This is a genomic window from Glaciibacter kafniensis (assembly GCF_039538945.1).
Lineage (GTDB): Bacteria > Actinomycetota > Actinomycetes > Actinomycetales > Microbacteriaceae > Cryobacterium > Cryobacterium kafniensis.
The window spans coordinates 4,914-62,584 of sequence record NZ_BAABCN010000018.1; the positions used below are offsets into that span (position 1 = coordinate 4,914).

The 57,671-nt window shown below is 64.7% G+C and carries 40 protein-coding genes (1 of these 40 only partly in view); 29 read left to right on the forward strand and 11 right to left on the reverse strand.

The window, feature by feature from the left end; all coding sequences use genetic code 11:
- Together ABD791_RS20570 and ABD791_RS20575 are read left to right on the forward strand one after the other, a co-directional pair.
- The coding region (locus tag ABD791_RS20570) for a YbhB/YbcL family Raf kinase inhibitor-like protein (protein ID WP_345069800.1) at positions 1-369 on the forward strand (369 nt) is incomplete at its 5' end.
- 10 nt (positions 370-379) lie between these two features.
- The gene (locus tag ABD791_RS20575) at positions 380-1,099 is read left to right on the forward strand and encodes an amidohydrolase family protein (protein ID WP_345069801.1); all 720 of its coding nucleotides are present in this window, start codon (positions 380-382) and stop codon (positions 1,097-1,099) included.
- 143 nt (positions 1,100-1,242) lie between these two features.
- Here the strand turns inward: ABD791_RS20575 and ABD791_RS20580 are convergent, their stop codons facing one another.
- The 4 genes from ABD791_RS20580 to ABD791_RS20595 all read right to left on the reverse strand — a co-directional run bounded on the left by ABD791_RS20580 (position 1,243) and on the right by ABD791_RS20595 (position 4,839).
- Positions 1,243-2,790 carry a GMC family oxidoreductase gene (locus ABD791_RS20580; protein WP_345069802.1) on the reverse strand — a complete coding sequence of 516 codons (1,548 nt, stop codon included), beginning with the start codon at positions 2,788-2,790 and terminating at the stop codon, positions 1,243-1,245.
- Between the two features lie 3 nt (positions 2,791-2,793).
- A complete protein-coding gene (gene pldH, locus ABD791_RS20585; RefSeq protein WP_345069803.1) occupies positions 2,794-3,528 on the reverse strand; it encodes a pyridoxal 4-dehydrogenase, SDR-type in 735 nt (244 codons plus the stop codon).
- 42 nt (positions 3,529-3,570) lie between these two features.
- Complete coding sequence (pldA, locus tag ABD791_RS20590) at positions 3,571-4,329, reverse strand: 4-pyridoxolactonase (RefSeq protein ID WP_345069805.1); 759 nt, start codon at positions 4,327-4,329, stop codon at positions 3,571-3,573.
- Positions 4,330-4,443: 114 nt separating this feature from the next.
- Entirely contained in the window at positions 4,444-4,839 is a 396-nt protein-coding gene (locus tag ABD791_RS20595) for a hypothetical protein (protein ID WP_345069806.1), read from the reverse strand.
- 181 nt (positions 4,840-5,020) lie between these two features.
- On the opposite strand from ABD791_RS20595, the gene ABD791_RS20600 reads away from it, so the two are divergent.
- The 6 genes from ABD791_RS20600 to ABD791_RS20625 all read left to right on the forward strand — a co-directional run bounded on the left by ABD791_RS20600 (position 5,021) and on the right by ABD791_RS20625 (position 11,935).
- Positions 5,021-6,115: a putative B6 ABC transporter substrate-binding protein gene (locus tag ABD791_RS20600; RefSeq protein WP_345069808.1), complete on the forward strand. Its 1,095-nt coding sequence runs from the start codon at positions 5,021-5,023 to the stop codon at positions 6,113-6,115.
- A 94-nt stretch (positions 6,116-6,209) separates the two neighbouring features.
- Complete coding sequence (locus ABD791_RS20605) at positions 6,210-7,805, forward strand: putative B6 ABC transporter ATP-binding protein (protein WP_345069809.1); 1,596 nt, start codon at positions 6,210-6,212, stop codon at positions 7,803-7,805.
- Complete coding sequence (locus ABD791_RS20610; RefSeq protein ID WP_425562281.1) at positions 7,805-8,920, forward strand: putative B6 ABC transporter permease subunit 2; 1,116 nt, start codon at positions 7,805-7,807, stop codon at positions 8,918-8,920. The genes ABD791_RS20605 and ABD791_RS20610 overlap by 1 nt, the downstream gene beginning before the upstream one ends.
- Positions 8,917-9,852 (forward strand): ABC transporter permease, encoded by a 936-nt coding sequence (locus tag ABD791_RS20615; RefSeq protein ID WP_345069812.1) that lies wholly within the window; start codon positions 8,917-8,919, stop codon positions 9,850-9,852. Before ABD791_RS20610 ends, ABD791_RS20615 begins: the two co-directional genes overlap by 4 nt.
- A 36-nt stretch (positions 9,853-9,888) precedes the next feature.
- Positions 9,889-11,049, forward strand: a complete 1,161-nt coding sequence (locus ABD791_RS20620) for a pyridoxal-phosphate-dependent aminotransferase family protein (RefSeq protein WP_345069813.1) — start codon at positions 9,889-9,891, stop codon at positions 11,047-11,049.
- Between the two features lie 124 nt (positions 11,050-11,173).
- The gene (locus tag ABD791_RS20625; RefSeq protein ID WP_345069814.1) at positions 11,174-11,935 is read left to right on the forward strand and encodes an IclR family transcriptional regulator; all 762 of its coding nucleotides are present in this window, start codon (positions 11,174-11,176) and stop codon (positions 11,933-11,935) included.
- A gap of 108 nt (positions 11,936-12,043) precedes the next feature.
- Here ABD791_RS20625 and ABD791_RS20630 read toward each other — a convergent pair whose 3' ends face one another.
- Together ABD791_RS20630 and ABD791_RS20635 are read right to left on the reverse strand one after the other, a co-directional pair.
- Positions 12,044-12,679, reverse strand: a complete 636-nt coding sequence (locus tag ABD791_RS20630) for a DUF1684 domain-containing protein (RefSeq protein WP_345069815.1) — start codon at positions 12,677-12,679, stop codon at positions 12,044-12,046.
- Between the two features lie 83 nt (positions 12,680-12,762).
- Positions 12,763-13,359: a hypothetical protein gene (locus tag ABD791_RS20635; RefSeq protein ID WP_345069816.1), complete on the reverse strand. Its 597-nt coding sequence runs from the start codon at positions 13,357-13,359 to the stop codon at positions 12,763-12,765.
- Between the two features lie 42 nt (positions 13,360-13,401).
- Here ABD791_RS20635 and ABD791_RS20640 point away from each other — a divergent pair, with 42 nt between their 5' ends.
- The 3 genes from ABD791_RS20640 to ABD791_RS20650 all read left to right on the forward strand — a co-directional run bounded on the left by ABD791_RS20640 (position 13,402) and on the right by ABD791_RS20650 (position 16,433).
- Entirely contained in the window at positions 13,402-13,845 is a 444-nt protein-coding gene (locus ABD791_RS20640; protein WP_345069817.1) for an EVE domain-containing protein, read from the forward strand.
- Positions 13,846-14,174: 329 nt separating this feature from the next.
- Complete coding sequence (locus tag ABD791_RS20645; protein ID WP_345069819.1) at positions 14,175-15,440, forward strand: coiled-coil domain-containing protein; 1,266 nt, start codon at positions 14,175-14,177, stop codon at positions 15,438-15,440.
- Between the two features lie 408 nt (positions 15,441-15,848).
- A complete protein-coding gene (locus ABD791_RS20650) occupies positions 15,849-16,433 on the forward strand; it encodes a 2-phosphosulfolactate phosphatase (protein ID WP_345069820.1) in 585 nt (194 codons plus the stop codon).
- 93 nt (positions 16,434-16,526) lie between these two features.
- Here ABD791_RS20650 and ABD791_RS20655 read toward each other — a convergent pair whose 3' ends face one another.
- The 5 genes from ABD791_RS20655 to ABD791_RS20675 form a co-directional block, all read right to left on the reverse strand.
- The gene (locus tag ABD791_RS20655) at positions 16,527-17,384 is read right to left on the reverse strand and encodes a CGNR zinc finger domain-containing protein (RefSeq protein WP_345069821.1); all 858 of its coding nucleotides are present in this window, start codon (positions 17,382-17,384) and stop codon (positions 16,527-16,529) included.
- A 28-nt stretch (positions 17,385-17,412) separates the two neighbouring features.
- The gene (locus ABD791_RS20660; RefSeq protein ID WP_345069822.1) at positions 17,413-17,907 is read right to left on the reverse strand and encodes a SprT-like domain-containing protein; all 495 of its coding nucleotides are present in this window, start codon (positions 17,905-17,907) and stop codon (positions 17,413-17,415) included.
- The gene (locus ABD791_RS20665; RefSeq protein WP_345069824.1) at positions 17,907-19,220 is read right to left on the reverse strand and encodes a PQQ-dependent sugar dehydrogenase; all 1,314 of its coding nucleotides are present in this window, start codon (positions 19,218-19,220) and stop codon (positions 17,907-17,909) included. The genes ABD791_RS20660 and ABD791_RS20665 overlap by 1 nt, the downstream gene beginning before the upstream one ends.
- A 106-nt stretch (positions 19,221-19,326) precedes the next feature.
- Positions 19,327-19,890: a hypothetical protein gene (locus ABD791_RS20670; protein WP_345069825.1), complete on the reverse strand. Its 564-nt coding sequence runs from the start codon at positions 19,888-19,890 to the stop codon at positions 19,327-19,329.
- Between the two features lie 262 nt (positions 19,891-20,152).
- The gene (locus tag ABD791_RS20675) at positions 20,153-21,022 is read right to left on the reverse strand and encodes a spermidine synthase (protein ID WP_345069827.1); all 870 of its coding nucleotides are present in this window, start codon (positions 21,020-21,022) and stop codon (positions 20,153-20,155) included.
- A gap of 322 nt (positions 21,023-21,344) precedes the next feature.
- Between ABD791_RS20675 and rpoB the strand changes: the two genes are divergently transcribed.
- From rpoB to ABD791_RS20765, 18 genes are all read left to right on the forward strand, one after another.
- Complete coding sequence (rpoB, locus tag ABD791_RS20680) at positions 21,345-24,836, forward strand: DNA-directed RNA polymerase subunit beta (RefSeq protein ID WP_345069828.1); 3,492 nt, start codon at positions 21,345-21,347, stop codon at positions 24,834-24,836.
- A gap of 43 nt (positions 24,837-24,879) precedes the next feature.
- The gene (locus tag ABD791_RS20685; protein WP_345069830.1) at positions 24,880-28,776 is read left to right on the forward strand and encodes a DNA-directed RNA polymerase subunit beta'; all 3,897 of its coding nucleotides are present in this window, start codon (positions 24,880-24,882) and stop codon (positions 28,774-28,776) included.
- Positions 28,777-29,269: 493 nt separating this feature from the next.
- Positions 29,270-30,412 carry a serine/threonine-protein kinase gene (locus ABD791_RS20690; RefSeq protein ID WP_345069831.1) on the forward strand — a complete coding sequence of 381 codons (1,143 nt, stop codon included), beginning with the start codon at positions 29,270-29,272 and terminating at the stop codon, positions 30,410-30,412.
- On the forward strand, positions 30,413-36,493 hold the full coding sequence (locus ABD791_RS20695) for an Ig-like domain-containing protein (protein WP_345069832.1): 6,081 nt from the start codon (positions 30,413-30,415) through the stop codon (positions 36,491-36,493).
- Positions 36,494-36,550: 57 nt separating this feature from the next.
- Positions 36,551-37,516 carry an AAA family ATPase gene (locus ABD791_RS20700; protein WP_345069833.1) on the forward strand — a complete coding sequence of 322 codons (966 nt, stop codon included), beginning with the start codon at positions 36,551-36,553 and terminating at the stop codon, positions 37,514-37,516.
- Entirely contained in the window at positions 37,513-38,865 is a 1,353-nt protein-coding gene (locus ABD791_RS20705; RefSeq protein WP_345069834.1) for a DUF58 domain-containing protein, read from the forward strand. Before ABD791_RS20700 ends, ABD791_RS20705 begins: the two co-directional genes overlap by 4 nt.
- On the forward strand, positions 38,865-41,426 hold the full coding sequence (locus tag ABD791_RS20710; RefSeq protein WP_345069835.1) for a transglutaminaseTgpA domain-containing protein: 2,562 nt from the start codon (positions 38,865-38,867) through the stop codon (positions 41,424-41,426). The genes ABD791_RS20705 and ABD791_RS20710 overlap by 1 nt, the downstream gene beginning before the upstream one ends.
- The gene (locus ABD791_RS20715) at positions 41,427-42,803 is read left to right on the forward strand and encodes a DUF5684 domain-containing protein (protein WP_345069837.1); all 1,377 of its coding nucleotides are present in this window, start codon (positions 41,427-41,429) and stop codon (positions 42,801-42,803) included.
- Positions 42,804-42,826: 23 nt separating this feature from the next.
- On the forward strand, positions 42,827-43,675 hold the full coding sequence (locus ABD791_RS20720) for a PP2C family protein-serine/threonine phosphatase (protein WP_345069838.1): 849 nt from the start codon (positions 42,827-42,829) through the stop codon (positions 43,673-43,675).
- Positions 43,676-43,691: 16 nt separating this feature from the next.
- Entirely contained in the window at positions 43,692-44,405 is a 714-nt protein-coding gene (locus tag ABD791_RS20725; RefSeq protein ID WP_345069840.1) for a hypothetical protein, read from the forward strand.
- A 53-nt stretch (positions 44,406-44,458) separates the two neighbouring features.
- Entirely contained in the window at positions 44,459-45,964 is a 1,506-nt protein-coding gene (locus tag ABD791_RS20730) for a variant leucine-rich repeat-containing protein (RefSeq protein ID WP_345069841.1), read from the forward strand.
- 77 nt (positions 45,965-46,041) lie between these two features.
- The gene (locus ABD791_RS20735; protein WP_345069842.1) at positions 46,042-47,934 is read left to right on the forward strand and encodes a DUF7937 domain-containing protein; all 1,893 of its coding nucleotides are present in this window, start codon (positions 46,042-46,044) and stop codon (positions 47,932-47,934) included.
- A 177-nt stretch (positions 47,935-48,111) separates the two neighbouring features.
- Positions 48,112-51,393, forward strand: coding sequence for a M66 family metalloprotease (locus ABD791_RS20740; RefSeq protein ID WP_345069843.1), 3,282 nt, complete (start codon positions 48,112-48,114; stop codon positions 51,391-51,393).
- Positions 51,394-51,721: 328 nt separating this feature from the next.
- Positions 51,722-53,392: a GspE/PulE family protein gene (locus ABD791_RS20745; RefSeq protein WP_345069844.1), complete on the forward strand. Its 1,671-nt coding sequence runs from the start codon at positions 51,722-51,724 to the stop codon at positions 53,390-53,392.
- Positions 53,393-53,431: 39 nt separating this feature from the next.
- A complete protein-coding gene (locus ABD791_RS20750) occupies positions 53,432-55,468 on the forward strand; it encodes a type IV pilus twitching motility protein PilT (RefSeq protein ID WP_345069845.1) in 2,037 nt (678 codons plus the stop codon).
- The gene (locus tag ABD791_RS20755) at positions 55,468-56,697 is read left to right on the forward strand and encodes a type II secretion system F family protein (RefSeq protein ID WP_345069846.1); all 1,230 of its coding nucleotides are present in this window, start codon (positions 55,468-55,470) and stop codon (positions 56,695-56,697) included. The genes ABD791_RS20750 and ABD791_RS20755 overlap by 1 nt, the downstream gene beginning before the upstream one ends.
- A 182-nt stretch (positions 56,698-56,879) precedes the next feature.
- Positions 56,880-57,332 carry a type IV pilin protein gene (locus ABD791_RS20760; protein ID WP_345069847.1) on the forward strand — a complete coding sequence of 151 codons (453 nt, stop codon included), beginning with the start codon at positions 56,880-56,882 and terminating at the stop codon, positions 57,330-57,332.
- A gap of 207 nt (positions 57,333-57,539) precedes the next feature.
- Positions 57,540-57,671 carry the 5' portion of a type IV pilin protein gene (locus tag ABD791_RS20765; protein ID WP_345069849.1) on the forward strand. 339 nt of this gene lie beyond the right edge of the window, so only the first 132 of its 471 coding nucleotides appear in the window; it begins with the start codon at positions 57,540-57,542; its stop codon lies beyond the right edge, outside the window.

The window sequence follows — 57,671 nt, forward strand, 5'->3', positions numbered from 1 at the left end:
AACCTCGTGCCGGCACTTGACATCTCGGGTGCGCCGGAGGGGACCGTCGAGTTCGCTCTCATCCTGAACGACCCGGATGCGCCGCTTCCCCACGGCTTCACCCACTGGGTGGTCTACGGCATTCCCGCCGACGCCACCTCGCTCGACCTCGAAGCACCTGGTGTTCGGATGGGGCCGAACGGGCTCGGCGAAGCCGGGTGGTCCGGCCCGCAGCCGCCGTTCGGTCACGGCCAACACCACTACTACTTCTCCCTGTACGCACTGGGCGCGGCTGTGGAAGGCACCCCGGCGCGGGAGGAGTTTCTCGCGACGTACGCTGATTCGATCATCGAGCAGGCGCGCTATGTCGGACACTTCTCCCGCGACTAGGAGGGCTCCCATGGCCATCACTGACGCGCATATGCACGTTGGCGCCTTCCCGACCTTTGGGGTGAACCTCGATGAGGCGAGCCTGGCCGACTACCTGGCCGGCAACGACATCGACACCGCGATGATCTTTCATCAGGACAACGCCATGGTGCAGAGGGTGATCCAAGACATCCCCGGCGCATACGGGCTGTACTGGGCGAACCCCAAGCTCGGCGATCCACTGCCAGAGCTACGGGACTTTCTCGACGATCCGAAGTTTCGGGGAGTCAAACTGCATCCGCTCATGGACGGCTTTCACCCTGACGATCCCATGGTCTGGCCGATCATCGAGTTGTTGATTGAGCGAGACCTGCCCGCACTCATCCACTGCGGGCATCCGATCTTCTCGCTGCCCTGGAGCATCGAGGAGCTCATCTCACGATACGAGGACGCGAAGATCATCCTCGGGCACATGGGCCACGGCAACATCATCTACATCGACGCGTCGATTAAGGTGGCCGAGCGTCATCCGAATGTCTGGCTTGAAACCAGCGGCATGCCGATGAGCGTGAAAATCTTCGAGGCGGTGCAGAAGGTCGGCTCCAACCGAGTGATGTACGGCTCGGACGGCCCGTGGCACGAACCGAAGGTCGAGCAACTCAAGGTGCAGCTCAGCGGACTCGAAGGCGACGCGCTCGAAGATGTCATGAACCGCACGGCACAGCGCCTCTTCTTGGGCGCCGACGTCTAGCGTTCTGTCCGCGGTCGCAGCGGAGGTGACGAAAACCTCCTGACGCAGAGCGGGTCTGAGAATGACCCAGTTCTGGGACAGGAGGTTTTCGTGTTGAACCCATGCCGGTGGTATCCGACGCTTGTTGCCGGCGGTTGTAACCGTCAGCGGGTATACGAGGCGGCGAACGATTCCGCTATCGCCAGCACGGCGGCGTGAATCGGCCCGGCCGTGATCGACGGGATGACGGAGGCATCGACGACGTACAGCCCGTCAAGGCCGCGGAAGCGGAGATCCGGTGTCACTGGTGCGTCGGCGGAGGCGCCCATGCTGAGGGTGCCGACCGGGTGGTGATGCGTGATCACGGCACGGGCGATGAAGTCCTCGAGATCGTCGTGAGTGGTCACCGCTGAGCCAGGCAGGAGCTCCTCCTCGCGCCACCCCGACATGCCGGCGGATGCACCGACGAGGCGGGCGTGCTCGAGTGCGGCCAGAAACGTCGCACGGTCGTGCTCCGTGTCGAGGTAGTTCGGGTCGATCACTGGCTCATCGCCCACATCGGGCCCGCTGATGCGGAGTGAGCCGCGACTAGTCGGGTTGGTGACCCCGAAGAGCAGCGTGTAGCCCTCGCCCGGGTTCAGCTCGGCCACGGCGCCGTCGGCGAACGACTCCGACGCGCTCAGCCCGACGACACAGCCCACGACGATATCCGCCGCACCGGATGTCTCGCCGAGACCCTTGAGCGATAGGTACGTCATCGATTCGGAGAGTTGCAGCTTGGTGGGCGCAACCGTCTGACGTGCTCGGTAGAGGTTGCCGGCTCCGAGCAGGTGGTCATGCAGGTTCTTTCCCACGCCGGGCGACTCGAGCACGACCTCAACGCCCGCGGCTCTGAGCACCTCCGGATCGCCGACGCCGGAGCGCATGAGCAGCAGGGGATCGCCGATCGAGCCGCCCGCAAGAATCACCTCGTCGGCTTCGATGACCTCGTCCACGCCTTCACGGGTGACCAACGCCCCCGTGACCCGGCCGTCGACGATGACCAGCCGGTGCACTGTCACCCCAGTGAGAAGCGTGAGGTTCGGGCGGCCCTGCACCGGATCGAGGTAGACGTCGCACACCGTGACCCGCTCTCCGTCACGGATCGTGAGTGAGTTCACAGTCGCGCCGAGCATCTCGCCGCCGTTGTGGTCGGCGATGCGCGGCACGCCCAGTGCGTGCCAGGACGCAAGATAATCCTGCACAAGCGGACTCGACAGCTCGGTGCCAGGAAGCAGCACCGGGAGCGGTCCGTCAGCGCCGTGCACAGCATCCGCTCCACCGGAGAACGTCTCAGAGCCGATGAAAAAGGGCAGCAGCGAGTCCCATGACCAGCGCTCGTCGCCGGTCGCCTCGACCCATCGATCGAAGTCGGCGCGGCATCCGCGCATATGAGCCATCGCGTGCACGAGGCTGGACCCGCCGGGCCCCTTGCCCCGTGCCCAGTCGAGGCTGCGGCCGGCGATTCCGGGCTGCGGCGTCGTGCGGTAGCTCCAATCGTAGGAGCGGCCGTGGATCAGGGGCCAGAGCTCAGGCTTGCGCATCTCGGGATCGGTGACCCGCTCGCCCGCCTCGACCACCGTGACGTGGCGAGACGGGTCAGCGCTGAGGCGGTTCGCCAAGACGCTGCCGGCCGAACCCGCCCCGATGATCAAGACGTCGATGTGCGCCACGATCTAGTTGCGGGTATGTCCGGCGTCGACGACGAGGGTCTGGCCCGTGATCCACTCGGCCTTCTCCGACACCAGGAACGCAACGGCGGGGGCGACGTCACTCGGAACACCGCGACGCTTGATCGCCTGCATCGGCACGACGTAGTCGAAGCCGTTTTGGTGGGCGCCCGAGAGCACGCCCTCGCTGGCGATGATGCCGGGAGCGACCGCGTTGATCGTGATTCCGAGCGGGCCGAGCTCGCCGGCCAGCGCACGAACGAGCCCGATGGAGGCACCCTTGGTTGCGACGTAGTGTGCACAGTCCGGCGTGCCAGCGACAAAGGTGTTCGATGCGATGTTGACGATGCGACCGTAGCCGGCCTTGCCCATGATCGCCGTGACGGCGTGCGTGACGAGGTAGATGCCGTCGAGGTTCACCGACATCACGCGACGCCACTCCTCAAAACTGATGTCAGCCCACGGGGTCAGAGGTACGAGCGCGGCGTTGTTCACGAGCACATCGATGCGGCCGAGCTCGTCAACGATCTCGCCGATGACGGTGGCCACCTGCTCTGGGTTGCTCACGTCGAGCGTCTTCGCGACGCCGCCGATGCGCTGGGAGACCGTCTGGGCTCCGGCGCCGTTGATATCAGCGACAACGACCTTCATGCCCTCTGCGGCCAATTCCTCCGCGATGGCGGCTCCGATTCCCTGTGCGGCTCCGGTCACGAGGGCAACGCGCTGTTCTGTCTTAGCCATGTTTCTGTTTTCTTCTTTCGTTGTTCGTGTCGGCTGCGGCGGCTACTTGCCGCCGTAATACTCCGGTGCGAGTTTCCAATTCAGGAACGGCTCGAGATCGTGCGATGGGTACACGTCGGCGTCTTCGGTGCGGGCCAGGTAGTTGAGGCGTCGAATGGCCTCAACCGACTTCGTCGGGTCGAGGTGGAATCCGGCAATCCATTCCTTCTCGAGCGTGGTGTGGGTGTAGGCCGCGTCACCGCAGAAGAGCATGCTCTTCTCCTGCTCCATACGAACCAAGAGCGAGTAGTGCCCGATGGTGTGGCCCGGCGTTTCGAAGAGCCAGATGCCCGGCACAATCTCGTAGTCACCGGAGATGGGGGTGTAGCTGACGCCGGCGTGATCGAACGTGAGGTCGGAGTAGCCGAGACGCTCGAACGGCTCAGGAACTTTCGCGTGGCGCAGCTCCTCCTTGTGCACGAGCGTCTTCGCGTTGGTGAGGTACTTGTTTCCGCCCACGTGGTCGAAGTGAAAGTGCGAGTTGACGACGATGTCCACGTCTTCGGGTGCAAAGCCGGCCTTCGCGAGCTGGGCAGGGATGGTTTGCTCCGGAGTCTGCTCCGGAAGCTCAAACGGCAGCACCTTGTTGACGTGGTCCAGATCGAACCCGGTATCGAAGAGAATCAGCGCGTCGGGGTGCTCGATGAGCACGCTGTAGACAGGGAACCGCACAGGGTTGCCGGCGTTGATGTGCCAATGCACGTCTGACTCGTCGATGACAAGCGTTCCGCCATCAAGCAGGTAGACCTTGGGATCGGACATCGTGACCTCGCTTCGCATTCATTCTCATATTGCGTTAATGACTGCTCACGTTATGAGAACTTAATTCACGCTGTCAAGACTTGCCCGAGGAATTAACGTGTCGGCAACACGGGATCAGTCGGCCGAGACGGCGGGGAAGTCCTCGAAGGTGGGTGCGAAGTCGTAGTGAGCCCATCGGTAGCAGTGGTCGAGCATGGGATCACTGGCGAAGTCCCCGATGCAGGTCGCGTCCTGGTAGCGCTCGCCACTGTCATCCGTGTAGTGCACCCGGCAGAGCACGCGCCAGAGTGTGTCGCTGTCGACGGACGGGTCTTCGATGGCATGCGCGGAGGGGAGCCAGCACTCGGTGGATGTGATGCGGTCCGCGTTCACATCTGAGCTGGGGCCCGCCACCTCGGCCAGGGTTGCGAGGGCCGCAGAGTCAGGCTCGGAGAGTGGAACGGAGGCGGAGCAGCCGCAGAGTGCGAGCACGGCGGCGGCGAGCAAAACGAGTGCGTGCTGACGGTTCATGGGAACCTCCTTACCCTCGCATCTTGGGGGACGTGTGTTTCGGGGGAGTAAAACCTACAAGTCATCGTTGACGTGGCGGCCATTCTTCTCATACTGTAGCGCCTACCCCGCACATTGTGAGAAGACAGCACTGCAAAACACAACGGAGATGGGGCACCCCACCTGGAGAGGACTTCCATTAATGTTTGCATTCAGAAGCGGCACCCGAGGTCGCACCATCACCCGTGTCGCCGTCGTCGCGACGGCGGGCGCTCTCGCCCTCAGCCTTGCAGGTTGTGCGGGAGGTCGTGGCGGAGCCGCCCCGGCTACCGACCCGGCCTCGTCGGCCGGCACGACCGTCGCCAAGTTTGCCCTCGTCGCCCCTGAGAACGAATCTGACTTCGGTTGGAATCAGGCCGGGCTCGTCGGCGCAGAGTCGGCAGCCACAGAACTCGGCATCGAAGTGACCCTGGTGCCCGACGCGGGGTGGGACAACGCCGAGACTGTTCTCGGCCAGGTCATCGACAGCGGAGCCCAGTTCGTGGTCGCCCATGCTTCCGGTTACGGCGTCGCCGGCACCAGCGTCGCAAAGGCGAAGGGGGTTCCGATCCTCATTCAGGATGCGGGCGAGAACATTCCCGGAAAGGTGGCAGTGACCAAGACTGAGGCGCAGGAGGGCGGCTATCTCGCCGGCATCGCTGCAGCCATGACGACCACGAGCAAGACAATCGGCATCGTGGTCTCGGCCGACGACATCAACTGGTTCAAGATGGCCGCAGGCTTCGCAGAGGGGGTCTACAGCGTTGACCCGACGATCCAGGTGCTCTACACCTCCGTCGGTCCGGCGGAGTACGCCGACGCTGCGGGTGGCAAGACCGCAACAGAGCAGCTCATCGCCGCGGGATCTGACGTCATCTTCGGCATGGGCGACGGTGCAACGCACGGTTACCTCCAGGCCGTCGAGGCAGCTCCGGGCGTCAAGTACATCGCCGACATCGGCGACGTGACGTCGGGCCTCAACGACCCGAGTGTGCTCCTCACCTCGGTGCTCTGGAACTACGGCCCCACGTACGTGCAGGCGATCACGGATGTCGAGGCCGGCACATTTGGCGCGGAGGGCTACGAGCTCACCGTCGAAAACGAGGGCCTGACGCTGCAGAAGACCGATAACCTGACGGCTGAGATCCTGGCCGCCATCGAGACCGCCAAGGCGGGAATCATCGACGGATCGATCGTGCCGACCCCGGCAGAATCGGCCGACGAAGTCAAGGCAGTAGTCGCGGCCAAGGGCGCCTGATCCCCACCGCTCGCTGCACCACCACCATGTGAGGTGCCGGCGGCCATCGCGGCCGCCGGCATCCAGCCCCCTGCTTCTTGCCCAGGAGAATTTCTTGACTACACCGATTGCACCGGACGTGATCTCCCTCAGAGAGATCACCAAGGCATTTCCCGGGGTCGTTGCAAACGACCGGATCTCGCTCGATATTGTGAGCGGGCAGGTGCATTGCCTGCTCGGAGAAAACGGCGCCGGCAAGTCGACGCTGATCAGCATCCTCGCCGGCATGCAACAGCCTGACTCCGGCACGATCGCCATCAACGGCGTCACGGCGACGATCAACTCCCCGAAGGCCGCTGTCGATTACGGCATTGGTGTCGTTCACCAGCACTCCACGTTGGTGCCCGCGTTCACCGTGCTGGAAAATCTCATGCTCGGCGAGACCGGGCTGCTGCTCGAGAAGAAGCGGGCGATTGAGCGACTCGGCGAGCTCGCGGAGTTGCTGGGTGCGCAGATCGATCCGGATGCGCTCGCCTCCGACCTCGGTCTCGGCCAGCAACAGCAGGTGGAGATCGCCAAGGCGATCTGGAAGGGCAGCCGGCTGCTCATCCTCGACGAGCCGACATCGATGCTCACCCCGCAGGCGATCGACCACCTCGCTGAGAGCATCGAACGGGTGAAGAGCCAGGGACTCGCGGTGGTCTTCATCACCCACAAGCTCCGCGAGGCGTACTCCATGGGGGACTGCGTCACCGTGCTTCGGGGCGGCCGCAACGTCGGCCACATCTCGGTCGACGAGCTTCACTCCTACGATGAGCAGCAGGCGCAAGACGCGATCCTCAGTGCCATGTTCGGTGAGGACATCAGCGCAGTCGGCGCCGACGCTGCCGACCTTGCCGGCGCCACCACGGCGACCAGGGAGACCAAGGCAATCGACCGGACCACTCAAGCGGTACGTCTCGAACTCACCGGCGTCTCGAGCCGTGGCCTGGGGCGTGACGTCGAGGCCACTGATGTGACCATCCAGGTGCGCGAAGGTGAGATTCTCGGCATTGCCGGAATCGACGGGCATGGCCAAGGGGCGCTCGCCGAGCTCGTCGCCGGCCAGCGATCGGTGTCGACCGGCACCGTGCGATTCGAGGGTCAGGACGTGACTCGGTTGGGCGTTCGGGGGCGGCAACAGCTCGGCATCCGCTATGTGACGGATGACCGTCTGCACGAAGGCACCATCGGCTCGATGTCTGTGGCGCTCAACCTCGTCATCAAGCGCATCGGCCAGCGGCCGTTTTGGCGCTTCGGTCAGATTCAACGCAAGGCCGTCGATGCCGAAGCCGCAACTCAAATCGACAAGTTCGGCATCCGAACCCCGTCACCGGCGACGCGGGCGGGCACGCTGTCTGGCGGAAACATCCAGAAGATTCTTCTGGCACGCGAACTCGCGCACGGCGCCCAACTTGTCGTCGTGAACAAGCCGACCTATGGGCTCGATCTCAAGACCGTGCGCCTGGTGCGTGAAATCCTTATCGACTTCGCCGCGAACGGCGGATCGGTGCTCCTGCTCTCCACGGACTTAGACGAGCTTGTCGAGCTCTCCCACCGCATCGAGATCATCTCCAGCGGCCGGATCGTGGGCAGCGTCACCAACGACGGACCCGGAACAGCAGAGAAAGTGGGTCATTTCATGACCGGAGCGATCGAGGGCGCACAATGATGCGCTCGGATCACAGCAGGGCCAGCAAGCTTCTCGAAGAGTTGGTGAGATCGGTACTGCCGGTTCTCCTGGCGTTGATCGTGGCTGGCCTTATCATCCTTGCAATGGGGAGCAACCCCCTCGACTTCTTCGCCGGAGTCTGGACCTATGGCGTCACCGGCCTCAACTGGCAGCGGAGCCTCGTGCTCATGGCCCCGCTGCTCATCGTTGCGGTCGGACTCATCATCGCCTTCCGCGGTCAGCTGTGGAACCTGGGCTACAACGGTCAATACCTTCTCGGTGCGGTGGTGGCCTCAGGATTCGGGCCCTACCTGTTCGAGGCGTTGCCGGGCTGGCTTGCAACGCTCGTCATCTTCGTCGGTTCGCTCGCGGTCGGTGCAGTCTGGTCGCTCGTTCCCGCGATTCTCAAGGCGCGCTATGGCACGAATGAGATCATCACCTCGCTCGTCATGTCGTTCATCGGCGTCGGAGTCGCGAATCTCCTCATCAAGGGGCCATTTAAAGACACCACCACTCCGCAGCCGCAGACGGCGGTCATCGCCGACGAAAACCTGCTTGCCTATATCCCCGGCACCAACATTCACATCGGTCTGATCTTCGCGCTCGTGCTGGCGTGTGTCGCCCAGTTCGTGTTCAGCCGCACGTCTTTCGGCATGCGAATGGACATCTTCGGTGCCAGCCCCAAGGCTGCACGACACATGGGCATCAACTCGACCTGGATGGTCATTCTGCTGTTCGCGCTCTCGAGCGGCCTCATCGCCTTCGCCGGGGCGATCGATGTCTTGGGACAGTACAGCTATCAGCGTGCCAACTGGAATCCGCACTACGGCGACGCGGTGATGCCCTTTGTCTTCTTGGCGCGACTCAACCCGATTGCGGCCATCCCTCTCGTCGGCTTCTATGCGGTGCTGGCCACCGGTGGCACACTCGCCGCGCAGCAGGCCGGACTCAACGTCGACTTCCTGCTCGTCATCGTTGGCCTCATCCTCATCTTCATGACCATCACCGAGTACGTCGGCGAAAAGCGCCGGCTCGGACAGAGCTACTTGCCTCACGGGCTGAAGCGCACACTGCTGCGACCGTTCCAGGGCGTTGCCGGAAGGAAGGATTCATGAGCGACATGCTGTCAGCGGCCTTCGTCACGGTGTTCATCGCGACGGTCATCGCGCAGGCGATGCCCCTCATGCTTGCCGCCGTCGGAGAAAACATCGGTGAGCAGGCCGGTGTGCTCAACCTCGGTATCGAGGGTGTGATGCTCATCGGCGCCTACACCGGATTCATCGTGACGCTCACCAGCGGCGACTTCTGGCTGGGCATGCTTGCCGGCGCCGTCGGCGGAGTCGTCGCCAACCTCGCGATGCTCGTGCTCAATGTGTGGCTCGGGCTCAACCAGATCGTCATCGGTCTCGCCGTCACCTTGATCGGCGAGGGCATCACGAGTGTTCTGTACCTGCAGAACAATGCCAAGTCGGTGACGAGCCTCGGATCGCCTCCCGACTTCGGGATCCCCGTTCTGGCCGACATCCCCGTGATCGGGCCGGCCCTCTTCCAGCAGTCCGCGATCTTCTGGGTCTCGGTCATCCTGGTGATCGTGGCCGGGTTCTTCCTCTCCAAGTCGAACTGGGGCCTGTCGATTAGGGCTGCGGGTCAAAAGCCGTCGTCGCTGGACGCGGCGGGCGGCAGCGTCATGAAGATCCGTTCGCATGCCGTCATTCTCAGCGGTGCCTTCGTCGGCCTCGGCGGTGCCTATCTGGCCTTGATCACCACGTCCACATTCACCCCGTTCATCACGAATGGCCTCGGCTTCATCGCCATCGTCATCACGATGCTCTCTCGGGGCCGGGTCATACTGGTGGCCGTCACCTCCCTGGTCTACGGCTTCACCGTGGCAATCGGTCCGGCGCTGCAGGTGCTCGGATATGACGTATCGGCTGACGTTATCAAGATGATTCCATTCATCGTCGTCATCCTCACACTGATCATCTTCGCGCGGACCTCGGTCGTTCCGCCGGCCCTGGGCGCTGCATACACCCGCGGCGCCCGCTGATCCCGATCCCCATTCTCAGAGCTAAGGAACTACAACATGGCACTGCCCGACTTCACCCTCTCCGCCGGTCCCGTCACGGTCTCCGCCCGAACGCTTGCTGCTCTCGGCAAGCCGATCCTGTACCACTACGACCCCGAGTTCAGGGCAACGTTCGAGCGCACCCAAGACAAGGTCGCGCAGATGTTCAAGACCACGAATGACATCGTGCTCATGCAGGGCGAGGCCATCGTCGGGCTCGAGGGCGCGCTGCGCTCGCTCATCACACCGGGGATGCATGTGCTCAACCTCGTTCAGGGCGTGTTCGGCAAGGGAACGGGCTATTGGATCGCCGGTTTCGGCGCAGAGCTGCACGAGATCGAGGTCGGCTACGACGACGCCGTCTCACCTGCGCAGGTCGAGGCATATCTCGACCAACACCCTGAGATTCAGATGGTCTGTCTCGTCGCCTCAGAGACGCCGTCGGGAACCGTCACCGACGTCGCCGCCATCGGCCCGATGTGCCGCGATCGTGGCATCCTGACCTACGTCGACACCGTGTCCGGTGTCCTGGGCATGCCGTGGGAGACCGATGCGTGGGGACTCGACCTCTGTGTTGCGGGAGCCCAGAAGTGCCTCGGCGGCCCTCCCGGCGTCGCCCTTGTCTCGGTCAGTCAGAAGGCCTGGGACGTGATGTACGCCAACCCCGCTGCTCCACGGGATTCCTACCTCTCGCTCATCGACTGGAAGGAGAAGTGGCTCGGTGAAGGCAGGTTCCCCTACACGCCATCGGTGAGCGACATCAACGGGCTCGAGGCCGCGCTCGACCAGGCGCTCGAAGAGGGCATCGACGCCGTCGTCGCCCGGCACGAGGCGGCCGCGGAGGTCACAAGGGCCGGCGCTCTGGCGATGGGATTGACGCTGTGGGCGAAGAACGAGGAGTTCGCGTCGGCGTGCGTCACGTCAATCCGGCTTCCTGACACTATCGACAACGCGGTGGTGCGCGACCACGCTCGTGAGGTCTACGGCGTGATGCTGTCGCACGGACAGGGGGCGGGAAATCTCATTCGCTTGTCCCACATGGGGCCGACAGCGGGAGGTCTCTACTCCGTCGTTGGACTCGCCGCGCTCGGGCGCACACTCGCCGATCTGGGCATGCCGGTCGACATCGGTGCAGGTTTGGAGGCGGCTCTTGCGGTGCTCAGCACCCAACGGAAGTGAGCCGAACTCGATCATGCCCGCGACGTGCCCTTAGTGTAGATAGACAGACAGACAGGTAGGTGATATGGAACCGTATCAGCCGACAGAGAACCGGGAAACCGGATCAGCCACAGACGGAGACGCAGTGCCCGCGCAGCCGCAGCGCACCAAAGGCGTCGACAGCGCCCGTCGAGTGCTTCAGATTCTTCTTCAGTTCAATGAGAACACACCAGAGTTGACCGTCGAGAATCTCCTCGAGGATCACGATATATCCGTGCCAAGTGCCTATCGCTACATCTCCCTGCTTCGCGAGATGGACCTGATCGAGGAGAGGGAGAAAGGACGATTCGTGCTGTCGCCGCAGGTGCTGAGGCTGGCGCGTGCGGCAGAGGCATCGTTCGACTACCGCGCGAAGGCGCAGCCGATCCTTGACCGGTTGGCAGAGACAACGGGGGAGACCTCGCTCTATCTGAGGCGGGTCAACGATTCAGCGGTCTGCCTCGCGATCGCCGAGTCCGATCATCCGATCTCGATCTCATTTCGCCCGGGAAATCTGATGCCGTTGCATAGTGGCGCGGCGGCCAAGGTCCTGCTCAGTGACCTTTCCGCAGCGAAACTTGCCCAGTACTTCCAGCGCGTGGGGCCCGCGATATCGAAGCAGGCTCGCGAGACCCTCGAGAGAGACCTCGACGCGATCGGCGTCACCGGATACGCCGAGAGCGCGGCCGAGGTCGATCAGGGTGTGTGGGCCAGCGCTGCAGGTATCCGAGTCAGGGACAGGCTCGTCGGAGCAGTGACGGTCGTCGCTCCGGGGTACCGCCTGTCAGAAGAGAACCGTGGTGCGATCGCAGTGGCGGTAAAGGCAGCGGCTCATGAGCTTGAAGGCATACTCGCTCACTTCGACTGACATCCACCGCCCATCGAAGTGAGCGAGTACCGGTCGTTCCCGGCCGTGGGCATCGGCAGTGTGCCGTTGCGGCTGCAGTCGCAGCTGCCGAGTCTCGGCGCGCGCTCGCTAGTGCATCGGGTGATACAGCTCGCCGACGGGAACCTCCACCGCGACGATGTTTCCGGCCTGCGGAAGCGGGCACGCCCACATCGGGTCGTAGGCGCACGACGGGTTGTAGGCGAAGTTGAAGTCGAGAATGAGGGTGTCATCGTCGGCGCCGGGGCCGAGATCGGCGCCCTTGACCGTGTCGAGCAGGTAACGGCCGCCGCCATAGGTTCCGCCCGGCTTGCCGGCGAGGGCATCTTTCACGGGTAGAAACAGCCCGCCCGCGTAGCTGGCGAGTCGCCAGACGTCGAGCGAGCCGATGTACGGCAGGCGAACCGAACCGACGAGATCGAACGGAACTGTGCCGTCGGTGCCGGTTTCGACGCTGATGCGCAGCGGTTCCTCTGCCCGGTGCACCTCGACTTCGAAGCGCCAATCGGGGTCGTAGGCCGTGACGGGGAGGCCGGTGAACGCGGCCCGGTCGTCGGGCAGCAACGGCGATGACGGATGCCCGGCGAACAGCTCGTCACGCCCCGAACGCCACAGCTCGTGGCCGGCCGCCGGGTTGCGCACGCTCAGCTGGCGCACGCCGGCATAGAGGCCGAAGACGCGGCGGCGCCAATCGGCAATTTGCAAGGCTCCGAGGGATGAGCTCATGGGTTCAGGCTAGCAACGAAGTCGGGATCACCAGCAGGGTGCGCCCCAAATCGGTTGCTCTGTCCGCGAAACGGGGACCGGCTTCAGGATGGGAGCGGCGAGTCGCCCGTGTCAGGGGCCGAAAAGGTAGGCGACACGCCATCCACTCCTGAACCAGGTACCGGGGAACCGCTGACGAAGTCGGGATCGTCGACGCCGAGATCGAGCCGCCAGCTCGGGGCGAGTCGCTTGAGTTGCCGCATCCGCCATTGCCAGAACGCCCAGAAGCTCGGCCAGAGGGCCAGCGTGGCTGGGCCGGCCTCGAAGATCAGCTGGTCACGGTAGAGAGTCTTGCCGCTGCCGGCCGGGTCGGCAGAGATCGCCATGGTGTGATCCCACCGGGTGAGGATCGCGAGCGGGCCCGAAACGCCGCGTCCGGTATCGCGCAGAATACGCACGCTGCCGTGCTGCCTGGTCGACACCGCGAGGTCGATGCGTTGTTGGCCGAATGGAATCAGACCGAGCGCATGCAGGCCGACCGGATGCGCACCCGCGGCCCAGATCGTCGGAAAACCCGTCGCCTCCTCGGAGTGCAGCGCCATGAGGGGGGAACTGACCTCCTGCAAAACTGCCGGGCTGCGGAGGGCGCGCCAGGCGGCATCCGGGTCGCAATCGAGGATCTCTTTCAGCAGCACGCGCATGCCCCCAGTCTGCGTGCATGCCCGATGCAGTACAACTGAAGCGTGGCAATCAGATACTGGCTCGGCGTCGTGCAGCGCGAGAATGTGCTGCGCGGAGTCGCGCAGGGCTTCGCGCAGACGAACCACGGCGCGCGCGGTCTGCTGGAGCGGATGCGGGAGTCTGACGGTCTCGTCTACTACTCGCCTCGGACGCAGGTCGATGGCCCTCCGCTCAAGCACTTCACCGCCATCGGACGCATCATCGACAGCGAGGTGTTCCAGGCCACCGACTCCGACTATCGCCCGTGGCGCCGCCGCGTCGACTACGACCATGCCGCGGTGGCCACCTCAATCCGGCCGCTTCTGCCGGTGCTCGATCTGAGCCGCGGCAACCCCGACTGGGGGTACCAACTGCGCCGCGGCTTGCTTGAGATCACGAAGCATGACTTCGAGGAGATCCGTCTGCAGATGCGGCGCCCGTCGGCAGACGACCGCCGCCGCCGGTAGCGGCGGCGCTCGGCATCGCCGCTCTCGCTTGTCCCGCCGGTCTTCTCTTCGCCGAGCTTGACACTTGCGGTCGAGTTTGACCGGCGCACCGGGGTGTCTCGACCGCAACGGTCAAAGTCGACGGATGCTGCGCGCGGCAGGTCGGTCGGCTCGAGACCGCGTGCCCCGCGTTGGTCGAGCCTGCCGAGACCGCGAGCAGATCTGGGCGTGGGGTATCCCGCTCGGCGCGCGCAAGCCTCCGCGCCCCGCGGGATACCCTGCGCCCAGAGTGGCAGGCAGTCGCGGCCCGGCGTCATCGCCTCCGCGCCCGGCTTCATTAGACTCGAACCATGGCTGGCGAACTCTGGTGGGTACCCTCGCTCATCGTTCTCGCGGCCGTTGCTGCGGGAGTGCTGGTGCTCGTTTCCGTGCTGCGCCGACGCACCCGCTCCCGCATCGACGCTGAGAATGCGATTGCCGCCGACCTTGCCCGCACCGCGGCGATCAGCCTCGTGCGCGCCGACGACCTCGTGCAGTCCGCCGCCGATGAGCTGAGCTTCGCCCTCGCGCAGTTCGGCGAGAACTCCACGCGTGAGTTCGCGACAGCGCTCACCACCTCGCGCCGGCAGCTGCGCGATGCGTTCGCCCTCCAGCAGAAGCTCGACGATGCGGTGCCGGACTCCGATGCGGAACGCCGGCGCTGGAACGAGCAGATCATCACCCTCGCGACAGAGGCCACCGCGCGCATCGACGCGCAAACGCGCACGTTCGACTCCCGCCGTGGCGTCGAACGCGAAGCACCGGCGCTGCTCGACCAGCTCCACCGCCGGCTCCTCCGGGCGGAAGACCGCGTCGAAGCCGGAAAGTCCACCTTGGAGCGCCTCGCCCTGACCTACGCTGCCCCGGCGCTCGCCGCTATCGGCGCGAATCTTGACCGAGCCATCGCCTCACTCGGCGAGGCCCGCGCGGCCGTCGATGAGGCATCCGCTCGCATCGGCCGCGGAGCACAGGAACCCGTCGGCGACCAGATGCGTGCCGCCGAGCACGGTCTGTTTCGCGCGACCCAGCTGCTCGACGCCATCGAAACCGGCGAGGACCAGCTGCACATCGGCTACGCGACCCTGGGCAATGCGCTCGCCGCAGCGGATGCGGAGCTGGCCGAAGCTCGTGCGCTGCGCGACACCCACGAAGAGACCGAGGCGCGGGCCACCCTCAACGAGGTGATCGCGCGGGCCGACCGGGTGATCGTCGAACTGCGCAATCCGGCGCGGTTGTCTGATCCCGCGGCAGATCTGGTGCGTCTTCGTGAGGCGATGGACGGCCTCGACGTCACCCGCTCCGAGGCCCGCAACCGACAGTTGCGCCTGGAGAACGCCCGCGATGCGCTCACCGGCGCCCTGCTCGCGGCGCGCAGTCAGATCGCGGTGACCCGCGACTACATCACGACCAGGGCCGGTCGAGTCGGGGCGCCGGCCCGCACCCGGCTGGCCGAGGCCGAGCGCCAACTCGCTCTCGCCGACGCGGAGGCCGACCCCGTCACCGCCCTCGACACCGCCCGCCGGGCGATGACCCTCGCGACGGATGCCGACGCCCTCGCGCGCTACGACGCTCATTAGTCCCGGCCGTCGCTCGAGCTGCCTGGCGCTCTGCCGACTTGTGTGGGGCTAACTCCGGCAATTCGGCGGGGGTGCCGACCCAAGCCGCGGACCAGTGCGCGGACCAGTGCGCGGACCAGTGCGGACCAGTGCGACGGATGTCGGCCGGCCGCCAGGATTGCAGGAGTTAGCCACCGGCTGCACAGTGTGCTTACAGAAGAGAAGAGCGAGGACGTGTGAGGGTAACTCCGGTAATCCGGCCGGAGCGCCGGCGCGGACCGCGGACCAGTGCGACGGATGTCGGCCGGCCGCCAGGATTACCGGAGTTAGCCACTGGCCAGCTCGGGTGCGAGATCGGAATCCGCGAAACGAGACGTTGCGTGACGACGAAACCCGCACGGAGGGCACGGCGCCGGGTAGCCTGAATGCGTGAACGAAGCGCAGCCTCAGCAGGCATATCAGGTCAGATTCGACTGGGGAACGGCCGGATTCCAGGCGCTCTCCGCCAGCGCCGACGTTGTCGTCATTGCCGACGCGCTGCCGGCCACCACGACAAACGGCGCGCATTTCGCGGGCGCAGCGGGCGCGGCCGGCACGACGAACCGCGGGCAGGCGCAGCACGTCATCTCGGCCAGCCTGAACAATCGCTCCGCCGTGGCCGACTGGGTGCTCGCCCGTCAGGCCGAGAAGGGTGCGCGGTTCTCCGTCGCGGTCATCGCAGCCGGTGAGCGTCGCGCCGACGGAACCCTCCGGTTCGCCGTCGAGGATCTCTTCGTGGCCGGCGCCGTCATTGACGCACTCTCAACCCTCGGCATCGATCATTGTTCACCGGAAGCCGCCGCGGCATCCGCCGGATTCGTTGGGTTGAAGCAGGCCATCCGCCACCTGGTCAGCGCGTCGGAGACGGGTCTCGCGTTGGGGGCACTCGGGCGTCAGGACGAGATTCGTGCCGCCAGCCAGCTGGATTCCAGTACCGAGGTCGTGGCCACCGGCGAGTTTCACTTTCTGGCCTGAGCGGCTGGCGCGATCAGGCGATCAGGCGATCAGGCGATCAGGCGATCAGGCGATCACCCGATCGACCCGAACTGACCGATCTCGGCAGAGACGCTAGGGCAGCGTCGGCGCCTCAAGCGCATGACGCGCGACCCGCGGACGCGACAGCGTGGTGACCGAAGCGCTGTCGGCCGTCGACTCGGCCGTCGACTCGGTTGCCGATGTCGCGGGTGCCGATGTCGCGGCAGAGGCCGCGTTGCGCTCCCGGAACGCCCGCACCTTCGCTCGATTGCCGCAGCGCTGCATTGAACACCAGCGGCGGTTGGCCGAACGTGAGGTGTCGAGATACAGAATCGTGCAATCGTCGGCCGAGCAATAGCGAATCCGCCCGTCGGTGTCTGGCCCGAATAGCTCGACCGCGGTGCGCGCGAGAGTCGAGAAGGCTTGCCCGGCGCGCGGCGAGGTGCGGCCGGCCTGCCGCGACCCACCGGTCAGGGCGGGCGGGATGTCGGGGGTGGCGGCGAACAGATTGACGATGTCGATGTCCTGGCCGTCGGCATCCCGGCCATCGGCCGCTGCGGTCGCGAGGCGGGCAATCGCACCGCGCAGGGCGAGGGCGTCGGCGAGATCGCGCTCCTGAGTCTGGATGCGGGGGGTCGGCGCCGCGGCCACGGAGGCCGTTGCCGAGGAGGTCGCTGAGGAGTCCGCCGCCGAGGAGTCGGACAGTGACTCAGCCGACGACTCCGCCGAGTCGGTGACCACGGTCTGAGGGGAGTAACGTTCATTGAGCCAGTCGGCGAGGTCGCCGGCGGTGTGCAGGAGTTCCCCGGCCGGATTGTCGCCGAGGTCGCCGGTGTAGGCGAAGTCGAGCGCGATCGACCCGGAGTCGAACCACCAACGCTGCCCGTCGCTTGAGATAAGCCACTGGCCCGTCTGTCCGGGGCGAGCGGTGTCGTTGTTCACAAGCGTCATGTAACCAGTGTATCTGGTTACGACAGAGTCAATTTCCCGCTGCCGCCGCAGCCCGCCGCCGCGCCGCCGCGGTGATCTCTCGCCGCGACCAGGTGATCAAATGGGCAGCGCTGAAGCCGCGCCCGCAGAGGCCACAGGCCAGCGGACGGGTCGGTTGACGATAGCGATAGTGTGTGTGCCCGGCAGGGCAGGTTCCGACCCAGGGGGCCAGTTCGTCGGCGATCTCGCCGTCGTGCGTGCGTTTTCCGTCGTAGCCGATGTTCGCCGCAACGGCCTTCCACCGTGGCCCGTGCCCGGCTCGCGGGCCGGCGAGTGCATGCGCGACCTCGTGCAACAGAATCTGGTGGATCTCATCGTCGTCATACCGCGCCGCGAGATAACGCGACACAGTGATGTGCCGATCGGTGAAGTTGCAGAGCCCGGCGCGCTTCTTTGCATTGTCGAAACCGAATGACCAGCCGCGGTCGAGATGCAGGGTGATGAGGGCATCCGCCCAGACGCGCACCCGCTCGAGGTCGGCCATCAGCGCGACACCTGCACCTGATAGAGACGGTCGTCGCCCGCGGCGGGGTCGCCCCGGCCATCCGTGTTGTTGCTCATAAACCACAGTGTGCCATCCGGGCCAGACACCACATCGCGCAGCCGCCCGAAGTCGTGCACAAACCAGTCGTCGACCTCGCCTGTGGACAACTGGATGCGCCAGAGACGCTCCCCGCGGAGGCTCGCCATGAACAGGCTGTCGCCGACGATCGCGATGCCGCTCGGGCTGGCCTCGTCGGTCGGCCACTCATGCACCGGGTCGATCAACGCGGGGTCGGCTGCGCCGGCAGGAGCGATCCCCTCAACGATCGGCCAGCCATAATTGCCGCCGGCGACGATGCGGTTGAGTTCATCCCAGGTGTTCTGGCCGAACTCGCTCGCCCAGAGCTGCCCCTGGACATCCCAGGCGATGCCCTGTGGGTTGCGGTGCCCCCAGGAGTAGACGAGCGTGCCGAACGGGTTTCCCGCCGGCACCTCACCCGTGGCCGTCATGCGCAGAATCTTGCCGCCGAGCGAGCCGAGATCCTGCGCATTCGCCGTGTTTCCCGCATCACCGGCCGTCGCATAGAGCAGCCCATCCGGCCCGAACGCGATCCGACCGCCATCATGATTTGCCGCCTTCGGGATGCCGGCGAGCACGAGCTCAGACGCGCCGAGACCGTAGCCTCCCGCCGAGCCGGTCAGTGGCATCCGTACGATTCGGTTGTCGTCGGCAGCGGTGACGTACGCGTAGACCCAACCGGAGTCACTGGGAGCAAGTCCTGCAGAAAAGCCGGGAGAGACGCTAGGAGCGGCGGATGCGCCGGGAGAGACGGTGGGCGCGGCTGATGCGCCGGGAGAGACGCTGGGCGTCGCGGATGCGATGGGCGCGGCTGATGCAGCCAGGAACGCGAGTCCGAGCAACCCGCCCTCGCCGCCGGCATGCGACTCGGCGACCGTCCCGGCCGCACGGAGCGAGCCATCGGGCAGCAACTCACGAATCGTCGCGGTGTCACGTTCGCTGATCAAAGTTCCGCCGCCGGGCATGGGCAGACGCAGGATCGACCACGGCGCGTCCAGATGTGAGGCGATCGCGACGGGGTCGCCCACCGGACGCACCGGCAGTGCCACCGGCGACGGCGAAGCAGTCAGGGTGGGGGTGGCGCGCAGGGGAGTCTCGGTGGCCGGCTGCCCGGTCGACGGTGTCGCGCGCGGGCTTCCGACGGTGCAGCCACAGACCGTCAGAGCGACACACGCACAGATCGCGACTGTCGATGCACGACAAGCGCGAGAGGCTCGAAACGGCGGCCTGGGCATGGTCACTCTCTTCCTCACTGTGAGGGCAGGGCGGGGCTGCGTGAATCAAGCATGGCGCAACTCGTGAAGCGAGGCGAGGTGTAGCAGAGGCGAAGAACGCGACGAACTAGCGTGATGCGTCGTCTGCGGCGATGAACTTTTCGATCACGGCGACGGCGAGCAGCGAGTTTTCGATTTCTTGAGGCGATGCTCCGGCGCGCTCCCGCAAGAAAACTGCTGCGGTGAAGTCGGCGGCGGCGGCCTCATAGCTGCCCTGATCGAAGTGCACCTTGCCGCGATTTTCGCGGGCTGACGCCGCAACATCCAGCCACTCGTGAGCTTCGGCCTCCTGCACACAGTGGCTGAGTTCGGCCTGCGCCTCGTCGAGTTTGCCCTGGTACTGCTGCACCTGGGCGCGACGGATGCGACTGGACGCGAGTTGCTTGCGGTCACCGGTGAATCGCGACAGGCGTACTGCCTCGTTGGCGATCAGCGCCGCTTCGTCGAGACGATCGATCAGGCGCAGCAGGGTGATCTTCTCTTCGAGTGCCGACAAGCTGCGCAGCTCGCCGAGTTCGTCAAGCCGCGCGAGGGCGGCCTGGGGGTCTGCTTGCTCGCGCAATGTCGTTGCGTCGTAGCCGATGATGATGCTCAGGATGAGTCCGTTGTTGAGGGCGGCAGGGTGAGCCACGCGGGAGGCCAGGTTGTCTTCAGGATAACCCGCCACCCTGTCGAAATCACCCGCGAATGGGGGATAGGCGACGCACGCCAGAGGTGTCGCCCTCCCATTCGACGGAGATTCTGAAGTTTTGGCCCCAAAATACGACGGACAGACGGCGTGTCACGAAAAATCTCCGTCGAATGGGAGATCTCGGCGCGATGCTACGACCGGAGAAAGCGGATGCGACGACCGGAGAAAGCGGATGCTACGAACGGAGAAAGCGGATGCGCGCTCAGCGCCCGATCTGAAAAACGGTGCGGCCGGGCAGCGGCGACGGCGTCGCCGTCTCATCGGTCACGACCTGCGCGCTGGCCATGAACTGCTTCAGCTCCGTGCCCTCGATCACCTTCGCCGGATGCGGCCCGCCGGCCAGCAAACGCGGAATCCAGTCCAGGTCGATCGGCGTGTGAGCCGCGACGAAGACGATGTTGCCGAACCGACGCCCCTTGAGAACCTGCGTTTCGGCCAGGCCGATCACGTGACCGAACACCGCTGAAAGGGTGGCAGCCTGGCTGCGCGCGAACGCCAGCCCGGGGCCGTCGGCCACGTTGACGGCGAGCACCCCGCGCTGCGAAAGCAGCGGGGCGGTGAGCTCGTAGAACTCTCGACTCGTCACATGGGCAGGGGTGCGGGCCCCCGAGAAAATGTCGACGACGACGAGGTCGACCGAGCCGTGCAGCCCGGCCGGAAGTTTCGCCAGCACCTCGCGCGCATCGCCGTGCCGCACCCGCAGCTGGGCACGCTTGTCCCAGGGCAACTCGGCCCGCACGAAGTCGATCAGGTCGCTCTCCAGCTCGACGACCTGCTGGCGGGATCCGGGCCGGGTCGCCTCGACATACCGGGGGAGGGTCAGGGCGCCGGCGCCGAGGTGCACGGCGGTGATCGGCTCGCCTGGGTCACCGAGCAGGTCAATCACGTGCCCGATCCGCTGGATGTACTCGAAAAACAGCTCACTCGGGTTGTCGAGGTTCACATGCGACTGCGGGGTGCCATCCACCACCAGCTGGTAGCTGCCAGGGGTGAACCGGTCGGGTTCGACGATGGCCGTGTGTCCGCTCAGTTTCAATGTGACTGACGGATGCTGCGTCTCGCCTCTGCTCATCACTCCAGTCTGCGCCATCCTGGCCCGCGCCCTCCCCCGGAAAGAACGAGAGAAGGCGACGAAGTCTGGGTTATACCCGAGAATTTCGATCAGGTCAAGAAAAGAGTAGACATGGCCTAATCGAGAGCATATAGTTGTTCTTTGCGCTCCCAGACATACCTCTGCCTTCATATTGCGGTCGGCTTTGCGTGCTCAAGCCACCTTGCGGCACATCTTCATTGAGATTTCATCGATTAAACACCGGTGAATATCTCCGAGGGTCTGTGGAGTACTCCATTACTAACAGTAACTAGACCTGACGGGGTCCACGGAGGTTATTTCCTTGGCTGCTGCGCGCAACGCAACCACCAATTCACCCAAGAACGGCCGCTCTGCTGGGCGTCTTTCGTTCGCAAAGATCACCGATACTCTCACTGTTCCGGATCTGCTCGCTTTGCAGACCGAGAGCTTTGACTGGCTCGTCGGTAACGACGCCTGGAAGCAGCGCGTCGCCGAGGCACAGGCCGAGGGTCGTCAAGACCTGCCGAGCCGCACCGGACTCGACGAGATCTTCGAAGAGATCAGCCCGATCGAAGACCTCAGCGAAACCATGCAGCTGTCGTTCACCAATCCGGAGCTTGAGCCGGAGAAGTACACCATTGACGAGTGCAAGGAAAAGGGTAAGACCTACTCCGCACCGCTCTATGTGAACGCTGAGTTCATGAACCACCTCACCGGTGAGATCAAGACCCAGACCGTGTTCATGGGTGACTTCCCGCTGATGACGCCCAAGGGCACCTTCGTGATCAACGGCACCGAGCGTGTCGTCGTGTCGCAGCTCGTGCGTTCGCCGGGTGTGTACTTCGACCGCCAGCAGGAGAAGACGTCTGACAAAGACATCTACTCCGCTCGCGTCATCCCGAGCCGTGGTGCCTGGCTTGAGTTCGAGATCGACAAGCGCGACCAGGTTGGCGTGCGCATCGACCGCAAGCGCAAGCAGTCGGTCACGGTCTTCCTGAAGGCCCTCGGCCTCACCAGCGAAGAGATCCTCGAGGAGTTCAAGGGCTTCGCGTCCATCGAGCTCACCCTTGAGAAGGACAACATCCTCACCAAGGAAGAAGCCCTCAAGGACATCTACCGCAAGCTCCGCCCCGGAGAGCAGGTTGCTGCTGAAGCTGCCCGCGCCTTGCTGGACAACTTCTTCTTCAACTCCAAGCGCTACGACCTGGCCAAGGTTGGTCGCTACAAGATCAACCAGAAGCTGGGCCTCGAGGCGCCGCTGACCGACTCCGTGCTCACGCTCCAGGACATCCTGGCCACTATCAAGTACCTGGTTGCTCTTCACGACAACCAGACCACGATCGCCGGCACCCGCGCAGGCAAGGCCACCGACATCCGTATCGACGTCGATGACATCGACCACTTCGGTAACCGTCGTATCCGCGCCGTTGGTGAGCTCATTCAGAACCAGGTTCGCACCGGTCTGTCCCGCATGGAGCGCGTCGTTCGCGAGCGCATGACCACGCAGGACATCGAAGCGATCACCCCGCAGACCCTGATCAACGTGCGCCCCGTCGTCGCCGCGATCAAGGAGTTCTTCGGTACCTCGCAGCTGTCGCAGTTCATGGACCAGAACAACCCCCTCGCGGGTCTGACGCACAAGCGTCGTCTCTCCGCGCTGGGCCCGGGTGGTCTGTCCCGTGACCGCGCAGGCGTCGAGGTGCGAGACGTTCACCCCTCGCACTACGGCCGCATGTGCCCCATTGAAACCCCTGAAGGCCCCAACATTGGTCTGATCGGTTCGCTCGCTTCGTTCGCACGCATCAACGCGTTCGGATTCATCGAGACCCCGTACCGCCGCGTGGTGGATGGCGTCGTCACGGCGACCATCGACTACCTCACGGCCAGCGAAGAAGACGAGCACATCGTCGCGCAGGCCAACGCCCCGCTGACCAAGGACGCACGCTTCGCTGAAGACCGCGTTCTGGCCCGCAAGAAGGGTGGAGAGGTCGACCTCTTCCCGCACGACGAGATCGGCTACATGGATGTCTCGCCGCGCCAGATGGTGTCGGTCGCGACCTCGCTCATCCCCTTCCTCGAGCACGACGATGCGAACCGCGCACTCATGGGTGCCAACATGCAGCGTCAGGCCGTTCCGCTTCTGCGCAGCGACAGCCCGTTGGTCGGAACCGGTATGGAGGGCTTCGCGGCTATCGACGCCGGCGACGTTCTCACCGCCGACAAGTCCGGTGTGGTCATGGAGGTGTCGGCTGACGTCGTCACCATCCAGCTCGATGAGGGTGGAACCCAGGATTACTTCCTGCGCAAGTTCGCCCGCTCGAACCAGGGAACCAGCTACAACCACCGCGTTCTCGTCAACGCCGGTGAGCGTATCGAAGCCGGCGAGGTCATCGCCGACGGCCCCGCCACCGACAACGGTGAGCTGGCACTCGGAAAGAACCTCCTCGTGGCATTCATGCCGTGGGAGGGTCACAACTTCGAGGACGCCATCATCCTGAGCCAGAACCTGGTGAAGGATGACGTTCTCTCCTCGATTCACATCGAAGAGTACGAAGTTGACGCTCGCGACACCAAGCTGGGCAAGGAAGAGATCACTCGCGACCTGCCCAACGTTTCGCCGGATCTGCTTGCAGACCTCGACGAGCGTGGCATCATCCGCATCGGTGCAGAGGTTCGCCCCGGCGACATCCTCGTCGGCAAGGTCACGCCCAAGGGTGAGACCGAGCTGTCCGCTGAGGAGCGCCTGCTGCGCGCCATCTTCAACGAGAAGAGCCGCGAAGTTCGCGACACCTCACTGAAGGTTCCCCACGGTGAGCGTGGCACCATCATCGGTGTCAAGGTCTTCGACTCGCAGGATGGCGACGACGAGCTCGGCTCGGGCGTCAACCAGCGCGTTGTGGTCTTCATCGCTCAGAAGCGCAAGATCACCGAGGGCGACAAGCTCGCCGGCCGTCACGGTAACAAGGGTGTCATCTCCAAGATTCTGCCGGTCGAGGACATGCCGTTCCTCGCCGATGGAACCCCGGTCGACATCATCCTGAACCCGCTCGGTATCCCGGGTCGAATGAACTTCGGTCAGGTTCTCGAGACCCACCTCGGCTGGATCGCCAAGCAGGGCTGGCAGGTTGAAGGCAAGCCCAAGTGGGCTGGCCGTCTGCCCGAGGCCGCGCACAGCGCCGCACCGAACACCAAGGTTGCGACCCCCGTGTTCGACGGTGCTCTCGAGGAGGAAATCGCCGGTCTGCTCGACTCGACGATCCCGACTCGCGATGGCGACCGTCTGATCGACTCCACCGGAAAGACGCAGCTGTTCGATGGCCGCTCCGGTGAGCCGTACCCGCGTCCGATCTCGGTCGGCTACATGTACATCTTGAAGCTGCACCACCTCGTTGACGACAAGATCCACGCGCGTTCGACGGGCCCGTACTCCATGATCACGCAGCAGCCGCTGGGTGGTAAGGCGCAGTTCGGTGGACAGCGTTTCGGTGAGATGGAAGTGTGGGCGCTCGAAGCGTATGGCGCCGCTTACGCACTGCAGGAACTCCTGACCATCAAGTCGGATGACATCCTCGGCCGCGTCAAGGTGTACGAAGCCATCGTCAAGGGCGAGAACATCCAGGAGCCCGGAATCCCTGAGAGCTTCAAGGTTCTGATCAAGGAAATGCAGTCGCTCTGCCTGAACGTCGAGGTTCTCTCGGCCGACGGAACAGCAGTGAGCCTGCGCGACACGGATGACGAGGTCTTCCGTGCTGCGGAAGAGCTGGGCATCAACATTTCCACCCGGTTCGAGTCGTCGTCGATCGACGACATCTAAACCTGGCCGCTGAAGAGACTCGAAAACTTTCCAAGGAGAGAAATTGCTCGACGTAACAACTTTTGACGAGCTTCGCATTGGCCTGGCTACCGCTGACGACATCCGTCGTTGGTCGCACGGTGAGGTCAAGAAGCCCGAAACCATCAACTACCGCACCCTCAAGCCGGAGAAAGACGGTCTGTTCGGTGAACAGATCTTCGGACCGTCCCGCGACTGGGAGTGCTCCTGCGGCAAGTACAAGCGTGTGCGCTTCAAAGGCATCGTTTGTGAGCGTTGTGGCGTAGAGGTCACGAAGTCGTCGGTGCGCCGTGAGCGCATGGGCCACATCGAACTCGCCGCCCCCGTCACCCACATCTGGTACTTCAAGGGTGTTCCTTCGCGTCTCGGCTACCTGCTGGACATGGCGCCGAAGGACCTCGAGAAGGTCATCTACTTCGCCGCGTACATGGTCATCACCGTGGACGACGACGGACGCCACCAGGACATGCCGGGTCTGGAGAACGAGCTTCGCCTCGAGATCAAGACCCTGGAAGGCCAGCGCGACACCCGTATCGCTGACCGCCTGCAGCGTCTCGAAACCGACCTTGCAGCCCTCGAGGCTGAAGGCGCGAAGAGCGACCAGAAGAAGCGCACCAAAGACGCCGCTGAAAAGGAGATGAGCCAGACCCGTAAGTCGATCGACGAGCAGATCGCTCACCTCGAGCGCGTCTGGGAAGACTTCCGCACCCTCAAGGTCGGCGACCTCAAGCCCGAAGACTCCGTCTTCCACGAGCTGCAGGACCGCTTCGGCATGTACTTCGAAGCGTTCATGGGCGCCGAAGCCATCAAGAAGCGCCTCGAGGCCTTCGACCTGGTCACCGAAAGCGAAAACCTGCACCTGCAGATCGCCGAGGGCAAGGGCCAGAAGAAGATCCGCGCCATCAAGCGTCTGCGCGTCGTCAACGCCTTCATCACGACCGGCAACTCGCCGGCCGCGATGGTGCTCGACGTCGTGCCGGTCATCCCGCCGGAACTGCGCCCGATGGTGCAGCTCGACGGTGGCCGCTTCGCGACCTCTGACCTCAACGACCTCTACCGTCGTGTGATCAACCGCAACAACCGTCTGCGTCGTCTGCTTGACCTCGGTGCCCCCGAGATCATCGTGAACAACGAGAAGCGGATGCTGCAGGAGGCCGTCGACGCACTCTTCGACAACGGTCGTCGTGGCCGCCCGGTCACGGGTACCGGAAACCGCGCACTCAAGTCCCTGAGCGACATGCTCAAGGGCAAGCAGGGTCGTTTCCGTCAGAACCTGCTCGGTAAGCGCGTTGACTACTCTGGCCGTTCGGTCATCATCGTCGGCCCGCAGCTGAAGCTGCACCAGTGTGGTCTGCCCAAGCAGATGGCCTTGGAGCTCTTCAAGCCGTTCGTGATCAAGCGCCTGATCGACCTGAGCCACGCTCAGAACATCAAGGCCGCCAAGCGCATGGTCGAGCGTTCACGCCCGCAGGTCTGGGACGTGCTCGAAGAGATCATCCGCGAGCGCCCCGTGCTGCTGAACCGTGCACCCACCCTTCACCGCCTGGGCATCCAGGCGTTCGAGCCTCAGCTCGTTGAAGGTAAGGCCATTCAGCTGCACCCGCTCGTCTGTGCTGCGTTCAACGCCGACTTCGACGGTGACCAGATGGCAGTTCACCTGCCGCTGTCCGTCGAGGCGCAGGCCGAGGCCCGCATCCTGATGCTCGCATCGAACAACATCCTCAAGCCGTCAGACGGCCGCCCGGTGACCCTGCCCACCCAGGACATGATCATCGGTCTGCACCACCTGACCACGCTCAAGGAAGGCGTCGAAGGCGAAGGCCGTGCGTTCTCCTCTGTCTCAGAAGCGATTCTCGCTTTCGACCAGAAGTCGCTCGACCTGAACGCCAAGGTGCGCATCCGTCTCGCTGACAAGTACTTCACCGAGGGCACGCAGCCCGAAGGTGTCGAGCTCGTCAACGGCCAGGCTGTCGGAATCGTGCTGGTGACCACCACGCTCGGCCGCGCCCTGTTCAACGAGACGCTGCCGACTGACTACCCGTACTTCGAGCAGGTCGCCGACAAGGGCACCCTCTCGGCGATCGTCAACGACCTCGCCGAGCGGTACCCCAAGGTGGAGGTTGCTGCAGCACTCGACAACATCAAGGACGCCGGTTTCCACTGGGCAACCCGTTCCGGTGTGACCGTGGCGCTCAGCGACATCCTGACCCCGCCGAACAAGCCGCAGATCGTTGCCGGCTACGAGAAGCAGGCCGCCAAGGTTCAGTCGCAGTTCGAGAAGGGTCTCACGACCGACCTCGAGCGTCGTCAGGAGCTCATCCAGATCTGGACCAAGGCAACCGAAGACGTTGCCGAGGCCATGCAGGCGAACTTCCCGGCCGACAACACCATCAACCGCATGGTCACCTCTGGTGCTCGTGGTAACTGGCTGCAGGTGCGTAACATCGCCGGTATGCGAGGCCTGGTGAACAACCCGAAGGGTGAGATCATCCCTCGCCCGATCATCTCGAGCTACCGCGAAGGCCTGTCCGTCGCCGAGTACTTCATTGCTACTCACGGTGCTCGTAAGGGTCTGGCCGACACGGCTCTGCGTACCGCAGACTCGGGTTACCTCACGCGTCGTCTCGTCGACGTCTCGCAGGATGTCATCATCCGTGAAGACGACTGCGGCACGACCAAGGGTCTCGAACTGCCCATCGCCACCGTTGACTCGACCGGGACCCTGGTTCGCCACCCCAACGTCGAGAACGCGGTCTACGCTCGCAGCCTGGCCGCCCCCGCGGTCAACGCCAAGGGCGAGGTTGTCGCTGAAGCCGGCGCCGACGTCGGAGACGTTCTCATCAGCCAGCTCGTTGCAGCCGGTGTCGAGAACATCAAGGTTCGTTCGGTACTGACCTGTGAGTCGGCCGTCGGTGTGTGTGCTGCCTGCTACGGCCGCTCGCTTGCTACCGGTCTGCTCGTCGACATCGGTGAGGCCGTCGGTATCATCGCCGCACAGTCGATCGGTGAGCCGGGAACCCAGCTCACGATGCGTACCTTCCACACCGGTGGATCGGCATCCGCCGATGACATCACCCAGGGTCTTCCCCGGGTGCAGGAGCTCTTCGAAGCGCGTACCCCCAAGGGTGCATCGCCCATCGTCGAGGCCGCCGGTCGCATCACGATCGAAGACACTGACCGCAGCCGCAAGGTGATCCTGACGCCCGACAACGGCGACGAAGCGATCGCCTACCCGGTGCTCAAGCGTTCAACCCTCCTCGTTGAGGACGGCCAGCACGTTGAGCTCGGCCAGCAGGTCATCGTCGGCGCCGTCGACCCGAAGGAAGTTCTTCGTGTCAAGGGTGTGCGTGAGGTGCAGAAGCACCTCGTCGGTGGTGTGCAGGATGTCTACCGTTCGCAGGGTGTGCCGATTCACGACAAGCACATCGAGGTCATCGTTCGTCAGATGCTGCGCAAGGTCACCGTCGTCGAGCACGGCGACACCGGCCTGCTGCCGGGTGAGCTGGTCGACCGCCTGAAGTACAACGAGCTCAACCGCTCCGCGCTGACCGAAGGCAAGAAGACGGCTTCGGCCCGTCAGGAAGTCATGGGTATCACCAAGGCTTCGCTGGCGACCGAGTCCTGGCTGTCGGCCGCTTCCTTCCAGGAGACCACCCGGGTTCTGACCCAGGCGGCCATGGAAGGCAAGAGCGACCCGCTGATGGGCCTCAAGGAGAACGTGATCATCGGTAAGTTGATCCCGGCCGGTACCGGTCTCCCGCGTTACCGCGACGTCACCGTCGAGGCAACCGAAGAAGCCAAGGCTGAGCGTTACCCGAACCGCATCTTCACCGATGATGCAGCGTTCAACGAGGGTGACCTGAGCTTCGTCGACTTCGACAGCTTCAGCTCGGACGACTTCACGCCCGGTACGTACAACTAAGCAGTAACCGTTTGATACGAAGGGCCCCGGCATCAGCCGGGGCCCTTCGTCGTTCCGGCGGCCGAGCCGCGTTGGTCGGGCCGGTCGGGCCGGTCGGGCCTGTCGGGCCTGTCGGGCCTGTCGGGCCTGTCGGGCGCAGCTTGATGTTTAGAGCAGCATCGAGAATAACGCAGAGGGCCACGGATGCCGCGCCGGCCGACCACAGGCATCCCGTCTGTGCGATCTTGGGCAGAATTGTCAGCGGTCACCGAACGAATGAGCGCCGCGATCCACGTCCGACTCCCGTTCCGCCCCATTCGACGGAGATTCTGCCCAAGTCTTGAGAAATCGGCGCGAAAACAGCCAGAATCCTGAAAATCTCCGTCGAATGGGGCTCTCGGGCAGGGTCGGAGACGAGACGACGCGTGTCGCGCCGCTGCCACCTCGGTAGGCTAGCTGAGGATGTGTCGCAACCAGGGGGGTAGCGAGCGGGGGCCGAGCAGATGAGGGGGAGATGATGGCGAGTCGTTTGCCTTCTGCGCCACCCGTGATCCCCGGCTACACCTACATTCGCCCACTGGGAACCGGCGGGTTCGCCGACGTCTTTCTATTCGAACAGAACATGCCCCGGCGCTCAGTCGCCGTGAAGGTCTTGCTTCACGACGTCGTCGACAACGAAGTGCTGCGCATGTTCAATGCCGAAGCGGATGTCATGGCCCGGCTGAGCTCGCATCCGTCGATTCTCACGGTCTACAACGCGAGCATCTCGGCAGACGGTCGCCCCTACCTGGTGATGGAGTTTTGCCCGAGTTCGCTCTCCGGCCGGTTTCGGCGCGAGGTGCTTCCGGTCGCCGACGTGCTGACCGTTGCGGTGAAGATCGCCTGCGCGCTGGAGACCGCTCACCGGTCAGGCGTGCTGCACCGCGACATCAAGCCGTCAAACATTCTGACCACGTCGTTCGGCACGCCCGTGCTCGCCGACTTCGGCATCGCCACGTCGCTCGGCTCCTCACAGCAGGAGCAACTCTTCGCGATGTCGGTGCCGTGGAGTGCACCAGAGGTCGTGCACGAAGAAACGACCGGCACCGTGCAAACCGAGGTCTGGGCGCTCGGAGCCACCATCTATTCGCTGCTCGCCGGTCGGTCGCCCTTTGAGACGACCGACGGTCAGCGCAGCTCCCGGCAGCAATTGCGCCAGCGCATCATGCGCGCCAAATACACTCCGATTGGGCGGGCGGATGTCCCGGCCGAGCTTGAGCAGCTTCTCGCGCGGTCGATGAGCAAAGACTCGGCCGCGCGCCAGTCGAGCCTGCTCCAGTTCGCCGAAGAGCTGCAACGCGTGCAATATGCGATGGGAATCCAGCCGACGGTGCTCGACGTGGCCGTCGACGAGTGGGCCGCGGCAGGGGCGCCGATCGATTTCAGCAATGAAAGCCTGCGCGGAGTCGTCAGATCCGAGGTCCCCGTCGCCTCGGCTCGCGCCCGCAAACCGGCGACCCCGGTGGCGAGGTCGGTCACCGACGACGGCACTCGGCACGCCCTGGCCGAGCGGCCACGCGGTCGATCGGGCACCACAGCCGCCCTTCTCATCGTCGGCGCACTCGTGGTGGGTGCCGGCGCAACCGTGGGCGCCCTGATGCTGATCGGTGTGATCTAGGTGGCCCGCGCACCGAGAGACACCGAGCCACGCCGTCGCTCGACCTGGTTCAAGCTGTCCGCCGTGGTCGTGTTGGCGGCACTCTTCGCCACAACAGCGATCGTCGCGGCCGGCTTCGACGTGAAGCAGACCCCGGTGAACGCCAGCTCAATCTGGGCGGTACAAAGCGGATCGGGCAATCGGTACGCCCGCATCAACACCGACCTTCGCGAACTCGACACCATCAAGACGGTGCGCAGCCCCAGCGGACTGGTGCAGTCAGACACCGCCACACTGCTCTTTGCCCAAAACAATGAGAAAGTCGTCGACGTCGATCCCGCCCGGCCGGCCGATCTGGGCGATGACGCGTCAGAGTATGGCAATACTCCGGCCGGAACCATTGACGTCGTCACCTCTGACTCCGAGATCGGCTACTTGACCAGCACCGGCACCGTGTATGTCGCACCGATCGCCCAGGGCGCCGCCGCGGTACCGGTTCAGGTCGATCCGTTCGCCGATGTCGAGACTGCAGAGGGGGAGGAACCCCCGCGCTACCGCAGCGACGCGATCGCGCTCGCAACCGATGGTGTGCTCTACAGCTACTCCCTCGAGACCGGCACGGTGCTCCGCTACGAAATCGCCTCGCAGAAGGTACTCGGTGAGGATGCGGTCTCGGCTGCGCCGTCGGATGCCGGAACCCAGCTCACCGTCGTCGGCGACACCTGGGTGCTGGCGAGCAAGACGGGCGACACACTGTGGATCGCCGGCACTTCGTCGGTTAAGACCACCCTCACCGAGGGCTTCCTGCTGCAGCGCCCGACGGCATCCGGCGACGCTGTCGTCGTCGCCGACGACTCCGGCCTGTTTTCCTTCGACCTCGCCGACGGTTCGGCGACCCGCGAGGCTGGCACTGACGGAGCCCAGCTCGGCACGCCCGCGGTGCCGACGTCGTTCGAGTCCGTGCTCTCTGCCGCCTGGATTCCGGCGACGGGAACAGCCGGAACGCTGTGGAGCAGCGCGAGCGGCGAGACGGACCTCGACTTCGCCGGGCAGACCCCGAGCGGTGACCCGGAGCCGGTATTCCAGAGCAACGGCCAGCGCATGATTCTCAACGACACAAACAGCGGTTGGGTCTGGACGATCCCCGACGGTGCCCTCGTGGCCAGCTCACAGAACTGGGGAATCGCCACCGAGCAGCAACAACAGCAAGACGACAACGTCGACCAGGTCGCGGAAGTCGTTGACCCGCAGGCCCCCATCGCCGAAGCCGATAGTTTCGGCGTGCGTGCCGGCGGGTTGGTGACGCTTCCGGTGTTGCTCAACGACCACGACGCGAACACCGACGTGCTCACCATTGTGCCCGCATCCGTCACCGCTCTGCCGGCCGAATTCGGAACGCTGAGTCTCACCGATCAGACACAGACCATTTCGGTGCAGCTGGCGCCGGGCGCCAGCGGAACCGCCACCTTCAGCTACGCCGTCACCGACGGAACCCGGCAAGACGGACTGAATTCTGACCCCGCAACGGTCACCTTGACCGTGAAGGATGCCGAGACGAACACAGCACCCGCGTGGTGCGGAGTCGACGGTTGTCTGCAGGAGTGGCCGTCTCCCGAGGTCGTCCCCGGCGGGACCGTCAGCGTTGCGGTGCTTCCTGGCTGGGTTGATCCGGAGGGCGACCCGCTCTTCGTGTCGTCGGTGACCAATCAGACCGGTGTCGGTTCGGTCAGCGCAACGCCGTCGGGAACGCTGGTGTACCGGCATCCCGACCCGAGCGCAACCGAAAGCCTCACCGTCGCCATTCTGGTGACCGTGTCCGACACCTTCGGCGCAACGGCCGACAAGGTAATGACCATTCAGGTCACCCCGACCCCGCGCCTCACTGTCACTCCGTTTGCCGAAGTGTCTGCGGTCGGCGAGCAGCTGACAATCAACCCGGCACCTCACCTCACCGGCGCGGCCGGCGCCTATCGCATTGTCTCTGCGACGACGCCGGCCAGCACCGAAGGGGTGACGGTCGGTGTGAACAGCGGCAGCGCAACGTTCAACTTCACCGCGTCGACGCCGGGCACCTATCGTGTCGACTTCACGGTCGAAGACGACGTCAGCGAGGTCGTTTCATTCGTGCGCGTGGAGGTTCTGGCCGCGGATGCTGCGGCGTTGGCCACCTCACCGGTCACCGTTTTCGTGCGGCCGCGCGCCGACACCAGCGTCGACGTGTTCGCCGCGGTGTCGAATCCTGCCCGCCGCGTGTTGCTGCTCAGCGAGGCTCTACCCGAGCCGGCGGGCGGCGCTTCCCTCGACGTCGAGGTGGTCGGACAAAGCCAGCTGCGGGTGCGCGGAACGACAGCCGACGAGCAACCGGGCAAGCTGGGCACGGTGGGCTACACCGTCTCCGACGGCACAGGCAACCCGGCATACACCGTGCGCGGCACCGCCACCGTCTACCTGCTTCCGGCTTCGGTTCCGCAGTCGCCGATCGCCGTTGCCGACCACATTGTGGTGCGGGCCGGCGCGCAGACCGACATCCCGGTGCTGGCCAATGACGTCGCTCCCGACGGCAACGTGCTCGTGCTGAACCCCGAATCCGTGCAGAACGCGTCTGGCGCGGGACTCGCCTTTGCCTCGGGGAGCACACTGCGCTACTTGGCCCCGCGTGAGGCCGGGCAATATGAGCTGCGCTACACGATTTCAATCGCCGGATCACCTGAGCTGGTCGACACCGCCACGGTGACCGTCGAGGTGCTGCCCGACGGCGAGAACCGCGCGCCGCTGCCGCACACGCTCACGGCACGGGTGCTCTCTGGTGAGTCGATTCGCATCCCCTTCACCGCGTTCGGCATTGATCCAGACGGCGACGATGTGGTTCTCGATCGAGTGCTCACCCAGCCCACGAGCGGCACGGCCGCCCTCGCCGCGACCGGAGACGCCATCGTCTACAGCAGCGTCAAGGGATTCAAGGGCTCCATCGAGTTCACCTATCGGGTGCGTGATTCCGGCGGAGAGACCGGTGAAGCGCTCGTGCGCGTCGGGGTGCTCGATCGACAGTCCGATCCCAGCCCCATCACATTCAGCGATTACGTCGAGGTTCAGGTCGGCGAGGGCAATCAGGTGATCGTCGCTCCGGCTGCCAACGACATCGACCCGACCGGCGGCACGCTGACGCTGAAAGACGTGCGGCCCGATGCGGTGCTCGGCAGCGCCGAACACGAGTCGCTCCTCAAACGGATCGGCACGATCAGCGACAGTCAGGTGGTGCTGACCGCCGGCGACGAGCCGGGCATGATGAGCTTCGTCTACGAGGTGAGCAATGCGCAGGGCGACATCGGACTCGGCCTGATTGTGATGCGCGTCGTACGCACCTCGGTTGCCGATCACCCGGTCGTCACAGACACCCTGGTTACGCTCGAAGACCGCGCCACGTTCGCCGACGGCCTGGACGTCGTCACCGGCAAGGTCTCCTGGGCGTCTGGCGACGTGAGCGGACTGAAACTGAGCCTTTGGGGTGACACCCACGGCGCCAGCGTCTCCGGCTGGAAGATCAGCGGCACCGTTCCCGATGAGGGAATGCTGCTGGCGTTCTCGCTCACGGGCCCGAACTTCGCGGGTGACGAGGTGACCACCTACGGTTTCGTTCGCATTCCGCCTCAGAAGGCGATCATTCTGGCGCTGAAGCAGAGCGGGGCATCGCAGAAGGTGAAGGAAGGCGAGTCGGTCAGCTTCAACATGGCCAACCTGGTGTCCGTTCCCGCCGGTCAGACCCTCGAAGTGGGTTCCTCCGGAGTGAAGGCATCCGGGCAGCGCGCCGACGCAAGCTGCCAGGTCGGCACCGGCACCACCATCACCTACAACGCCGGCAAGGGTGCACCCTGGACCGACTCCTGCACCGTTGCGGTGCGGGTCGCCGGTCAAGACGACTACACCCAGCTGCCGGTGCAGATCACTGTCGAACCACTTGACGCTCAGCCCGAGCTGCGGGCAGCCTCGATCACGCTGAGCCCTGGCGCTCCCGCACTCACCTATGACCTCGGCCAAATGGTCGTCTGGCCGGGCAAGAACGATCCGGCCTCGCTGGTCTACGAGACGGCGTTCAGCGACGACCAGTTCACGGTGACCCAGAACGGTGCAAGCCTCACGATCCAGGCCGCAGACACCGCACAGGCGGGGCGTGAGAATTCCGTCACGGTGACGCTCTCGAGCCATCCGGAGACCGTCGCTGCGGTGCTCTCGCTCAAGGTCGGTCAGGCCCCGAGCGAGCTGCCGAAGGGGGCAACCGTCTCCCGCGAGTGCTCGCAGGCGAGCGGTTCCAGCTGTCTGATCGATGTTCTTGGTGGGGCCGGCGAGGTCAATATGTTCCCATCGACCCCACTCACCCTGGTGTCGGCGTCGGCGGCAAGTACCTGTTCAGGAGTGAGCTTCAGCGCCGAGGGCGGTCAGGTGAAGGCCAGCTGGTCCACCGACACAGCCGGGGGAACCTGCCAGGCCAGTTTTGTGGTTTCGGATGCCCAGGGGAGGCTGAGCGCCGGCGACCGCAACGGCTCGGTCACCATCGACCTTCAGGGTTTTCCGCTCGCACCGAGCTCGGTGACCCAGACGGCATACGACAACGGCACGCTCACTCTCGCCGTCAGTCCCGGCAGCGCTGCGCGTGCCTACCCGGCGCTGCAAGGGTTCACCCTGTTTCGCGACGGCACAGAGGTCGGTTCCTGCGACGCCTCTGGCGGTTGCGCCCCGATCACCGGGCTGACCAACGGCAACAAGCAGACCTATGAGGTGCGGGCTCGCAATGCCGTGGGAGATTCGCTGTCGTCGGTCGGTGTTCTCGCCTGGTCATACGGCATCCCCGGCATCGGCGCGGTGAAGGCAAAGACGGTGTTCGACCCCAAGCGCACGACGGCGAGCCAGGGGGCGGTCGACCTGAGCATCGAGAACACGGATGCCAACACCCTCCAGTACCAGATCAACGGAACCACCTATGACGCGTCGAGCCGCGGCAGCGGCACCACCGTCGTCACGCTCACACTGGCGGTTGGCTCGAACCCCATCACCATCCTGCCGCTCAGCGGAGTGCCCCGACCGACCGGCACCGGCCCGGTCGACAAGTCAGCGCAAACCTCGGTGAAGGTGGCCGGTTCCCCCTCAATGTCCGTCGTGGATGGCGTCGCTCCAACCAAGAACTCGGTGACCGTGACGGCGCCGTCGGTCGAGTCAAACGGCGGCACGTCGCTCCCCGTGAAGTATGCGGCCTACCTGGACGGCGCTGAGCCGACCTGCTCCGTCGATGCGACGGGCGGCAACCTAGCGATGGCCGGCTCGACGACCTCGACGACGATCACTGGCCTGACTCCGAACCGCGACTACTTCGTCAAGGCGTGCTACTCGAACGGATTCGGGTTCGTGGATGGCACCCTCGGCAGCGGCTTCACCTGGGACGCCCCGGCGGCCCCGACCGGCTACACCTTCGAGATCTCCGAGCGTGGAAGCCGCAACTTCGAACTGCAGAAGCCCACGTCACCGACCGGGCCGGCCAAGGAATTCACCGCGCTGTTCACCGACGGCTCGGGCGACACGATGGACTTTCCGTCTGACATCTGGGGCGCCGATCTTCACATCGAAGTGAAGTACTGCTTGAAGGATCAGACCGACCGCTGTGGGCCGACGAGCGTCGTCGGTGCGGCAGCCGGCTCGCCGGTCTGGCAGGGCAAGTTTGACGGCGTCAGCCTGAACAGCTGTGTTCCGGAAAGCCAGCTCGAACTCAGTGCCTCAGGCAGGGGAATCGACTCCGCGCAGACGACGGTGGTTTCGGCGGAGTACCTGGTGAAGACGCTCGTACCGGGCACCGGTCCACCACTTGACGAAAACGGCAATCCACTTCCGCCTGTTGATCCGGGGGTCGACGAAAACGGGCAGCCTAACCCGCCCATCGTGTATCCACCGGCCGAATACACCGACGAATGGGTCCCCGGCGACGCCACCGTACCGACGGGCGCCAGCAAGGTGCGCAATGTTGCCTGGAGCTTCGCCTTTGACCCTGCATCCGGAATCTCGGATGTGTACACCGGAATTGCCGCGAAGACCGCATCCGCGTTCGCGTGCGGGTAGCGGGCGCTCGATGAGACACCGGATGCCGACACAGACAATGAGAGAGACAACACGACGATGACAATCGCACCAGAACAATCAGCCTGGTTCGCCTCCACGTTTTCGGCGATGGTCGACAACGTCGAACGAGTCGTGCTCGGCAAGCGGCACGTCGTCGAATTGGCATTCACCGCGATGGTCTCCGAAGGACACCTGCTTCTCGAGGACTTTCCCGGCACCGGCAAAACCTCCCTGGCCCGCGCGATGTCGCAGAGCCTGCAGGGCGTGAGCTCACGCATCCAGTTCACCCCCGACCTGCTGCCCGGCGACGTGACGGGCATCACGGTCTACGACCAGAAGAAGGGCGAGTTCGAGTTTCACAGCGGCCCCATCTTCGCGAATGTCGTGCTGGCCGACGAGATCAACCGAGCAAGCCCGAAGACTCAGTCGGCGCTGCTGGAGGCGATGGAAGAAGGCAAGGTCACCGTCGACGGCGTGACCCGATCGACCGGCTCCCCGTTTCTCGTCATCGCCACCCAGAACCCGATCGAGCAGGCGGGCACCTACCGCCTGCCCGAAGCCCAACTCGACCGGTTCATGATGAAGACCTCGCTCGGTTATCCCGACCTGGCCAGCACCATCCGCATTCTCGAGGGCACGAGCCAGGCACATCACGATCTCGCGCCGGTGATCACCCCGCAGGTCTTGGTCGGGATGAGCGACTTGGCCCGGTCGGTCTTCGTTCACCCATTGCTGCTCGACTACATCGCGCGCATCGTCGAAGCAACCCGCACCGCGCGTCAGGTGCGCATGGGAGTGAGCGTGCGCGGCGCTCGGGCGCTGACGAAGGCGTCAAAGACCTGGGCCGCGGCCAGGGGACGCACGTTTGTCACCCCAGACGATGTGAAGGGGCTCGCCGAGCAGGTGCTCGCACACCGCATCGTGCTCGACCCGGAAGCCGAGTTCGACGGCGTCACCGCAAGTGCGGTGATCGGCCAGATTCTTCTCGACATTGTTCCGCCCAGTCGAAGCGACCTGATGTGAGCTTCGAAACCGAGTCACGGATCTCGCGTACGACTCCCAGCGACAACACGTCGACCCACACCCGCTATTCGACCACGCGGTCACACACTCTCATCGAAGCCGTGGTCTGGTGGGTGCGGGCCTGGCGAGCTGTGCGCTCACGCACCGTCGGTGCGGTGCGCTGGGTGGGGGAGACCGTCACGCCGGCAGGCTGGGTCGTCGTCGCGAGCGTCGCCCTGCTTCCGGTCGGCCTCGTCTTCGGCTGGGCCGAGTTCATTGTGGCCGGCAGCGTCGGCGTCGCACTGTTGCTCATCGCCCTTCCGTTTCTGCTCGGCAGCCGGGCCTATGCTGTCGAGTTCGCCCTGCCGGTCGACCGTGTCGTGGCCGGCGGCGAGGTCACCGGCACGCTGAAGGTGACCAATATTTCGTCGACGCTGGAGCTGCCGGGACGCATCGACGTTCCGATCGGGCAGGGCCTCAGCGACGTTCATGTTCCTCTGATGCGGGCCGGTGCGGTGCATGAAGAGCTGGTCGCCGTTCCCGCCTACCACCGGGGAGTGATCGACGTCGGTCCGGTGACGACGGTGCGTACCGATCCGCTCGGGGTGCTGAAGCGTGAGGTGGCCTGGGCAGACATCCACCGTCTCTTCGTGCACCCCGTGACCGTGCCAATCCCGAGCACCAGTGCGGGTTTCGTGCGCGATCTGGAGGGAAACCCGACGAGCGACATCGTCGACTCCGATATGTCGTTTCATGCGATTCGCGAGTATGCGCCGGGCGACGGTCAGCGCAACATTCATTGGAAGTCGACGGCGAAGACCGGAAAGCTGATGGTGCGCCAGTTCGAGGAGAGCCGTCGTTCGCGCCTCGCCGTCGCGCTCAGTCTGCGTGCCGACGAATACGCCTCGCCGGAGGAGTTCGAGATGGCCGTGAGCGCGGTCGGTTCGCTGGGTATTCGCGCCATCCGCGACGGCAGAGACGTCGCGGCGTTCTCCAGTGACGAGATTCCGGAGTTCACTCGCGGCTCGATGCGCTCGATCCGCACCCTCAACGTGATCTCGACGCGCACCCTCCTCGACGATCTCAGCGCCATCGCCCAAAGCCCGACCGCGATGCGCATTGAGGATGTCTGTCAGTTTGCGTCGCAGGTCATCCCCGACATTTCGATCGCGTTCGTGATCTGCGGGTCGACGATGACGGCATCCCGCATTCACTCGCTCTCCCTCAAATTTGCGCCCTCGGTGTCGATCGTCGCCGTACTGTGCGACCCGACAGCAGAGCCGCGGTATCGGGATCTCGCCGGCACCGGCGTGCTCAGCATCGCGGTGCTCGACGACTTTCGTTCATTGCTCGCGCGAAAGGCGGGCTGATGCGCGCCCACTCACTGCCCGAAGCCAGAAGCACCCAGTTCGGCTTTCTGCTGACGAACGCACTTTTCGTGTTCGGCATGGTCGCCGTCGGGCTCTGGGCTGCCTGGCCGATCTACCAGAGCGGCTATTTCTTCATCACCGCCGGCGGGGCCGTGCTCGCCGCCACCGTCATCGCCTGGGTCGGGATGCGCCGCGCGTGGTCGTGGTTCACCCTGCTGCTGGTCACGTTCGGCGTCTACCTGCTGCTCGGTGTTCCGTTGGCCGTTCCGGCTGCGCTCACCAGCCTGCCGGCGTTCGGCAGCGGCTTTGTGAATCTCATCACCGCCACCGTGTTCAGCTGGAAAGAGCTCGTCACGATCTCGATTCCGGTCGGCAGCTACCAGACGATGCTCGTGCCGCTCCTCATCCTGACCCTCGGGGTCACGACGGCCGCGCTGTCGCTCGTCTGGCGGGCGCCCCGACTTCACACCCTGGCCATCCCTGTCGTGTTTTTGCTTCAGCTCTTCGGCCTGGTCGCCGGGTCGAGCCGGGTGAGCACACCGCTCACGCTCGGATTCGTGACCGTTCCCGCCCCGAGAGAGAGCCTCATCGGCCTCGCGGTGTTGCTGCTCGCCGTTGCATTTCTCGTCTGGCGCGCGCAAGATTCCCGTCAGTCAGCGCTACGTCAGACCACCCAAGCAACCGGGGTACGCCAGCTCGCACAGGGGTGGCTTCCGCGTGCCAGGCGCGGTGCGCTCGTCGTGGGAACAGTGCTCCTCGCGACGGTTGTCGCGGTGCCGCTCGTCGCATCCGCGGTGCGCCCCGCCGAACGCGAGGTGCTGCGCACGGGCATCGACCCGGCCGTGACGTTGCGCGAATATGTCAGCCCGCTGAGCCAATACCGCAGTTTCTTGACCGGCGATCTCTATGACACCCCGTTGTTCACGGTCAGCGGGGCGAGCGCCGACCTCTCGCGCCTGCGGCTTGCGGTGCTGAGCCACTACGACGGACAGGTCTTTCGTGTCGTCGACCCGGTGAGCGGCGAGAAAGACCAGACAACGGCATTCGCCAGAGTGCCGAACATTCGGGACTCCTCCGCGCAATCGGGTACGCCCGCCACAGCCACCGTCACCTCCGGGTCATACGACGGCGTCTGGCTTCCGCTCGCGGGCTCGCTCACCCGCATCGATTTCACCGGGCCGCGCCGCGACGCCCTGACCGATGCCTTTTACTACAGCGACCGCACCGATGCGGGAGTGGAACTGCGCACGCTGAGCTCGGGGGACAGCTACCGTTTTGAGACTCGGATCGACGAGAGTGTCACCCCGATTGCCGAGTTGAAGAAGCCGGCCGCGGGCGGCGAGCTGGTCGACCCTGCGCTGATTCCCGAGAGCCTGGTCAACTGGGTCAAGGCACAGAAGGTCGGGGCGGATGGCGCGGGCCTGGCCGAGCTGATCACCCGTCTGCGGGAACGCGGCTATCTGTCTCACGCGCTCGACGCACCGGCATCCGCGGGAGGCTGGGCCAACGACCTGGCGGGCTACGACTTCGCCCCGTCGCTGTCTGGGCATTCGGTGGACCGGATCGACAGCCTTTTCACGTCGCTTCTGGAGAAACAGAACTCCACAGTCTCCACCGACAATGCGGTGCTCGTCGCCGCCGTCGGTGACGACGAGCAGTTCGCGGTCGCCTCTGCGCTGATCGCGGCGTACCTCGGATACCCCGCACGTGTCGTGCTCGGATTCGCCCTGACCGCTGCAGACGGCGATGCTGAAGCGATCCCGGCCTGCACCGACGGCGTCTGCGAAGGAAAGAACCTCACGGCTTGGCTCGAAGTCCAGGGAGCCGACGAACGCTGGACTCCGGTGACGGTGACTCCGCAACACGATCACCCGCTGGCACCGAGCGACGACCAGATGCGCGATCCGAAGATTCCCACCGATGTGTTGCAAGCGGAGGCTGCCGAGCAGACACCGCCGGAGGCGAACCCGACGAGTGGAGAAGAGAAGGCGACGGCCGAGAAACCCGAAGCCGCAGATCTGGGCTGGTTGATCGGCATCCTCAAGATCGTTGGCATCTCACTCCTCGTTCTGCTGATTCTGCTCACCCCGGCCCTGGCCATCATCGGGGCGAAGATGCAACGCCGTCGTGAGCGCAAGCGGGGCACCACCACTGCCGCTCAAATCGCCGGCGGCTGGGACGAGTACGTCGATACGGCCGTCGATCACGGGCTGCCTGCTCCGCACAACCTGACCCGCACCGAGCTGGCCGCGCTGCACGGAAGCGAAGGCGGCGGTGTGCTCGCGACGCTGGCCGATCAGGCGGTCTTCGGCCCGATCGCTCCAGTGCAGGCGGACAGCGACTCGTTCTGGGTCTTGGTCGACTCGGAGCGGGATGCCCTCGGCCAGGATGCAACGCGGCGCAAACGCCTGCGAGCGGCGCTCTCACTTCGATCATTCGCTCGAGTCTTGGGCACACGACAGGTTCGTCGGTATGACTACTTTGGGTTGGTTTCGCGTCGTCAGCGACGCACTGAGCGCGAAAGAGGGGGAGCGTCGGCGACAGGGCTGGCGCGCAACTAAATGGATAATTCAACGGGAATCATTGTCGGGGCCATGGTCGTCTCACTTCTGATCAGCATCGGGATCTACGTGTGGATGGCGGTCGCACTCGCGGCGGTCTTCGCAAAACTCGGCGAACCACGGTGGAAGGCCTGGGTGCCGATCGTGAACTCAATCACGCTTTACCAGCTCGGGGGATATTCGGGGCTGTGGGTCATCGCGCAATTCTTGCCAGTGGCCAACTTCGTGGCGGCCGTGATCATGATTCTCGCCCTCCTGGGCATCAACCGTCGGTTCGGGCACGGCGGTGGGTTCACCGCGCTCGCGTACCTGCTGCTGCCGGTCTGGGCCAGCGTGATCGGATTCGGGCAGGCGCGGGTTGTCGACCCGACTGAGAAGGTTCAGGCGCCGGCTTTCGTGCCGTCCCTTCCCGCGGTGACCTGGGCGGGTCCTCCTGTTCCGTCTTCTGAACTGCCGGTCTCGCCGACTCCGGCCGGACAGGCTCTTCCGCCGGCACCGTTCGGGTTGAACACGCCGTCGGCACCTCCTGCTCCTCCGGCACCGCCCGCACCGCCGGCGCCTCTCACCTCGCACGCCCCGCCCGCGTTCGCGTTTGACCTCGCCTCAGCGCCGCCTGCACCGCCTGCACCGCCTGCACCGCCGGCGCCTCCCGCACCTCCTGCACCTCCCGCATCCGTGCCGGTTGCGATGTACCCCACGATGACCGAGGCCCGGCATGCGGCCCCGCCAGCCGCTCCGGTTGAGCCGGCTCCTCCCGCTGAGCCCGCCCCGCCCGTGTGGAACGAAGCCCCAGCGCCCTACGTCGCTGCGGTTCCGGTGCTGGTGGCGCCGGTTGCTCCTGAGCTGCCCGCCGTGCTGGCCCCGCCGATCGAAGAGAGTCCCTGGGCCCCTCCGATCAACACGGTTCCCGGTCTGGAGCCGGCTCAGCTGGACTCCGTAGTGGCCAACGGTGAAACCGTCATCACCGGTCGTCCGCCGGTGATCGTCGACGAGCGGAACGAAGACGGCGACGACTTCGACGCGACAGTGATTTCTGCTCGTCGAGTGCAGCCGTGGCTGTTTGAAACCGACGAGGGCCAGAAGGTGACCTTGACGAACCCGGTGGTCTTGCTGGGCCGCAACCCGTCGCGTGGGCGCACGCATCCGGATGCCCAATTGGTCGCAGTCACCGACGCCGGCAAGACCGTGTCGAAGACCCACGCCCGACTGGAACTCGTGGACGGGGCGTGGACGATCACCGATCTGCACTCGACGAACGGCGTGATCTTGAAGGGCGACGGCGGTCTCGAAGATGAGCTCGACGCGGGCGCCAGCGGGGTGTTGACCGAGGAGTTTCTTCTGGGCGAACTGCCGGCGCGGATCTACCAGGAGGGCTAGACGTGGTTATCTCGGCGACAGCGATGGCAGCCACGGTGAGTCTCTCCGCGGGCTCTCGCACCGACGTGGGGCGCAAACGCACCACCAATGAGGATTCGGTGCTCGCCCTGGCTCCGGTGTTCATCGTCGCCGATGGGATGGGCGGTCACGAAGCCGGCGACCTCGCGAGCGACGCAGTGGTCACCCAGTTTCTGCCGTTGGTCGGTCGAAACGATGTCACGGCCGAGGAGGTCGCCACCGCGGTCGAGAGAACCCATGCCGCGGTGCGGGTGATCGCCGCCGAAACGACGCGGGGTGCCGGAAGCACCCTGACCGGCGTGGTGCTGGTGACGCAGAGCGGCCGCCCGTGCTGGTTGGTGCTCAACATCGGCGACTCGCGCGTCTACCGGCTCGTCGGCAACTCGCTCGCCCAGCTCACCGTCGACCACTCGCTGGCCCAAGAGATGGTGGCCGCCGGCACCCTCAAACCTGAAGACGTGGCACGGTTCGCCCGCCGCAATGTCATCACTCGGGCGGTTGGCGCCCCCGACAGTCCCGCCGACTATTGGTTGTATCCGGTGACCACCGGCGAACGACTCCTGCTCTGCTCGGACGGCCTGAGCGGTGAGCTCAGCGATGAGACGATTCGTGCCGGCTTGACTCTTGGCGGCGGCACCCAACAGACGGCCGATCTTCTGCTCGCCCAGGCGCTCGAACGAGGCGGGCGTGACAACGTCTCGCTGATCGTGATCGACGTCGTTGCCGGCGGGGAGTCCGCATCCGGCGGAATGTCGACAGCGTCGCTGCTCAGCACCGATGACGCGACCGTCGATGTGCGGTTGGGTGACACGCAGGAAGTCCCCGGACGACGAGGGCGTCCCCGTGCGACCTGACGATGAGGGGAGTGTCGTGATTCCAGACGACGACGAGACGCGCCTCGTGCGGCGCGATATCGACGACGAGACACGGCTGGTTCGGCGGGATGTTGTTGACGACGACACTCGCTTCGTGCGGCGAGATGTCAACCCTGACGACGACTCGGTTGAGCCGGAAGACGACCAGACCAGGGTCGTCGACCGCCGCTCGGTCGACCCTGAAACCGACCAGACCAGGGTCGTCAACCGGCACTCGGTCGACGAGACGCGGATCGTTCGAGCGCCTATCGCTCCCGACAGCGATGAGTCGACCCGACTCCGTGCCCGCGGAGCGGGAGTTGCCTTCGACATCGATCCCGATCGCACGCAGTTGAGCACCCGGCCGACCGGGCAGACGCGGCACAATGCGGCCCCAGCGGCGTCTGCCTCACGAGCGAACCCAGCCGGCGTTCCGCTTGGCGTTGCGGCCGGTGTTCTTGCCGGCCTTTCGCATCCGCCCGACGCCCCGATCGGGTCGACAGCGATCTACGGCGTGCGCGCGCCAGAGCCTTCCGCCCCGATTCAGCGCCTTGAGCTCGGCGCCGACCATCCACCGGTCGTGCTGCCGGCAACCGCCGAACAGATCAGGCAGGTCAGCGGCACCCGTGCCCGCCGGCGCAGCGTGGTGGCCATCAGTGTGATCGTGGTCGCAACCGCCATCGTTGCCGGCGCTGCGATTGTCGCCGCCATCGTGATTTTGGGGCTGTGACTCACGGTGCAGCCCGTCAACCCAGAACCTAGTGAAACGAAAGACGTCACCTCATGAGTGTGCTGAACCATCCCTTCTACGCTGAGGCGGCGCATCCGCTCACCCCACAGGCACGGTTGGCCGAACTCGCTGCCGCGTACCCCGAGCTGCACCCGGTGATCGCCTCGAACCCGGCCTGCTACCCGGGATTGCTGGCCTGGATGCGTGAACACGGCACGCTGGCGCCGGTGGCGGAGCAGCAGGCTGTCGCGCAGCAGCCCGTAGAGCTGCCGGTCGAGCAGCCGAACCCGTTCGGTTCAACGACGGTGAAGACCAGGCCCGCTCTCGGCAAGAAGCCGCTCCTGATCGGCGGTGCGATCGCCCTCGTGGTGCTGCTGGTCGGTGGCGGCACGTGGGCCTACGCCGCAATCTCCTCGAAACTCGGGGGCGCGTCGACGCCGCAGGCCGCGGTGGAGAAGCTTCTGAACGGGGCTGCCGACCTCGACCCATTGAGCGTCTACGGTGCGCTCTCGCCGGCCGAGGTGGAGTCGTTCCAAGCCTCGTTTGAGAAGCTCGGCGAACTCACGACCGAAGCCCCGGACGGCGCACAAGTCAATTACCAGAAGCAGCTCGAAGAGATGATGTCGCTGACCCAGGTCTCGCTCGACGGACTGCGCTTTGAGGTCGAGGAGATCGACGATGAGATCGCCGCTGTCGCGGTGACGGGCGGCGAACTGCGTGTCGATGCCGACCCCGAGAAGCTGGCGGATGCCTACTTCGAGATGATGAAGCCTCAGCTGATCGCTCAGTACACGGAGTGGGGTTTTTCGGACGAAGAGATCGAAGACGTCGTTGACGAGGCACGTAGCAGCGCCGTCGATGGCCTGGCCGACACCTTTCCCTACTCGTTGACGGCGGGCGAGATCGGCGAGGAGATCGGGCATGACCCCACAATCATCGCGGTCAAAGAAGGCAACTCCTGGTACGTCAGCCCGCTGCTGACCATGGGAGAACTGATGTATCAGTCACGCGGCACCGGCCAACCACGGGGCACACTCGTCGCAAAAGCCGAGACGTTTGCGACGCCGGAAGAAGCTCTCGACGGGTTCGCGCAGGGAGCCGTCGAGTACCTGAATACCGGAGAGCCAGCGGCTCTTGCCCGGTCATTGCCCCTGGCCGAACGCCGATTGTTGAGCCTGTACGGTGAGGCTGCGGGGCTCGGACAGGGCCTGTCGCTGGAGGTCGCTGACGTCTCGGCCAGCAGCGTGAAAGCGGGCGACATCGCCCGCATCGAACTCGAGAATCTCGCCATTTCTGGCGGGTCCGGGTACCGCGCCTGGTCGGTCGAGGTCTCCGGCGTTTGCGCGCAGGCGAACGGATCGTCACCCGCATGCCTCGACGATGTACCGCTGCTCGACAAGCTCGGCGCGGTCGACCTCCAACTGATCGCGGTGAAGCAAAGCTCCGGCTGGTTTGTCAGCCCGGTGCGCACCGTGTCGGATGCTGCGGCAATCGTCATGGACAACCTGGTGACCCTGAGTAACAGGGGCGAACTCGAGGATCTGCTCGCCAGCAACTGACCCGAGCCGGTTACCGCCGCTCGCCCCGTCGGTTTCGCGCGGCGCCGCATCCTCGCCTCGACCAGATTGGACACATCATGACTTTCGACCCCACCGCCGCTCAGCCCCACGCCCAGGTGCCCATGCCCGCTTACTCACAGCCGCAGGCTGCTGACCAACAGTTCGGCGCGCCTCAGCCCCAGTTCGTTGCACGCGCCCCGCGCCCCAATCCGTTTGTGGGCGTTCCGCTCTCCGATTGGGTGCGCGACGGCGGTGCACTGTTGCTGTTGCTGATCTCGCTGGCGCTACCGTGGACAATCCGCGCTGACGACCTCGATTCGGTGCGGCTTGTGGCGGCATCGGGTCGCGTCGAAGTCATCCTGATCACGCTGCTGTCGGTGTTCTCGCTCAGCCTGACCTACCTGGCACGCGCCGGTGTTTTTGGGCCCACGGTCGGAACCCAGCAGATCTGGCTCTTTCGACTGCTCGCGAACCTCCCGTACTTTCTGCTCGTCGTCGTCTACATCGTCATCGACGCGGTGCGCGCCGAACCGCTCTCCGGTCTCGGCTACGCCGCAGCGCTCGGCCTGGCCGGCGCCTTTCTGGCGGCCCAGCCGCGTGCGGCGGAGGTCGTGGGAATCGGGGCCGACCACCCGGTTGCCCGGCTCTGGCAGCGCATTGCCCTCGGCTACGCCGTCTTCGGCGGCCTCACCGCATTCGCCGCGCTGATCTTCGGCGTGTTGTCGACCGTGGACAGCTCGATCTCGCCCCTCATGCTCCTCTCGATGATCGTTACTCTGCTCTTTGGCGCTACGGCCGTTCTCGTGCCTCTCATCGGCGTCATCCGTGGCAAGGCGATCTGGCTCACGATCGCCCGGGCGGTCGGTGGGATGGCCGTTGGCGTGGTGATCATCAACGCATTCACCGGGTTCACCCTGGCATTCGCCGGAATTGAGAGCCTGCGCGGCGGGGGCTATCTGATTGTTCTGGCGACCGGACTGCTCGGCCTCGCCTCCTCGCCGGCACTGACGGCGACCATGAAGCCGCTTTCGGCATTGACACGGTGGTTCGGTGTCGCCTCCACGAGTTTCGTGCTCATCATCGTGGTTGCCGGATTCACCCTGTTTCTGTCGGTTTTCACTCTGCTCGCGTATGGCGCCAACACGTCGACGACGGGCCTCTCGATCGGCACCATCGTTGTGATGGTCGCTGTCATGGTCATCGCGACGATCGCTCGAGCCTTCCTGCGCTCGAACCCGGCGGGGAGCCAATGGTTGGTCTTGGGTCTCCTCGGAGTGATCGTGGTGCTCGGCATCGTCAACATCGTGATTCGCAACGTGATCCCGTCGGTGGGAACCAGCGAAGACTTGGTCAGGATGCTTATCGCAAACGGGGCTTTCCAGGGGGTTTCGCTCTTCTCCTACTCGATGTTCTTCGTGGAATCGACCTGGAGCCTCGTGCTCGCCTTCGGACTTCCCACGCTCGCAATCGTCGCGCTGACGATTCCGGCTGACGTGCGCGCCTACTACCGGCAGTACGCGCCCGTGCGGCAGCCGACGGCCGGGGCGCCGGTGGGGTATCAGGCGGCTGGGCTGCAGGTGCCTGGGTATCAGGCGGCTGCGATGCAATCCGGTGTCACCGCTCCTGTGCCGGGGCAGGTCGCACCCGCGCAGCTTGTGCCCACTCCGGTCGTGTCGGCGCAATTCGTTGCTGAGCAGGTGGCGCCCGCGCTGGTCGTTCCCACCCCGGTTCCGGCAACGGATGTCGCCCCGTTCGCCCCGCAGACATCGCCTGTGATGCGCGTGGCGCTGTCTGAAGCCGCCGACCCGGCGACATCCGTCGAGCGTCTCTTCGCCATCGCATCCGAGAATCCCGGGGCGTGGCCGGATCTCGCGGCCAACCCCAGCACCTACCCCGACTTGGTGCAGTGGCTGGCTCAGTCGCCCGACCCGCGAGTACAGCAGGCTCTGCGGGCACGCAACCCGGCATAGTCGCTGGCACACAGGGTACGTGCCAGATGCCGTCTGGCCTACCCCCAATCCGGGGCGCCAGCTTGTTTCGCTCTGTTGAGCGACGCCATACTGGGCTTCGCACGCCAGTGAAGGCGGGTATGACTAACCCGCCAGCGTTTACGTGTTTGGGGGAACCGACCCTGAACGAAAGCACACATGCGCCATTCAAACCGTAACTCCCGTTTCAAGTGGCGCTGGGTCGCCATTGCCGGGGCCGGTGCCCTCCTCCTGGGGATGAGCGCGTGCAGCGCTATCAGCGCATCGGTGGATGCCGCATCCCACGTCTCCGCGGCTGCCAAGCGGTCGGCGATCGCGTCGCCGACGGATGATGGGGCTCAGGCCACCCACGCCCCGAGCGCCGCTGAGCCGAAGAGCGTCGCCGCGCCAGAGGGCGTTGCCGAACCCAAGGCCAGTGACACGGGAATCGCTCCCGGCGGTGGATCAAACTACAAGGCGAAAGACGAGGCGCCCGTCGCCAACGTGGAGTTGCCGACGGTGACCCCGAAGCCGACTGCGAAGCCGACTGCGAAGCCGACTGCGAAGCCGACCACGAAGCCGACCACGAAGCCAAAGCCGACCACGAAGCCAAAGCCGACCACGAAGCCGAAGCCGACCACGAAGCCGCAGCCGACCACAAAGCCGAAGCCGACCACAAAGCCAAAGCCGACTGCGACGCCCAGCGCGACAGCTGCGCCGAGCGCATCGCCGACCGCGACCCCGACGCCGGAGCCGACTGCAACGCCGACCCCGGAGCCGATCGTAACCCCGACTCCGGAGCCGCCCGTGACGCCGACGCCGGAGCCGATCGTAACCCCGACGCCGGAGCCGATCGTAACGCCGACTCCGGAGCCGACCGTGACGCCGACGCCGGAGCCGACCGCAACGCCGACGCCAACCCCGACCCTCCCGCCGCTTGAGGACTACGACCTGTCGAGCCTTCCTTCCCTGGGTTTCTACGACACCACGGACACCGGCGCCGAGCGTGCCCTGCGCAACGACCTGTCCGGTGCGCTGAGCGGCCAGGTTCAGTTCGCCCAGAGCCACACCATCAATGCGAGCGGAAACACGGCCAAGAAAATGCCGTCCCTTGTCACCAGCCGTGAGGCGCTGCTGTTGTTCTCTCCGGAGAAGATCGCGAAGTCGGTATCCGTCGAAGTCAGCATGAACGGAGTGGTTGTCAGCACGATTGCGCTCGACGATCCGAGCAAGATCCCGCTCTCCGACATGGTCATCACCGGCAACCGAGAAGACGTCGTCTACACGCGCAAGGCCTGGACGACCACGCTGCCGTATGACGTCATGAAGACCGGATTGTCGCTGAAGTTCACGACCAACACGGGCGAGACCGGCGTGCTGGCCGCAGACAAATTCGAGTTCGCTGCCCCCAAGGAGCTCATCATCAACTCGATCGAGTTGGGAATGCTCACGGATGCGCCGACGTCCTCCGGCCACTACCTACTGAACCAGCCGGAAGAGGCAGGGGCTGACTACTTCCAGACGGTGCCCGTCGCGAAGATGATCATCGCAAAGTACGAATCGGTGAAGCTCGACAAGGTCATCGTTGCCAGCGGCACGATCTACACGGATGCCAGCGCAGTTGAAGGTGGCGTTTACAGCGGCGACATGCGCGAAAATGTGGGCAAGGCGCAGGTGAGCACGGGGATCAACCTGGCGAACTTCGGCACGTCGAGTTCCACGATGAGCCAGTCGCAGCCCGGAACGTTTAACGAGCGAATCCTTCACCACTCGGCCGGAAAGTACACCAACGGTGTCGTGAAGCACGGTCTGAGTGGCGGCAACGGCATGGCCACCCTGTATGACTCGGTCGGCAATGAGCTCAGCCACGAGCTCGGTCACTCCTACGGCCTCGGCCACTACCCCGGAACCGACAACAGCGCCACCGGTGACGCCAAGGTCATCAACGCAACCCAGAACAGTGAAAGCGGATGGGGCTACATCGCCTACCGCGATCGCATGCGATCCAACCTTGCGGGCGGTAATGCATTCCTTCCTGGTGGGTTCACGGTGAATACTGATCCCTTCCTTCAGAACTACCTGGGCATTTACAACTACAACCGCGACTCGATGTCCGGCGGCTGGGTCACCAGCACGCTGTCGAAGTACACCCACTACACGGGCTACAGCGCCAACATCATCCAGAAGGGGCTCAAGACCGTAGTACCCGACCTCGCCTACCCGAGCGGATACCGCGATTGGGATACCACGACCCAGTCGTATGTCGACGCCAAGGTTGTGAACTCGAAGTTCACTTCACCGAAGCCCAGCAAGGTCGGCGTAGCCGTCTTCTCGCTGCTCGGCGGTTACAACCCGGCCAATGAAGCCCAGACTCTGATGTACCCGGCCTTCCGCAGCAATTACGGCAACGTTTTCACTCCGGCAGCTGACGCGGTGGACACCAGCAAGGTGAGCTCCGCCCGCCAGTGCTGGATCAGCGTCACGTTCGCCGACGCTCACGTCGAGAACACGGCACTGCTGGCCACCGACGGTGTGAAGCAGTTCAACATCAACGTTGCCGACGCCGACAAGCCGACCGATGCCAGCATCCGCTGCAGCAAGGATGGCGTGACCACTCAGCTGGGCGATGCAATCACGATTGCCACAGACCTCGCACCGCTGGCACCGGCAGTCGTTGTCGGCGAAGAGCAGGGCTACAGCGCCCTGCGCACCGTCGAGATCGCCGAGCTCGAGAAGTCGCTGCAGAAGCTGGTCGGCGTCGCTGTTCCGGTCTTGTCCACAACTGCAGCAACCCAGCTGTCCAGTTGGGCTGGAGATCTCACCGGCTTGAGCGCAACATCCCTCGAGGTCGTCTCACGCATTCAGACCCAGAAGGCTACTGCGGCAGCGGTTGAATCATTCGTCAAGAAGAACAAGACGGCACTGACGGCAGGTGATTCGGCGGCCAAGGCCCAGCTGGTTGAGGTGTTGGCGGCGAACGGCATGACTGAAAGCGCCTCCGCGGTACTTCCGGCCGGAACAGCGCTCACTGTCGACAACGGTCGGTGCCTCATGGTTGATGACATCGGCGGCCAGAACAGCGTCGTCTCCACCGCCACGAAGGCATTGTGTGCCTCAGTCGAGGAACAGCGCTGGGTGATGGATGCTCGGGGCGCCATTCACAACATGGCGCTGCCCGGCCTCTGCCTCGCCGCAGCGACTCCGGCGACGCTCACGAAGTGCGCGGTGGCCACCCAATCACAGGTCTGGACCTGGGAGAGCGATGGTCACCTGAAGAGTGCGACGTCGACCTACCTGGACCTCAACCACCACACGCCCTTGGACATGCCAGGGATGTGGGCCAAGAGGACCTACGCCCGCCAGATCTGGGGAGGGCTGACAACAAGTTCGAACCCCGCTCTGGCCACGTTGAGCTCGACCACCCTCGCACTGCTGCACTCTCTGAAGCTCGACGCCTCATAGCGGTCTGAGGGGCGGCAACGCCTCGTAGCGCGAGATGACAGCATTGTCGTCTCGCGCTACGTCGCTTCACCCATTCGCCCGTCCAGTTGGTCGAGCCTGTCGAGACCACGCGTCACGCTCATCGACGCGCCAGAGGCGCCCGACGCACCACCCCCAGTACCCCGCGTTGACGGGGTATAACGCTGCGGCTACCCCCACTTGAGGGTATCTTGCTTGTGCTTTATATGACGCTACGCTGGTGAGCTACCCGAATTTCACCAGCGGATTGGAGACTCCCGTGCCTTCACTTTTCCGCGTTCGCAACAACACCTCACCCGAGGAGGTTCGCGTGCCAACTCTCACCGAAATTCTTATTCTTCACGGCATCCTTCCAATCGAACATCTTGATTCGCTGATGGCCGGCGATCCGGCCGACGAATCGGCGGTGCGAGCGCTTGTCGAGAGCGGTGTGATCAGCGAAGCCCAGTTTGCGAAAGCCCGTGCCGCCCAAGCCGGCCTCGCATTCGTCGAGCTTCTCGACTACCCCGTCGATCGACTCGCCGTTGCCCTCGTTCCTGCGTCGGTCTGCCAGCGGCACGAGATTCTGCCCATCACGATCGAGGGCGGGCGCATCGTGCTCGCCATGGTCGACCCCGGCAACGTCTTCGCCATCGACGATGTGCGCGCCGCTGCCGGCATGCAGGTCATTCCCGTCGTCGCCGAACGTTCCGACCTGCTCGCCGCCATCGGGCGTTTTCACCGCGTCGACGACGAGCTCTCCAATCTCACCACCACCATGCAAGAAGAGAGTGCCGCCGTCGAGGCCAGCACTTTCGGCGTGGCCGATTCGATCGACGACGACGCCCCCATCGTGCGTTTCGTGAATCTCCTGGTCAGCCAGGCCATTCAAGACAAGGCCTCCGATATTCACATCGAGCCCGGCGAGCACGAGTTGCGTGTGCGCTACCGCATCGACGGAGTGCTGCACGAGATGCGGGCCGCGCCCAAGAGCATCCAGAACGGCGTCATCTCACGCCTCAAGATCATGAGCGATATCGACATCGCCGAGCGCCGCAAACCTCAGGACGGCCGGATGTCGGTCAGTCACGGTGGTCGCAAAATCGACTTGCGTGTCGCCACCCTCCCCACCGTGTGGGGCGAAAAAGTCGTCATGCGTATTCTCGACAACTCGAACACGACCATGAGCCTGCGTTCGCTGAGCCTGCTCGAGCGCAACTTTCAGGCCTACCAGGCGTCGTATTCCAAGCCATACGGCATGATCCTCGTCACCGGCCCAACTGGTTCAGGCAAGTCGACGACCCTCTACACGACCCTCAATGCCGTCGCGAAGCCCGAGATCAACGTCATCACCGTTGAAGACCCGGTCGAGTACCGCATGGCCGGCATCAACCAGGTGCAGGTGAACCCGAAGGCGGGCCTCACGTTCGCCAGCGCCTTGCGCTCGATTCTGCGTAGCGACCCGGATGTCGTCTTGCTCGGTGAGATCCGCGACCACGAGACCGCGCAGATCGCCATCGAAGCCTCGTTGACCGGCCACCTCGTTCTGTCGACCCTGCACACCAACGACGCGCCGAGCGCGATCACCCGGCTCACCGAGATGGGAATCGAACCGTTCCTGGTCGGGTCGGCCCTGGACTGCATCGTCGCCCAGCGCCTCGCCCGTCGCCTCTGCGACCGGTGCAAGCAGCCGGCTGCCTATTCGGCCGAGCAGCTCTCTCAGCTCAAGTTCGGGTTCGACCCGTCGCTGCCGTTGCCTGCACTCTGGCAGCCCATCGGGTGCCAAAGCTGCTCGAAGACGGGTTATCGCGGGCGCCTCGCGATCCATGAGGTGATGACCGTCTCCGAGGACATCGAGCGGCTCGCCGTTGCTCGCGCATCGAGCGCTGAGATCGGCCGGCTGGCGCGTTCCGAAGGAATGCTCACGCTGCGAGAAGACGGCTGGGAGAAGGCCAAAATGGGCCTGACCTCGGTGGAAGAGATTTTGCGAGTTGTCGCATAATGACGGCCCGCACGCTGAACACGCTGAAAGGAATCCTTCATGGACAAGCCGATTTTTGAGATTCCGGTGACTCCTCCGGGCGATGACTACAACGGTCTCGAAGGCTGGGCGCCTGCGCCTGCGCCGGCACAGGCGGCCGCAACTGACCTGGGCGCCGAACGCCCGACTTTCGAATCGCTCCTGGCCGAGTTGACCAAGCAATCAGCTGCGCCGTTGCCCTCCGCAGCCACGCCGGTCGGCTCGGGGGCCCCCGCCAGCTCGTGGTCGCTCGAGGCGTTGGCCGCCGATGCGGCAGCCGCAGAGGCCAACGATTCGATCGAGTCGATCGACGCGCTGTTCGCGAAAGCGGAGGACGCCCCCACCGCCGCATTCCCCGTTATTGAGCTCGACGACTCTGCGCCCTACCTCATCCCGGTTCCGCCGACGGCGTTCTCCCCGCGGTTCGACCTCGCGCCTCCCTCTCCTCCTGCTCCTCCCGCGCCTCTCGTGTCCGATGCCCCAGTTCACCTCACCGCCGACCCGCCATTTCTGCCGAACGCTGCCGCCTACCTGATCCCGCTCCCGCACGTAGCGGTTGTTGAAGCGGATGTCCCCGCCGCCATTCCGACGCCGGCCCTGCTCGCCGAGCCTTCCACTGAAACCACGGCTTTCGCCGTGCAGTCGAGTGCGGCCGCCGAGTTTCCGCCGCAGTCGGCAATTGACGGTATCGACCAGGCAGCGCCGCGCATCGTTCCGACCGGACGCCGTGCCGCACTGTCCCTCGAAGCCGACGCTGACGCGGCAGCCGAGATCGCCGAGATCGTGCCTGAGACCACGCTTCTCGCCACTACCCCACTGGCTACTCCGCTGGCCTTTGTCGCGCCCGCTGCCGTCGAGCCCGCTGTCGTCGCACCCGCGCTCGCTGTCACCGCGCCGTCAGCACGCCAGCAGGCAGACCCCGACCTCGTCGCCGCGTTGCACGAGGTCGTTCACCAGAACGCCTCAGACTTGCACGTGACTGTCGGTGCGCCTCCCAGCATCCGTGTCGACGGTGGCCTGCGTGCCCTCGAAGGAGCGAACACGTGGATGGTCGACAAGGTCACGAGTGCGCTCTACAGCCTGCTCACCGAGGAGCAGAAGGAGAAATTCGAGCGCGAGCACGAACTCGACTTCGCCTTCGCGGCTGGCGGAGCCCGCTTCCGCGTCAACTACTACCTGCAGCGCAACTCGGTCGGTGGGGCATTTCGTCTGATCCCGCGCGAGATCAAGCAGCTGAAAGACCTCGGTGTTCCGGAGACAGTGGGGCGGTTCAGCACCCTCCCGCGTGGATTGGTGCTCGTCACCGGTCCGACCGGTTCGGGCAAGTCGACCACACTCGCCGCGCTGATCGACCTCGTCAACCGCACCAGGGCCGACCACATCGTCACCGTGGAAGACCCGATCGAGTTCTTGCACCATCACCAGAAGTCGTTGGTCAACCAGCGTGAGGTCGGCCACGACACCCACAGCTTTGCCGCAGCGCTCAAGCACGTGCTGCGCCAAGACCCCGACGTCATCCTGATCGGTGAGCTTCGAGACCTCGAGACCATCTCGGTGGCCCTGACCGCAGCCGAGACGGGCCACCTGGTCTTCGCCACCCTGCACACGCAGGATGCCGCGCAGACGATCGACCGTGTCATCGACGTGTTCCCACCCCATCAGCAGGGCCAGGTGCGCGCCCAGCTCGCGGCAACCCTGCAGGGCGTGGTGTGTCAGACGCTGGTCAAGAAGGCATCCGGCCGTGGCCGTGTCGTCGCGACTGAGATTCTCACGATGACTCCGGCCATCGCGAACCTCGTGCGTGAGGGCAAGACCTATCAGATCGCCTCGATGATGCAGGCCGGCCGCGACTCCGGAATGCACACCATGGATCAGCACCTGGCCGACCTCGTCAACAGCGGGCAGATCACCCGCAGGGCCGCCGAGGAGAAGGCGCATGACCCGGCCGGGCTGACTCGCCTGATCCACCGTGTGGAGTCACCCACCGATGCGTCGGCTCGGGCCATTGCTGCCAGCGACATCGACTTCGGCGACGCGTACTCGCAGGTGTCGCACTAGTGGCTTCCGCGCAGGCCTACGCATACACCGGGCGCGACGCCAAGGGCAAGGCCGTCAAGGGCAGAGTGGATGCCTCGAGCGAGGGCGCAGTCGCCAGCCGCCTGCAGACGATGGGCATCTCACCCATCTCCATCACCGAAGCGGCGGAGGGGACGGGGCTCAACAAGGAGATCAACATCCCCGGCTTCACCAAGGGTGTCGGCCTCAAGGACCTCGCCATCATGAGCCGTCAGATGGCGACCATGATCGGGTCGGGGCTGTCGCTGCTGCGCACGCTCAACATCCTGGCCGGGCAGACCGAGAGCAAGCCGTTGGCCAAAATCCTGGCCAAGGTGCGTGACGACGTCGAGACCGGAACCTCGATTTCGGATGCCTTCGGCAAGCACAGCGAAGAGTTTCCGCCGATCATGATCAACATGGTGCGTGCCGGTGAGACCGGCGGGTTCCTCGACGGTGCCCTGGAGTCCATCGCCGCCAACTTCGAAAAAGAAGTGAAGCTGAGAAACACGATCAAGTCGGCGCTGACCTACCCAGTGCTTGTGCTGATCATGTCGCTGTGTGCAGTGCTCGTCATGCTCATCTTCATCGTGCCGATCTTCAAAGACATGTTCGAGGGGCTCGGCAGCAAGCTGCCGGCGCCAACTCAATTCCTGGTCGTGCTGTCGGAATCAATGATCTGGGTGGTTCCCATTCTGCTGGTGGTGGGTATCTCCTTCGCGGTGTGGTGGAGCAAGAACAAGCACACGCTCGCTGTGCGCAAGGTTAAAGACCCGATCATGCTGAAGCTCCCGGTGTTCGGGCCGCTTTTGCAGAAGGTGGCCGTCGCCCGATTCGCTCGCAACTTCTCCAACATGATCGGCGCCGGTGTGCCCATCTTGCAGGCCCTCAAGATCGTGGGGGAGACCTCAGGTAACTGGGTGATCGAGAACGCCCTCAACGAGGTCGCTGAATCGGTGCGGCAGGGGCAGTCGATCTCCGGTCCGCTGCTCGCGCAGCCGGTCTTCCCTCCGATGGTCACACAGATGATCGCAGTGGGTGAGGACGCCGGGTCGCTGGAGATCATGCTGAACAAGATCGCTGACTTCTACGACGACGAAGTGCAGGCATCGACTGAGCAGCTCACCGCGGCGATTGAGCCGCTGATGATCGCCTTTCTGGGTGTCATCATCGGTGGCATGGTTATCGCGCTGTACATGCCGATTTTCAGCATCGCCTCTGCCGTGAAATAGCCGCCTGAGGCCGGCTCCGAGGCCAAAAAACCGGCTCAGGGCCCTCTTGAAGTCATCTGCACCCCAGAACTGGGGGCATATTTGGGCCAATTGACCCTCAATAGTGGGTCATCCTGATAACTGCCCGCAAATATGCTGGAAGGCCGATCGCGCCCGATGGCCGGTTCCTTGCCCCCGAATGAATGGACACCACTGTGCTCGCAAAAAGCCTCGCGAAACTCGAACGCCGCCGCAACAACCCCGACGAGAACCAGAAGGGCTTCACGCTCATCGAACTCCTCGTCGTCGTCATCATCATCGGCATCCTGGCCGCTATCGCCATCCCCGTGTTCCTGAACCAGCGTGAGAGCGCCTGGAAGGCCTCGGTCGGATCCGACCTCAAGAACGCGGCCATCGTGGTGGAGACCTATGGGACCAACAACAACGGTTCGTACAAGAGCTTCGCTGCGGCGGCGGGCACTGCAACTGAAATCAAGGCTTCAGCCGGCAACACCATCACCGTGAAGATCGCTGGCGACTTCAACAGCTACTCCATTTTGGGAACGAACTCAAACATCACCAACGGCGGACAGCTCTACCTGAGCGCCACCGGTGGACTCCAGACGTGGGCCGCCACAACGCCGACTCTGCCGTAAGGACCGAGCGCTCTATCTGTGCGGGTCGCGGCTTAAAGCAGTGGCCCGCACAGATCCCATTGTGTGATTCGAGTCGCAGTGTGTGCCCCCGCGATCGGGGGCGCGTCTTACCTCAAGACACCCTCCGGTGGGACAGTGCTGAGGACGAGCGGCGAATACCTTGAAAGACCGATCGGGATCCTAGCCCGACTCCCTTCCACCTACTGAATGGAAATCACTGTGCTCGCACGAAGCCTCGCAAAGCTCGAACGTCGCCGCAAGAACCCGGAGGAGAACCAGGTGGGCTTCACGCTCATCGAACTCCTCGTTGTCGTCATCATCATCGGAATTCTGGCAGCC

Excerpts from the sequence above, each read along its gene's own strand:
- ABD791_RS20575 (WP_345069801.1), top strand. The coding sequence starts at position 380 with ATGGCCATCACTGACGCGCATATGCACGTTGGCGCCTTCCCGACCTTT.
- pldH (WP_345069803.1), bottom strand. The coding sequence starts at position 3,528 with ATGGCTAAGACAGAACAGCGCGTTGCCCTCGTGACCGGAGCCGCACAG.
- pldA (WP_345069805.1), bottom strand. The coding sequence starts at position 4,329 with ATGTCCGATCCCAAGGTCTACCTGCTTGATGGCGGAACGCTTGTCATC.
- ABD791_RS20595 (WP_345069806.1), bottom strand. The coding sequence starts at position 4,839 with ATGAACCGTCAGCACGCACTCGTTTTGCTCGCCGCCGCCGTGCTCGCA.
- ABD791_RS20600 (WP_345069808.1), top strand. The coding sequence starts at position 5,021 with ATGTTTGCATTCAGAAGCGGCACCCGAGGTCGCACCATCACCCGTGTC.
- ABD791_RS20610 (WP_425562281.1), top strand. The coding sequence starts at position 7,805 with ATGCGCTCGGATCACAGCAGGGCCAGCAAGCTTCTCGAAGAGTTGGTG.
- ABD791_RS20615 (WP_345069812.1), top strand. The coding sequence starts at position 8,917 with ATGAGCGACATGCTGTCAGCGGCCTTCGTCACGGTGTTCATCGCGACG.
- ABD791_RS20620 (WP_345069813.1), top strand. The coding sequence starts at position 9,889 with ATGGCACTGCCCGACTTCACCCTCTCCGCCGGTCCCGTCACGGTCTCC.
- ABD791_RS20630 (WP_345069815.1), bottom strand. The coding sequence starts at position 12,679 with ATGAGCTCATCCCTCGGAGCCTTGCAAATTGCCGATTGGCGCCGCCGC.
- ABD791_RS20635 (WP_345069816.1), bottom strand. The coding sequence starts at position 13,359 with ATGCGCGTGCTGCTGAAAGAGATCCTCGATTGCGACCCGGATGCCGCC.
- ABD791_RS20645 (WP_345069819.1), top strand. The coding sequence starts at position 14,175 with ATGGCTGGCGAACTCTGGTGGGTACCCTCGCTCATCGTTCTCGCGGCC.
- ABD791_RS20655 (WP_345069821.1), bottom strand. The coding sequence starts at position 17,384 with ATGACGCTTGTGAACAACGACACCGCTCGCCCCGGACAGACGGGCCAG.
- ABD791_RS20660 (WP_345069822.1), bottom strand. The coding sequence starts at position 17,907 with ATGGCCGACCTCGAGCGGGTGCGCGTCTGGGCGGATGCCCTCATCACC.
- ABD791_RS20665 (WP_345069824.1), bottom strand. The coding sequence starts at position 19,220 with ATGCCCAGGCCGCCGTTTCGAGCCTCTCGCGCTTGTCGTGCATCGACA.
- ABD791_RS20675 (WP_345069827.1), bottom strand. The coding sequence starts at position 21,022 with ATGAGCAGAGGCGAGACGCAGCATCCGTCAGTCACATTGAAACTGAGC.
- ABD791_RS20690 (WP_345069831.1), top strand. The coding sequence starts at position 29,270 with ATGATGGCGAGTCGTTTGCCTTCTGCGCCACCCGTGATCCCCGGCTAC.
- ABD791_RS20700 (WP_345069833.1), top strand. The coding sequence starts at position 36,551 with ATGACAATCGCACCAGAACAATCAGCCTGGTTCGCCTCCACGTTTTCG.
- ABD791_RS20710 (WP_345069835.1), top strand. The coding sequence starts at position 38,865 with ATGCGCGCCCACTCACTGCCCGAAGCCAGAAGCACCCAGTTCGGCTTT.
- ABD791_RS20715 (WP_345069837.1), top strand. The coding sequence starts at position 41,427 with ATGGATAATTCAACGGGAATCATTGTCGGGGCCATGGTCGTCTCACTT.
- ABD791_RS20720 (WP_345069838.1), top strand. The coding sequence starts at position 42,827 with ATGGCAGCCACGGTGAGTCTCTCCGCGGGCTCTCGCACCGACGTGGGG.
- ABD791_RS20730 (WP_345069841.1), top strand. The coding sequence starts at position 44,459 with ATGAGTGTGCTGAACCATCCCTTCTACGCTGAGGCGGCGCATCCGCTC.
- ABD791_RS20735 (WP_345069842.1), top strand. The coding sequence starts at position 46,042 with ATGACTTTCGACCCCACCGCCGCTCAGCCCCACGCCCAGGTGCCCATG.
- ABD791_RS20740 (WP_345069843.1), top strand. The coding sequence starts at position 48,112 with ATGCGCCATTCAAACCGTAACTCCCGTTTCAAGTGGCGCTGGGTCGCC.
- ABD791_RS20750 (WP_345069845.1), top strand. The coding sequence starts at position 53,432 with ATGGACAAGCCGATTTTTGAGATTCCGGTGACTCCTCCGGGCGATGAC.
- ABD791_RS20760 (WP_345069847.1), top strand. The coding sequence starts at position 56,880 with ATGGACACCACTGTGCTCGCAAAAAGCCTCGCGAAACTCGAACGCCGC.